The organism is Mycolicibacterium komossense, from assembly GCF_025822605.1.
Lineage (GTDB): Bacteria > Actinomycetota > Actinomycetes > Mycobacteriales > Mycobacteriaceae > Mycobacterium > Mycobacterium komossense.
Genome location: NZ_JACKTY010000028.1, coordinates 400927 through 458057, shown reverse-complemented (window position 1 = coordinate 458057; position 57131 = coordinate 400927). Strand labels below are relative to the sequence as shown.

Below are 57131 nucleotides of genomic sequence, written 5' to 3'. Positions count from 1 at the left end.
CGAACGACATGGCGTCCATGATACGGATCGTGCTGAATTGTGAGTTCGGCACTGTGTTCAGCGATGTCGGCTGCGATGGGGGTCGGCATAGCGGCCGCTATGCCGAAGGTGAAGCGCTTCAAGTCAAATCGTGATCATAGCCCCGGTGTGGCAGACCGTCGATCAGCGCGGATCTTCCTAGGATCGCCTGCGTGACTGACCGCTACGGACGCGATGTATTGGCCGCCCCGCGAACGCCGAACCGGCCGCGCTCGACTGAGCACCCCGTCGAACTGGGCATGGTCGTCGAGGACGCCCAGACCGGGTATGTCGGCGAGGTCGTCGTGATCGACGGTGACCGGATCGAGCTGGAGGATCGGCATCGGCGCAGGCGGCGCTTCCCGCTGGGCCCCGGCTACCTGCTGGAAGGCAAACCGGTGATCCTGGCCGCACCCAAACGCAAAGCCGCCCCGGCCGCGCCGGCCCGGACCGCGTCAGGTTCAGTCGCGGTGACCGGAGCCCGCGCCCGGACCGCGCTGGCCAGCCGCATCTACGTCGAGGGCCGCCATGACGCCGAGCTCGTCGAACAGGTCTGGGGCGACGATCTGCGCATCGAAGGCGTGGTGGTCGAGTACCTCGGCGGCGTCGACGACCTGCCCGGCATCGTCGCCGAGTTCGCGCCGGATCCGCACCGGCGGCTCGGCGTGCTCGTCGACCACCTGGTGGCCGGCTCGAAGGAAGCCCGCATAGCCGAGGCCGTCCGGCGCGGGCCGGGCGGCGCCAACACGCTGGTGGTCGGGCATCCCTACGTCGACATCTGGCAGTCCGTGAAACCCGAACGGCTGGGTCTGAAGGCGTGGCCGGTCATCCCGCGCAGCATGGAGTGGAAGCACGGTATCTGCGAAGCGCTGCGCTGGCCGCACGCCGATCAGGCCGATATCGCCAGAGCGTGGCAGAAGATCAGGTCGCGGGTGCGGGACTGGAATGATCTCGAACCGGCACTGATCGGGCGTGTCGAAGAGTTGATCGACTTCGTGACGGCGCCCGCTTAGCTGCAGATACTGGGCCTGCCGGCGAGGTAGTTGCACTGGTCCGGGAACCGATCGATCACCGCGGGTTGCAGGGGGGCGATGAACGACAGGGTGAACGGGGTCTTCACCATGCCCGCCTGCCCTCCGCAGACCGCGCCGTGGATCTTGGTGTGAGTGCCTGCATTGGTGGCGCTGTCGAAGGCGTAGTTATCGGTGGTCGGCGCTGTGCTGCCGTCCGGGCACTGCATACCTTCGGGGTTTTCCACCTTGAAGGCCCACAGATCGCTGACGAGTCCGGCCCTGACGGTGAAGTTGAGTACCCGCTCTTCCCTGGTCGCCTTGCTCGGCGCGGCGCTGGACAGTTGTAGGACGCAACCCAGGCTTTGGATGGTCTCGTCGCTGTAATCAGACTGAGCCCGGGTGCCGTTCGGCTGAATGCAGCTGCTCTGCATCGTCCACACGGCCGGTGGGACGCCTGCCTCGTTGAGCGTGTAGGTGCCGTCGGCAGGCGGGACGATGGCGGCGGCTGGTGCCGCGACGACCAGGGCTACGACAGCGGCAGCGGGGACTGCGCAGAGTCGGCGAAGGACGGTCATCCGTCAGGTCTATCACTAACCTGTCGGCCGAAGTAACCGGTTGCCGGAATGCCGCACCGGTCAGCCCCGGGGTGGCAACGGCGGACGAGGTTCGCCGTGTTTCCCGGCGCCATGGTAAGCCTGAACCGTGTCCGACGGTTTGTTCGATATGCCCGGGCCTGACGGCCTTCCGCAGCCGCGGACGTTCGCCTCGGCTCCGCCGCCGTCGGCTCCGTTGGCGGTGCGAATGCGTCCGCTGTCCCTCGACGAAGTGGTCGGGCAGGATCATCTGCTGCGGCAGGGGTCCCCGCTACGCCGGCTGGTCGACGGCTCCGGCGCGGCGTCGGTCATCCTCTACGGGCCGCCCGGTACTGGTAAGACGACGCTGGCGTCGCTGATCTCGCAGGCGACCGGCCGGCGGTTCGAGGCGCTGTCGGCGCTGTCAGCCGGAGTGAAGGAAGTCCGGGCGGTGATCGACGTGGCTCGGCGGGCCGCGGCGCACGGCGAGCAGACCGTGTTGTTCATCGACGAGGTGCACCGCTTCTCCAAAACCCAGCAGGATGCACTGCTGGCCGCGGTGGAGAACCGCATCGTGCTGCTGGTGGCGGCGACTACCGAGAACCCGTCGTTCTCGGTGGTGGCACCCTTGCTGTCCCGGTCGCTGATTCTGCAGTTGCAGCCGCTGACTTCCGACGCGGTACGCGCGGTGGTGCTGCGGGCGATCGCCGATCCGCGCGGCCTCAACGCGGCGGTGACCGCCGAGCCTGACGCGGTCGAGCTCTTGGTGCAGCTGGCCGCCGGTGATGCCCGGCGGGCACTGACCGCGCTGGAGGTGGCCTCCGAGGGCGTGGGGACCGGCTCGATCACTGTAGAGACCATCGAACAGTCACTGGACAAGGCCGCAGTGCGCTATGACCGGGACGGTGATCAGCACTACGACGTCGTCAGCGCATTCATCAAATCGGTGCGCGGTTCCGACGTCGACGCCGCTCTGCACTACCTGGCCAGGATGCTCACCGCGGGGGAGGACCCGCGGTTCCTGGCCCGCAGGCTGATGATCCTGGCCAGCGAGGACATCGGGATGGCAGACCCCAGCGCGCTTGTGACGGCAGTGGCGGCGGCTCAAACGGTCGCCCTGATCGGTATGCCAGAAGCCCAGTTGACGTTGGCCCACGCCACCGTTCACCTGGCGACGGCGCCGAAATCGAACGCCGTCACCACCGCACTCGGTGCCGCGATGGCAGATATCAGGGCGGGTAAAGCCGGCCTGGTGCCGCCGCACCTGCGCGACGGCCACTACTCGGGCGCCGCGGCCCTGGGTAACGCGCAGGGCTACAAATACGCCCACGATCATCCCGGTGGTGTTGCGTCGCAACAGTATCCGCCCAGTGAACTGGTTGGGGTGGACTATTACCACCCCACCGGACACGGTGCGGAACGGGAAATCGGCAGCCGGCTGGAGAAATTGCGGGCGATCGTGCGCCGGCGATCCTGACTGAATCCGGAAAGCCTCCGTAAGCAAGCGATCCCGGCTGACACGGAGGCGGTGGTCAGCCGGGATCGACTCTCGCAGAACGGTTATCGGCGCAGAAGCCCTGTCCGACGCTTGCCCGTGGCGGCGGCGACGATCGCGACACCGACGGCCGCGACAACGACCTGGACCAGAAGCTCCAGCCAGTCAATTCCGTTGGTAGCAGTGGGTATTCCCATCGCGCGAGCCAGCGCCGTGCCGATGAAAGCGGCTACGATGCCGACGAGCACCGTCACGAGCATGCCGATGGGTTGCTTACCCGGCAGTACTAGGCGGCCAAGAACGCCGACCACAATGCCGATGAGGATTGCAGTCACGATACCGGTGATGGTCATGTATTCCTCCTGGTGAGAAGTTCTGTTGAGTGGCGATGCCGCTCACATACCCCGCCCGCACCTGAGTCAAACGAACGCGTCAATATCCGGGGGTGGGTTAGTTACTGGGTTAGTTTCAGTCGCATGCCCGCCCGCATGGCAACACTTGTTCTCGACGTCGACACCTCGCGCCGGCGGCTGGTCGATCTGACCGACGACGTGCAGCAGTTCTGCTCGGGGCGTGGTGACGGCCTCTGCAATGTCTTCGTCCCACACGCGACGGCGGGGGTGGCCATCATCGAGACCGGGTCTGACGACGATCTGGTCGACACCCTGGAACGGCTCCTGCCCCGCGACGACCGCTACCGGCACTCGCACGGCTCACCGGGCCACGGCGCTGACCACGTCCTGCCCGGGATCGTGTCCCCGTCGGCGACGCTGCCAGTGCAGGGCGGCAAGGTGCTGCTCGGGACCTGGCAGAGCGTCGTTCTCGTCGACCTCAACCGCGACAACCCCCGGCGCTCGGTCCGGCTGAGCTTCATCTCGGCCTGACGTCGCGGTGATCCCGGCACCTTCGGTTCGCTGCCTTTTCATCGCCGGTGAGCCGACCGGTACTGTAGGGCGGTCGAAAGACAGCGATCAAATACTCCAGCGAAAGTGACGACGTGCAGACACACGAGATCAGGAAGCGCTTCCTCGATCATTTCGTGAAGGCGGGCCACACCGAGGTACCGAGCGCCTCGGTGATCCTCGACGACCCGAACCTGCTGTTCGTCAATGCGGGCATGGTGCAGTTCGTGCCGTTCTTCCTTGGGCAGCGCAGCGCGCCGTGGGACCGCGCCACCAGCGTGCAGAAATGCATCCGCACCCCGGATATCGAAGAGGTGGGCATCACCACCCGCCACAACACCTTCTTCCAGATGGCCGGCAACTTCAGCTTCGGTGACTACTTCAAACGCGGTGCGATCGCGCTGGCATGGGACCTGCTGACCAACTCGGTCGATGAGGGCGGTTACGGCTTCGATCCCGAAAAGCTTTGGGCGACGGTCTACCTCGACGACGACGAGGCGGCCGATCTGTGGCGTGAGATCGCGAACCTGCCTGTCGAGCGCATCCAGCGTCGCGGAATGGCCGACAACTACTGGTCGATGGGCATCCCCGGGCCCTGCGGGCCCTCCTCGGAGATCTACTACGACCGCGGACCCGAGTACGGCATCGAGGGCGGACCCGAGGCCAACGAGGACCGCTACATCGAGATCTGGAACCTCGTTTTCATGCAGAACGAGCGCGGTGCGGGGACGAGCAAAGAGAACTTCGAGATCCTCGGCCCGCTGCCGCGACAGAACATCGACACCGGCATGGGCGTCGAACGGGTCGCCTGCCTGCTGCAGGGCGTCGACAACGTCTACGAGACCGACCTGGTTCGCCCGGTGATCGACCTCGTCGCCTCGATCGCCCCCCGCGGCTACGGCGTGGGTAACCACGACGACGACGTCCGCTACCGGATCATCGCCGACCACAGCCGCACCGCGGCGATCATCATCGGTGACGGCGTCAGCCCCGGAAACGACGGCCGGGGATACGTGCTCCGGCGCCTGCTGCGCCGCGTCATCCGCTCGGCGAAACTGCTCGGTATCGACACCCCGATCGTGGCGCAGTTGATGGCCACCGTGCGCGACGCGATGGGCCCGTCGTATCCGGAACTGGTCACCGATTTCGACCGCATCAACCGCATCGCGGTGGCCGAGGAGACGGCGTTCAACCGCACCCTGGAGGCCGGCTCCCGGCTGTTCGACGAGGCCGCCGAGATAACGAAAGCCTCGGGCGCGACCGTGATAGCGGGGAACTCGGCGTTCACGCTGCACGACACCTACGGGTTCCCGATCGACCTCACCCTGGAGATGGCCTCCGAGGCCGGACTTTCGGTCGACGAAGCCGGCTTCCGCGCGCTGATGAACGAGCAGCGTCAGCGGGCCAAGGCCGACGCCGCCGCCCGTAAACATGCGCACGCCGACCTGACCGCGTACCGCGAACTCGTCGACGCCGGCCCGACGGAGTTCACCGGATTCGACGAACTCACCTCGCAGGCAACGATTCTCGGCATCTTCGTGGACGGCAAACGGGTGCCCGTGGTGGCGCACGGCGGCGAGGGTGAGACCCCCGACCGCGTCGAGATCGTCCTCGACCGCACCCCGCTCTATGCCGAATCCGGGGGGCAGATCGCCGATATCGGTTCACTCTCGGGCACCGGCGGCGCGGCCAAAGCTCAGGTCACCGACGTGCAGAAGATCGCGAAAACGCTGTTCGTGCATCGCGTCAACGTCGAATCCGGTGAGTTCGTCGAGGGCGACACCGTCACCGCCGAAGTCGATCCCAAGTGGCGCCACGGTGCTACCCAGGGCCACTCCGGCACCCACATGGTGCATGCGGCGCTGCGACAAATATTGGGCCCCAACGCCGTTCAGGCTGGGTCCCTTAATCGGCCGGGCTACCTGCGCTTCGACTTCAACTGGCAAGGCCCGCTGAGCGACGCGCAGCGCGACGAGATCGAGATCGTTGCCAACGAGGCCGTCGAGGCCGACTACCCGGTGAACACGATGTACACCAAACTGGAGAAGGCCAAGGCGATGGGCGCGATGGCACTCTTCGGTGAGGCCTACCCCGAGGACGTCCGCCTCGTCGAGATCGGCGGGCCGTTCTCCCTGGAGCTGTGCGGTGGTACGCACGTGCACAATTCCGCGCAGATCGGACCGATCACCCTCCTGGGTGAGTCCTCGGTCGGTTCCGGGGTGCGCCGCGTCGAGGCCTACACCGGGCTGGACTCGTTCAAACACCTGGCCAAGGAACGCGCGCTGCTCGCCGGCCTGGCGTCATCGCTCAAGGTGCCCTCGGAGGAGGTGCCCGCCAGGGTGGCCACTCTCGTCGACCGGTTGAAGGTCGCCGAGAAGGAGATCGAGCGGATGCGGCGGTCCACCGCGGCGTCGGCGGCGTCGAATGCAGCCGCCGGTGCCGAGCTGGTGGGTAAGGTCCGTGTGGTGGCACAGCGGATGCCTGTCCAGACAACGGCAGGCGACCTTCGTTCGTTGGTGGGCGATATCCGTGGGAAGTTGGGCAACGAGCCCGCGGTGGTGGCACTCATCGCCCAGGGCGACAACGACGCGGTGCCCTATGTCATCTCCGTCAACGCCGCAGCTCAGGATCTGGGTCTGCGCGCCAACGACCTGATCCGCACACTGGCCTCGACAGTCGACGGTCGAGGCGGCGGCAAGGCCGACCTCGCGCAGGGTTCGGGCAAGGATCCGACCGGTATCGACGCAGCACTTGATGCGCTGCGTGCGGATATTGCCCGGAGCTAGCCCGAGTGACCTCATGCGAGCACCGGCTGCCTGACCGGCCGGGCGGCGACGACCCCGGCCGTGGCAGGCGCCTTGGTGTCGACGTGGGGAGCGTCCGGATCGGGGTGGCGGTCAGCGACCCCGACGGGATCCTGGCCACCCCGGTGGAAACCGTCGCCAGGGACCGCAACGGAAAACACCTCCGCAGGCTGACCAAACTGGTTGCCGAGCACGCCGCCGTCGAGGTCGTCGTCGGGTTACCCCGCACTCTCGCGGATCGCAGCGGTCCTGCGGCGCAGGATGCCATCGAGGTGGCGGATCTTCTCGCACAACGTATTTCACCCATCCCAGTGCGACTGGCCGATGAACGCCTGACCACCGTCACCGCGCAGCGGTCGCTGCGGGAGGCCGGCGTGCGGGCCAAGGGCCAGCGCGCTGTCGTCGATCAGGCCGCCGCGGTGGCGATCCTGCAGAGTTGGCTCGACCAACGCCGCGCTGCGGCGCCGCCGTCCCAGGAGACGACCAATGGCTGACGATTGGGACCAAGTAGACGGGGGAGAGCGGGCGCAGCCGGTGGCAGTGGGTCCCCCGCGCTACCGGCGAAGTCGGGCCGCGCGACTGCGCGCCGAACGACGCCGTCGCCGGACCCGCACGTTCGCCGGTATCGCCGTGGCGCTGTTGATCGTCGTGGTGGTGGCTGCCGTTTTCCTCGGCTCGCGGCTGTGGAACGGACTGTTCGGCACACCGAGTGACTACACCGGCGACGGTGGCAGCGACGTGGTGATCCAGGTGCACGACGGCGATTCGACGACCGCCATCGCCCAGACCCTGCTCGACCATCAGGTGGTCGCGACGGTGCAGGGCTTTGTGACCGCCGCGCAGGGCAGTGCGGCGATGCAGGCCATCCAACCGGGTTTCTACAAGGTGCGTACCGAGATTCCGGCCGCCTCGGCCGTCGAGCGTCTCGCCGATCCGCAGAACCGCGTCGGCAAACTGACGATCCCTGAGGGTCGTCAGCTCGACGACATCACCGATGCCAAGACCAACGACGTGACCGAGGGCATCTTCTCGCTCGTCTCACAGGCCACCTGCGTCAGCCTCGACGGCAACAAGAAATGCGTATCCGTCGACGATCTGAGGGCTGCGGCCGGTGCGGGGCCGCCCGAGTCGCTGCAGGTGCCGCAGTGGGCGACCGAGGCGGTCACCAAGATGGGCAGCGACCACCGCCGGATCGAAGGGCTGATTGCGCCCGGCACCTGGAACGTCGACCCCGCGGGGACGCCCGCGAGCATCCTGGCCACGCTGATCTCCGCAAGCAGTGCGAAATACACCAGCGGCGGGTTGCTCGACACCGCGACGACGATGAACATGTCGCCGTACGACATCCTGGTCGTCGGCTCGCTGGTGCAACGGGAAGCCAAACCCGACGATTTCGCCAAGGTGGCCCGTGTCATCTACAACCGGCTTGGCGAGCGCCGCAAACTGGAATTCGACTCCACCGTGAACTACCCGCTGGACCGTCAAGAAGTCGCGACGACAGATGGTGACCGGGCCCAGGTCACGCCCTGGAACACCTATGCCTCCGAGGGGCTCCCGGTGACGCCGATCTGCTCGCCCGGCGACCAGGCGCTGGCCGCGGCCGAGCATCCCGAAGCGGGTGACTGGCTGTACTTCGTCACCATCGACCTGCAGGGCACCACCCTGTTCACCAGAGATTACGAACAGCACCTGGCCAATATCGAGCTGGCCAAGCGCAATGGCGTCCTCGACAGTGCACGCTGACCCCGGAGCCCGCCGAGCTGCGGTCCTGGGCTTCCCGATCGCCCATTCGCGATCACCGCAGCTGCACCTGGCCGCCTACCGCGCGTTGGGCCTGACCGACTGGACCTACGAGCGCATCGAGTGCACCGCCGACGAGTTACCCACACTGGTCGGCGGATTAGGCCCGGAATGGGTCGGACTGTCGGTGACCATGCCCGGCAAATTCGCGGCACTGGCGTTCGCGGACGAGCACACCTCGCGGGCGGAGCTGGTCGGTTCGGCCAACACACTGGTCCGCACTCCGGCGGGCTGGCGGGCTGACAACACCGACGTCGACGGAGTGACGGGCGCACTGGGCTCCGCAGGGCCCACCGCACTGGTGCTGGGTTCCGGCGGTACCGCGCCTGCCGCCGTGGTCGGTCTGGCTGCCCTGGGCGTCGAGCGGGTGACGGTGGCCGCGCGCAACCCCGACAAGGCGGCCCGGCTGCTGGACGTTGCCCAGGCCGCCGGGGTGAGTGCGCAGTACTGCCCGCTCGAAGGTGCCGCGCTGGTGTCACATGTGGCCGCAGCGTCCGTCGTGATCAGTACGTTGCCCGCCGATGCCGCCGCCGCGTACGCGTCGGCGCTCGCGTCGGCGCCGGTCCTGCTCGACGCGATCTACGATCCGTGGCCGACACCGTTGGCTGTCGCGGTGGCCGCCGCGGGTGGCACGGTGATCAGCGGCCTGCAGATGTTGTTGAATCAGGCCTACGCCCAGGTCGAACAATTCACAGGGCGGCCCGCTCCTCGCGAACAGATGATCGCCGCTCTGGGTTAGCGTGCGCGGCGTGGGGGAGAGCATCGGCCGGATTGCCGCCGTCGTCGCCGCGCTCGGCTGGATGGCGACGCTCAGCGTCGTCGATGTCCGCGATCGCCGGCTGCCCAACGTGCTGACCCTGCCTGGAGCGGTGGTGATCCTCGTCGTGGCGGCGGTCTGCGGCCGCGGACTGCCTGCCCTCATCGGTGCGGCCGCGCTGGGCGGCGCCTACCTCGTCGTACATCTGGTGGCACCTGCTGCGATGGGCGCCGGGGATGTGAAGCTGGCGCTCGGACTCGGCGCACTGACTGCCGCGCTGGGGACGGAGGTATGGGCGTTGGCTGCGTTGGGCGCGCCATTGGTGACCGTCGTCTGGGGCGTCCTCGCCCGGCTGCGCACGGTGCCACACGGCCCGTCGATGTGCCTGGCCACCACTGCAGCCGTCGCCCTCACCTGTTTACCGTGACTTCGGCGTGTTTCCGACCGGTCAGCGGTTCGGAGCACTCCGAAATCACACCTGAACGGCGGATTACTCCTTGGAATACCGCGCGTGGGAAGATGGGACGCGTGTTGCGATGGACCACTGCCGGTGAATCCCATGGCCGTGCGTTGGTAGCCATGGTCGAGGGCATGGTCGCCGGTGTGCAGGTCACTTCCGACGATATCGCCGACCAGTTGGCCCGGCGCCGTCTCGGCTATGGCCGCGGCGCCCGGATGAAGTTCGAGAAGGACCAGGTCACAGTGCTGGCGGGGGTGCGCCACGGCAGCACCCTCGGCGGGCCGATCGCGATCGAGATCGGCAACACCGAATGGCCCAAATGGGAAACGGTGATGGCGTCGGATCCCGTCGAAGCTGGCACGCTGGCGCAGGAGAGCGCACGCAACGCGCCGCTCACCCGGCCGCGGCCCGGCCACGCCGACTACGCCGGCATGCTCAAGTACGGCTTCGATGACGCTCGGCCCGTCCTCGAGCGCGCCAGCGCCCGCGAGACTGCCGCCCGAGTGGCGGCCGGCACCATGGCGCGGCACTTCCTGCGTCAGGCGCTCGGTGTCGAGGTGCTCTCGCACGTCATCTCCATCGGTGCCTCCGACCCGTATGCCGGACCACCGCCGCAGCCCGGCGACCTCGCGGCGATCGATGACAGCCCCGTCCGCGCCTTCGACAAAGCGGCCGAGGAACGGATGATCGCCGAGATCGAGGCTGCCAAAAAAGACGGCGACACCCTCGGTGGTGTGGTTGAGGTCGTCGCGCAGGGATTGCCGATCGGCCTCGGTTCGTTCACCAGCGGTGACAACCGGCTCGACGGCCAGCTTGCGGCGGCGGTGATGGGCATCCAGGCCATCAAGGGTGTCGAGATCGGCGACGGCTTCGAGACCGCGCGCCGCCGCGGCAGTGTCGCCCACGACGAGATGTACCCAGGGGCCGACGGAATCGTGCGCTCCACCAACCGTGCAGGCGGTCTCGAAGGCGGCATGACCAACGGGCAACCGCTTCGGGTGCGGGCCGCCATGAAACCTATCTCCACGGTGCCCAGAGCACTCGCCACGGTCGATATGAGGACCGGCGACGAAGCGGTCGCCATCCATCAGCGGTCCGACGTCTGCGCTGTACCCGCGGCCGCGGTGGTCGTCGAGGCCATGGTGGCGCTGGTATTGGCGCGGGCAGTGCTGGAGAAATTCGGCGGCGATTCGCTGACCGAGACCCGGCGCAATGTCGAGTCCTACCTGCGCGCAGTATCGGAATCGGAACCGGCGCTCGACGCGGCAGCCACACCGACCCGGGTCACGGGCTAGGTGAATTGCAATGGCGCCCAAGGCCGTTCTGGTCGGCATGCCGGGTTCGGGTAAGTCGACGATCGGCCGCCGGCTGGCCAAGGCGATGGACCTTCCGCTGCTCGACACCGACGTCGCGATCGTCGAAACCACTGGGCGCACCATCGCCGACATCTTCACCGTCGACGGTGAGCAGGAATTCCGCCGGATCGAAGAAGAAGTCATTCGCAAGGCGCTCGACGAACACGACGGCATTCTCTCTCTCGGCGGGGGCGCGATCACCAGCCCCGGGGTCCGGGACGCACTGGCCGGCCACACCGTGATCTTCCTGGAAATCAGTGCAGCGGAAGGCATTCGGCGCACCACCAGCGGTGTGGTCCGGCCGTTGCTGGCCGGGTCCGACGCGGCCGAGAAATACCGCAGCCTGATGTCCGAACGCGTCCCGCTGTACCGGCGCGCCGCCACCCTGCGGATCAACACCAACCGGCGCAACCCCGGTGCGGTGGTCCGCTACCTGGCGTCGCGCCTGGAAAGCTCCACCGGCACCCGGCAGGCCCGGCGACGTCGCAGGCCGCCGTGGCGGCTGGCGCCGGCGCCGGCCAAGAAGTGCGGGACCGACAGCGCAGACCAAGGGCCGGCCGCCCCGCCCACTCCGGCAACCCCCGCGGCGATGGCGGCCCGTCGCGCCGAGGCTCGCAAATGACTGACAACAACACTCCGGTCACCATCGAGGTGGCCGTCGATCCGCCGTACCCGGTTGTGATCGGCACCGGTCTACTCGGCGAGCTGGGGGAGCTGCTCGACGGCACCCACAAGGTGGCCATTCTGCATCAGCCGACGCTGGCGCAGACCGCAGAGGCTATCCGTAAGCACCTGGCCGACAAGGGTATTGACGCGCACCGCGTCGAGATACCCGACGCCGAGGCCGGTAAAGAACTGGCGGTGGTCGGCTTCCTCTGGGAAGTCCTCGGCCGGATCGGTGTCGGTCGCACAGACGCTGTGGTCAGCCTGGGTGGCGGTGCAGCGACTGACGTCGCGGGTTTCGCCGCCGCCACCTGGCTACGCGGGGTGTCGATCGTGCATGTGCCGACCACCCTGCTGGGCATGGTCGACGCCGCTGTCGGCGGTAAGACCGGGATCAACACCGAGGCAGGCAAGAATCTGGTGGGCGCGTTCCACCAGCCGCGAGCGGTGCTGGTCGACCTGGCGACACTGCAGACGCTGCCACGCAACGAATTGGTCGCCGGCATGGCGGAGATCGTCAAGGCCGGGTTCATCGCGGACCCGGTGATCCTCGACCTCATCGAAGCCGATCCCGAGGCGGCGATCGACCCGTCGGGCGATGTGCTGCCCGAACTGATCCGGCGGTCCATCGCCGTCAAAGCCCAGGTCGTCGCGGCTGACGAAAAAGAGTCGTCGCTACGCGAAATCCTGAACTACGGGCACACTTTGGCGCATGCGATCGAACGTCGCGAGCGTTATCGCTGGCGCCACGGAGCCGCAGTGTCGGTGGGACTGGTGTTCGCCGCCGAATTGGGCCGCCTCGCCGGGCGCCTTGACGACGCCACCGCCGATCGCCATCGCTCGATCCTGGCGTCGCTGGGATTGCCCGTCACCTACGCCGCGGACGCGCTGCCGCACCTGATGGAATACATGGTGGGCGACAAGAAGACGCGCGCCGGGATACTTCGCTTCGTCGTCCTGGACGGCCTGGCCAAACCCGGTCGCCTGGAAGGGCCGGATCCGGCGCTGCTTGCGGCGGCCTACTCGGTACTGGCCGCCGACTAGTAGCGCCCGGGGTCAGTCCGTGCGCTTGTCCTCGAGAACAGTGGTCTCCTCGGAGATCGGCTCGGTGTGCTCGTGGCGTTCCGCAGTGGCCACGGCGGAGGTCTGCGGTTCGGCCTCGTGATGGGCCTCGTGCTCGGCGGTCAGGGCAGTCGCCGGGGCGTTATCGTCACGCACGGCCGCGAACACATCGGTATCCGCGCGGCCCTCGTCGTAGTTGGCGCCCTTACGGACAACCGGCGGAGCCTTGCGATCGACCAGCCAACGCCCGACCGAGACGGCGATGATGGCCGGCACGAAGATCAGCAGGGCGGTGAACGCCGCGAACGTCGTCACCTCGTTGATCAGGCCGCCGGTGTACAGCCCCTTGTAGAACACCGAGATCAGCCACGCCACGGCACCGCTGACCACGCCGGCGAACAATCCGGCCAGCAGCCAGGTCATGGCCAGGTCGTTGCGACGATCCGGATCAGGGTTGGCCCGCGCATCGGCCCGGCCGTCGACGAAGCCCCAGACCGCCACGGCGATCGCGAACACGACGAGCAGCACGATGCTGATGATCAGCGCCTTGGTTTCGAACGCGTTGATCAACGCCCCCTGGACCAACCGGACGATGACCATCAACGCTGCGAATACCAAACCGCGCACCAACCACTTACTCATGGGGGCACAGCGTAGCGAGTACCGTCATCGGTCGTGACACATTCCCAGCGACGGATCCGATTGAGCGCAGAACTGCGGTCTTTCCGTGCCGGTTCGGCCGGGGCCGACGCACTGGACGCGATGCTGGTCACCGACCTGAACAACGTCCGTTATCTGTCCGGTTTCACCGGGTCGAACGCGGCGCTGCTGATCTTCGCCGACGACCGCCCGCCGGTATTGGCCACCGACGGGCGCTACCGCACCCAGGCGGCCCAGCAGGCACCTGATCTCGAGGTCGTCATCGAACGGGCCTGTGGCAAGTATCTGGTCGCGCGGGCAGCTTCCGACGGTGTCGGTCGGTTGGGTTTCGAAGGGCACGTGGTGACCGTCGACGCCCACGCAACGCTGACGCGGGAACTCGACGACCGACCGGGTACGACGTTGGTCCGCGCGTCCGGGCTGGTGGAGACGTTGCGAGAGGTGAAGGACGACGGTGAGGTGGCGCTCTTGCGGTTGGCCTGCGAGGCCGCCGACGCCGCCCTTGCCGATCTGGTCGAACGTGGTGGCCTGCGGCCGGGACGCACTGAGAAAGAGGTCAGGCGCGAGCTGGAATCGTTGGTGCTGGATCACGGCGCCGATGGAATTTCGTTCGAGACGATCGTGGCCACGGGTGCCAACTCGGCGATCCCTCATCACCGCCCGACCGACGCGGTGCTGGCCAGCGGTGATTTCGTGAAGATCGACTTCGGTGCGCTGGTCGCCGGCTACCACTCCGATATGACCAGGACGTTCGTCCTTGGCGCAGCGGCGCAGTGGCAGCGTGAGATCTACGACCTGGTGGCGACGGCGCAGCGGGCGGGGCGCAAGGCACTGGTTCCCGGCATTGTGCTGGGGGCTGTCGATACCGCGTCGCGGCAGGTCATCGCCGATGCGGGATACGGCGAGACATTCAGCCACGGGCTCGGGCACGGTGTCGGTCTGCAGATCCACGAAGCGCCGGGAATCAATGCCACCGCCGCCGGTACACTACGTGCTGGTTCCGCGGTCACCGTGGAGCCAGGTGTCTACTTGCCCGGTCGCGGCGGTGTCCGCATCGAGGACACACTCGTCGTGCAGAACGACGAGAAGCGCACCCCCGAATTGCTTACGCGGTTCCCCAAGGAACTGCAGATCCTGTGAACTAAGGAGTTACCCACGTGGCATCGACTGCCGATTTCAAGAACGGCCTTGTCCTCAACGTGGACGGCGTGCTGTGGCAGATCATCGAGTTCCAGCACGTCAAGCCCGGCAAGGGGCCGGCCTTCGTGCGTACCAAGCTCAAGAACGTGCTGTCCGGCAAGGTCGTCGACAAGACATACAACGCGGGCGTGAAGGTGGAGACGGCCACCGTCGATCGCCGCGATGCCACCTACCTGTACCGCGACGGCAACGATTTCGTCTTCATGGATTCCGAGGACTACGAGCAACATCCGCTCTCTGAGCAGCTCGTCGGCCGGTTGGCGGACTTCCTGCTGGAGAGCATGCCGGTGCAGATCGCCTTCAACGAGGGCGCGCCGCTGTACCTGGAACTGCCGGTGACGGTGGAACTCCTGGTCGCCAGCACCGAACCCGGTCTGCAGGGTGACCGCTCCAGCGCGGGTACCAAGCCGGCCACCTTGGAGACCGGCGCCGAGATCCAGGTGCCGCTGTTCATCAACACCGGCGACAAGCTGAAGGTGGATTCCCGCGACGGAAGCTATCTGGGTCGCGTGAATGGCTGACAGCAGGTCCGGCAAGGTCGGCAAGTCAGGCGGCCGCCACCACGCCCGGAAACGGGCCGTCGATCTGCTCTTCGAAGCGGAGGCCCGCGGGCTGACCGCCGCCGAGGTTGCCGATGCGCGCGCGGGCCTGGCCGCAGCCGACCGTGACGTCGACCCGTTGAGCCCCTACACGCTGACCGTGGCCCGTGGCGTGACCGAGCACGCAGCGCACATCGACGATCTGATCAGCGCGCATCTGCAGGGTTGGACGCTGCAGCGGCTGCCCGCCGTCGATCGGGCCGTGCTGCGCGTCGCGGTATGGGAGCTGCTGCACGCCGAGGATGTGCCGGAGCCGGTGGCCGTCGACGAAGCCGTCGAGTTGGCCAAGGAACTGTCCACCGATGATTCGCCGGGCTTCGTCAACGGTGTTCTCGGCCAGGTGATGCTGGTGACTCCGCAGATCCGTGCCGCGGCGGCGGCAGTTCGGACTACTGGAGAGGACACCTGAGCGACGGCCGTGAACCCCGTCGCGTCCACTCTGCGTGACTGCTCAGCGTTTCTCGAGCCGGACGTTCATGACCGGCGAGGCACGCTTGCTCCTCTGCATCGTCGACCGAGTCGACCGTGAAACGCCCCAACACTGGGTCGCGCCGGTCTACGTTGCTCAGCGCTTCACCGGACAACCCACCCTCGTCGAACCGGAAAAGCACGCCGAATGGGGTTGGTTCCGGCTCGACCGGCTCCCGGTGTCACGTCGGATTGGAATTGACCCCTTTGCGACGATTTGGAATTGACCCCCGCGGAGGCTTCCTGCCAGTTCTGGGCTCTGGACTGCGCTGCGACGATGGGCGTCGTGAAGCCGAGATTTGCGGATCGCCTGCACGTGCGACAGGTAACGGGAGCGGACTGGGAGTGGGAGTGGATCGGCGATGAGGAACTCAATCGCCGGTCGGGGCCGCTCGACGAAGAGTGGCTAGAGCACGTCCTATCGGAGAGCGACGGTGTCCAGTTTGTGGTGAACGTTACCGATGGCCGATTTCGATAACTCAATGTCGGTGGGCCCGCCCCACTTTTCGGACTGCAAACGGATGTGGCCGACGTGGTGCACCCCGACGGGCGGACGTCTCCGTGAGTCGTGCCTCCGTAGAGAGATCAAATCTCCAAACGCATCGTTACCGCGTCAAGGCCGGGCGCGAACCCGCCTTCCTCGACACCGACAACAGCGAAGCCGTATCGCTCGAAGAACGGTCTGGAATGCTGGCTGGTCATGAGCGCGACACTCGACGCTGTGTCGTCCTCTCGTATCAGGCGTAGGCGTTCGCGGAGCAGGTAGGACCCAATACCCTTGCGGTGGCACGACCGTTCCACCATTCCCCAGCACAGCGATGCCGAGCCATCAGAGCTAACGCTCCATCCACCGCATGCAACAACGGCCTCCGCGACCTCCACCACGTAGTAGGAATGGCTTAGATCGTCCAGAAACTCTTCGAAATCACCAACTTCGCACGGGGCGAAGAAGTCCGGCGTGTTGCCGAGCATGAGCGCGAGGCAGTGATCCCTGTCTCGCCGACCATAGTCTCTGATGTTCGTGGTCACTCCTTTCGTGAGAGTGTTCCGCACCTAGGCTCGTTCTGCAGGTCGCCATGACTAGTCAGAATTGCTTCACCGACTGATCGAGCGGCCAGTACCAACATATTCACGATTGGGCGGCAACTGCGCCTGGCCGCCATCGCCTACCCACTGACGATCTCCATCTTGGTACCGTTTCCATCCTCGTGGCATTGGTTCTGGTTCGTGCTCAACGCGATCGCGGCGATCGGCGGAGCTGTGTCACTGGTGCGCTTGCTCCGTTCGGAAACAGCAGTCCGATAGCCAGGTCAGGACCGCGCCGTCGTCGCTTGGGAGACCTCGGCGATCACGTCGGCATACCATCTGAACAGCCGGATCGGTTGTGAAGGATCGGATTTCAACAACTCAGCCCAACAAGCCGCGACCGCGGCGCGCGCTGCTGTGCCTACCCATGGCTGCGGAAGCAGCTGCGGGGGCAGCAACGGGTCGGGTTCGACGGCCCGGGTGAATTCCGCCGCCAGTTTGATCGCGGTGGTCAGACGGTCGGTTTGTGACCCATTCCGCAGCGCCGGCAGTGAATGTTCGGCGACGGTAAGGAGCCGTTGATGCCGCTCGGCGATCCGGTCCAGGGGCCACAGTTGGTGGGCAAGTGCGCGCGGTTCATTGACATCGCCTACAGACAAGTCGGTGGTGGTCAGTGTGGTGACGTGTCCGGCGATCGCCAATTCGGTTGCTGCTGCATATATCTTGTCCTCCCATATGTTTGGCGAGACGTACAGGCCGCCCTGAATGAGCGCGCCGCCGAGCCGCAGGATCACATCGCGCATCGAGTCGCGCGCGGTCCGGGCTGACTCCGGGACCCCAAACGCCGCGAGGTGCCACACCCCGTCCCACGACGCGCTGCCCCGGTCTTGGGCGTACATGTACCGCACGTACTCGAGGTCCGGTGTGATCGTGCTGCGCACGCGATCCGTCGCCCGCAGCACGGCCTTGCGCCCGCGCCCCTCTTGGGTGAACTGTCCGTCGGCCACTAACCGTTTGATGCACAGCCGTACTTGCTGATCGGTCATGCCGAGCACGTTGGCGACGTCGTACAGTGCACCGCTGTCGATCGTGGCGTCTTCGCGGATCATGCTCTCGACGAGCGTGCGGGTGGGGATGTCCAACGGTTGGCTCCTTGCCCGCCAAGCGCGGGTGTGACTTTCGGCGATTCTAGGCGACCGGTTCTCGTTCGACGACGACCAGCGGGATGTCGGCGGGCGCGCCGAGGTGACGGTCGAGGTCGGCGAAGAACCGTTTCGGGTCGATGACGGCGTCCGGCGGATGCACGCCGGGACGCCGTGCCGTGCCGTCGATGATCTGTGACATACCGACCGCGAGTGGGATTCCCGTTGCGCGGCCCATGTCGCCGAGCACCCCGCGGGCGGGTTCACCGGCTGGACCCGCCAGGTTCAGGTATGCGAGCACCATGTGATCGCGCCCCTTGCTCGGGCCGGCGAGTGCGGCGAAGAAAGGCGGCAGCGTGCCCGGCCCCTTGGATCGCAGCGCGGTCGGCAGGGATCGGAGGTAGGGCAGCAGGGTTGGCTTGGCGAACTGCGCGGCGGCCGTCTCGTTGGTCAGCCGGCCGCGGTCGATATCGTGGCGCAGCACATCGAGGTAGGCAAGCGTCTGCGGAGAGATCACCATCAGGTTGACGGCCTCGCCGGTCAGGCCGAGGGTGCGGTGCAGCGTGATCGGCTCGGGATGACCGATCGAGTAGGCGGTGCCCGCGCGCCCGCCGGGAAGCGTCAACGTGACCGGCTGTAGCGGGCGTTGCGTCGTGGGCCGGCCCCCACTGACGGTCGAAATCGTCCCGCTGCTCTGCTGCATCCAGTGCACGGCGGCGGCCGAGGGTCTCCCGTCGGGACCCAGCAACGCCTCGGAACCGTCATTCGCGCTACCCGCGCCGGGAACGTCGACCGGCCACGCGGTGTACGCGTCGCGCACCGAGTCGAGGTGGGCGGCCGCGGTTGCGGCGAGCAGGTTGCTCACGCCGGGGCTCGCGCCCATCCCGACGACCGCACAAACACCTGCGCTGCAGGCGATCTCGTCGAGTTCGAGCATCTGCACCGTTGGTTCCCAGTCATCGCAGATGTCGACGTAGTGCGTTCCGGTTGCGATGGCCGCCCGCAACACGGTGAGTCCGAAGCGGTAGTACGGGCCGACGGTGTTGACGACCAGATCCGCCGGGCGGAGCGCGTCGCGCAGCCCGGCGTCGTCGGTGACGTCCACCGTGATGGCACGGACCGGCACCGGCGCGTCGGCGAGCTGGCGGGACAGCAGTTCGGCGGCGTCGCGGTCGCGGTCGGCGATGACGATCTCGTCGACACCGGGCAGTTGCGTCGCGACTCGGACGGCGACGGCGCCCATCGCGCCAGGCCCACCCAGGGCAAGAATCCTCATGGTGTGCTCCTCGCTGGTTGTTGTTCGACGTATCGGCGGAGGTTGTCGAGATAGCCAGGCGCATAGATCTGTCGCGGTGCGAACACGGCAACCAGGAACGACTTCACGCTGTCGTGGTTGTTGTCCACGTCTGCCCTGGCGATGCTGTGCGATGCGTGGGGGTATGTCTGGACCGTCAGCAGGTCGGGGCGCACCAGTTCCCGGTAGACGCGCTCGGTCTCGGCCACGTCGACGTTGAGGTCGCCCTCGCCGAGTTCCAGCAGCACCGGAATCCTGATCTGGGGCAAGGTGGGGCTGATATCGGACAGGTAGTTGCGCGCGACGAATCCCCACCGGTCGGCGGACATCGGTGGCGAGTCGATGCCAGTCGCGACGTATCGGTCGTATCCGGCGTTGTCGCGTAGCAGTTGGTTTGTCCGGTCGCGGCGCGCGAGGGCCGTGGCGAGTTCGGACTGGGGGGCGTTGCGGGCCCGCAGTTCGGCGCGCAGATTGTATTCGCCCTGGCGCTGCCAGTTGACGGCCACTCCGACCAGGATCACGAACTGCATATCGGGCCTGCGCGCTGCCACCTCGGGCAGCACCCACCCGGCCTGGCTGATGCCCCATCCGCCGATGCGACGAGGGTCGATATCCGAGCGTCCGCGAGCCCAGTCGATGGCGGTCTCTACCTCGGCCGCGCGGTCTCGCATGCTCTGGTTCAGCCAGTTGCCCGGCGCGCCGTCGATGCCCGGCTTGTTCCAGGACAGCGACGCGTAGCCGGCGCGGGCGAACGACTCCCAGATCGGCCGATAGAACGAGTCGCGGGTGGCGTCGGCAGGCCCGTCGCCGTGCACGAACACAACCAGCCCGAACGGCGCGCTGCCTGATTTCGGCAGCGCAAGCACTCCGTCGAGAGGCTGTTGCGGGCCGGGAATCGTGACGCGTTGTTCGCGGATCGCGAAGTCATTCTGATAGATCACCCACGCCCCGGCCGTCAGCACCAGCGCCGCGACGCAGCCCAGGGCGATCAGCGTGCGGCGCACCCATCGCAGCCAGGGTTTGCGATCCGTTGTTCTATTGAACATAAAACGATCGTATTGAAATTGATAGTAATTGGCTACTCGTAAGGGTTGTGGTGCTCAACAACGAGGCTCGGCGCATAGGTGGGCCCGCCGAAGAATCGTGGTCAAGCTCGCTAAGGAAGCGGTCGGGCTCGATGGCCGCCTCGGGTGAGTGCACACGCGGTTGCGGACGGACGCCCGGACCGCTCCGCTCGTCTGGCCGTTGGCCGTATGGGTACCGATAGGCGGGCCTGGTGTGATGACCAGGGAGGTTGGTCAGTCAGGTGATCGCCAGATTCGGCCGCCTCGACACCATCGTCCGTGCCGAGGCCACGGGGTTGCCCATCTCGGCCTGAGGCGGCAGAGGCGCTAGAGGTCCAGGGCTTGGTAGGTGCGGCGCACGAACCGCGGCTGAGCCGACTGCAGCTTGGCCAGCGAGGTGTTGCCCGCGACCGCGGCGCCGGCGGCGTCGGAACTCAGGTCGGGGAGGTTCTGGATGAGATACAGCATGATCAGGTCCGCCGACGGATCGGCCTGCCACCAAGTGCCGTAGGCGCCGGGCCAGCTGAACGTACCCAACCCGCCTGGCCCGTACAGCTGACGCGACTGCGCGGGGTCGGTCACCACTGACAGGTTCAGGCCGAAGCCGCGGCCACGCCAAAATGGCATGCCAAGGAATGGAAACTTCTTCTGCTCGTCGGTCAGCCGGTCGGCGCGCATCAACCGCACCGACTCCTCCGACAGCACCCGGACACCGTCCACCGTGCCGCCGCTCAACAGCATGCGGGCGAAGGCGAGGTAGTCATCGGCCGTCGACCACAGCCCGGCGCCGCCCGTGCAGAACTTGGGTAGCGCCACCTGCGCCGGACCCATCGCGTCGTCGCGAAGCGTGCCGGTCTCGTCGAGCTTGTACATCGTCGCTGCGCGGCGGCGGCCTTCGTGGGTCACCGCGAAACCGGTGTCAGTCATGCCGAGGGGGCCGAAGATGCGGTCGGCCAGTACCTCGGCGAGTGGCTTGCCTTCGATCCTGGACAACGCGATACCCAGCACGTCGGTGGCGTGACTGTAGGTCAGCCGGTCGCCGGGCTGGTGGGCCAGTGGCAGCTGAGCCAGCTCGGCCAGCCAGCGGTCCTGGTCCTGGCGGAACCTCAACTTGCCGTACGCCCGGCTGAGCGGCGGGCCGACCGAGAACGCGTAGGCCAGGCCACTGAGGTGCGTCATCAGGTCGGCGTAGGTGATGGGTCGCTGCGCCGGGACGGTCTTGTCCAGTGGGCCCGACGGGTCGGCCATCACGCGCATCTCGGCCAGCTCCGGCAGCGCCAACGCCACGGGATCGGCCAGCGCGAACCTGCCCTCCTCCGCCATGGTCATCGCAGCTGCGACCGTCACCGGCTTGCTCATCGACGCGATCCTGAACACGGTGTCCCGCTGCATCGGCAATCCGGCGTGCACGTCGCGGTGGCCGAGCTCGTTGACCTGCAACACCGTGCCGCCCCGCCACACCAGGGTGACCGCGCCGGCGAGCAGACCGGCGTCGATGGCCTCGCGGATGGAGGCCTGATTGCCTTGGAGGTTCACCGGTCAAGCCTAGTCAGCTGATTGAGAGCTGCTGGTCAGGTGCTAAGCTGCCCGGCAGTTCGACATCCTTTAACGATCCGTCCAGAGAGGCGGAGAAGGAGGTCAGGCCTCGCAATGGGCTCCTCAGGCAGTGCCGCTTCCCAGGACCGGGAGTTGATGTCCGCATCGGACGTCAGTCGCACCATTTCCCGGATCGCCCACCAGATCATCGAGAAGACCGCACTCGACGGTGTCGACGGCCCGCGCGTGATCCTCCTCGGAATCCCCACCCGCGGTGTCCTGCTGGCCACCCGACTGGCGCACAACATCGCCGAATACTCCGGCGTCGACGTCGGGCACGGTGCCCTGGACATCACGCTCTACCGCGACGACCTCAACACCAAACCGCCCCGCCCGCTCGAGGACACGTCGATCCCGGCGGGCGGTATCGACGGTGCCCTGGTCGTCCTCGTCGACGACGTGCTCTACTCCGGCCGCTCGGTGCGCTCGGCGCTGGATGCGTTGCGCGATATCGGCCGTCCCCGCGCAGTGCAACTGGCGGTGCTGGTCGACCGCGGTCACCGCGAACTGCCCATCCGTGCCGACTACGTCGGCAAGAATGTGCCCACTTCGCGCAGCGAGAACGTCAAGGTGCGCCTCACGGAGCACGACGGCTACGACGGTGTGAAGATCGCCCCACACGGAGGCCCTGCCCGCTGATGAGCGCTCGCGCGAAGAAGAGACAACTATGAAGCACCTGTTGACCGCCGCCGACCTGAGTCGCGACGAAGCCACCGCGATCCTCGATGACGCCGATCGTTTTGCCGGCGCCCTGGTGGGTCGCGAGGTCAAGAAGCTGCCGACACTGCGCGGCCGCACGATCATCACGATGTTCTACGAGAATTCCACCCGCACCAGGGTGTCGTTCGAGGTTGCCGGCAAATGGATGAGTGCCGATGTGATCAACGTCAGCGCATCGAGTTCGTCTGTGTCCAAAGGGGAGTCGTTGCGCGACACTGCGCTGACCCTGCGTGCCGCCGGAGCCGATGCACTGATCATCCGCCATCCGGCCTCCGGTGCAGCGCAGCAACTGGCGGCGTGGACCAACACAGGACCGAGTGGACCTTCCGTGATCAACGCCGGCGACGGCACGCACGAACATCCGACCCAGGCCCTGCTCGACGCGCTGACCCTGCGGCAACGCCTCGGCTCGATTGAGGGTCGGCGGGTGGTCATCGTCGGAGACATCCTGCACAGTCGAGTCGCCCGGTCCAACGTCGAACTGCTGGCCATCCTCGGCGCCGAAGTGGTGCTGGTCGCCCCGCCGACGCTGCTGCCGGTGGGCGTGACGGGCTGGCCGGTGACCGTCTCCCACGACCTCGACGCCGAACTGCCCGCCGCGGACGCCGTGCTGATGCTGCGTGTACAGGCCGAACGGATGACCGGCGGCTTCTTCCCGTCGACTCGGGAGTATTCGGTGCTGTACGGATTGTCGGAGAAACGGCAGGCTCTGCTGCCCGAGCATGCGGTGGTGCTGCACCCCGGCCCGATGCTGCGCGGGATGGAAATTGCGTCTTCGGTCGCCGATTCCTCACAATCGGCTGTGCTGCAACAGGTTTCGAATGGTGTACACGTGCGGATGGCGGTGCTGTTTCATTTGTTGGTCGGGGCTGAACAGGAGGCGATCAGCGCATGAGCATTCTCATCCGCGGGGTCCAGCTCTACGGGGAAGGCGACCAGGTCGACGTCCTGGTCGATGACGGCCAGATCACCGAGATCGGCGCGGACCTCGCGGTGGGCGAGGCTGAGGTGATCGAAGCAAGCGGGCAGGTGCTCCTGCCGGGCTTCGTCGATCTGCACACCCACCTGCGGGAACCGGGCCGCGAAGACACCGAGACCATCGAAACCGGCTCGGCGGCAGCGGCTCTGGGTGGCTTCACCGCGGTCTTCGCGATGGCCAACACCAACCCGGTCGCGGATTCGCCAGTCGTCACCGACCACGTGTGGCACCGCGGACAGGCCGTCGGACTGGTGGACGTGCATCCGATCGGTGCGGTCACCGTCGGACTGGAAGGTAAGCAGCTCACCGAGATGGCCATGATGGCCAACGGCGTCGGCCAGGTCCGGGTGTTCTCCGACGACGGCCATTGCGTGGATGATCCACTCGTCATGCGCCGCGCACTGGAATACGCCACCGGCCTCGGCGTGCTGATCGCCCAGCATGCCGAGGAGCCCAGGTTGACAGTCGGCGCCGTGGCCCACGAAGGCCCCACCGCCGCGAAGCTCGGACTGGCCGGGTGGCCGCGGGCAGCTGAAGAGTCGATCGTCGCGCGTGATGCGATCCTGGCCCGCGACGCCGGCGCCCGCGTACACATCTGCCACGCCTCGACGGCGGGCACCGTCGAGATTCTGAAATGGGCAAAAGCGCAGGGTATTTCGATCACCGCGGAGGTCACTCCGCATCACCTGCTGCTCGATGACAGCCGGCTGGCCACCTACGACGGTGTCAACCGGGTCAACCCCCCGCTGCGTGAGAATTCCGATGCCCAGGCGTTGCGCCAGGCTTTGGCAGACGGGGTGATCGACTGTGTGGCCACCGATCACGCGCCGCACGCCGAACACGAGAAATGCGTCGAGTTCTCCGCGGCCCGCCCCGGCATGCTGGGGCTGCAGACGGCGCTGTCGGTGGTCGTCGAGACGATGGTCGTTCCCGGCCTGCTGAGCTGGCGCGATGTCGCCCGGGTGATGAGTGAGAACCCGGCCCGGATCGCGGGACTGCCAGACCAGGGTCGTCCGCTGGAGATCGGTGAACCGGCGAACCTGACGATCGTCGACCCGGATTCCACCTGGACGGTCTCCGGCAGCGCGCTGGCCAGCCGTTCGGCCAACACCCCGTATGAGTCGATGACGCTGCCCGCCAGCGTGACCGCCACCCTGCTGCGGGGCACCGTCACCGCCCGAGACGGGAAGTGCCCACTGTGAACACCCCGACTCTGGTGAGCTCGCTGGTCTTTGCGGCGGTGCTGGTGGTGCTGATCGCCTTCCTCATCCATCTGATCCTGCGCGGCTGGCGGCGTCGGGCCGAACGGCAGGTCACGCTGGTCGGAAAGTTGCCGGCGATGCCCGATACCGTCGGGCCCGCGCTGATCGGGGCGACCAAAGGGCTCTATGTCGGCAGTACGTTCGCGCCGAGCTGGCAGGACCGGATCGCGGTGGGCGACCTCGGTTTTCGCAGCAAGGCGGTGCTGACTCGGTACCCGGAAGGGATCATGCTGCAGCGCAGCGGCGCGACGCCGATCTGGATACCGGACGAATCGATCACCGCCATCCGCGCAGAACGGGGCATCGCCGGAAAAGCCATGACGCACGAGGGAATTCTGGCGATCCGTTGGCGGCTGCCATCCGGTACCGAGATCGACACCGGGTTCCGCGGAGACGACCGTGATGAGTACATGAAATGGGTTTCGCAGGGTTGCGAAGGCACGGACGCCAGTATGAAAGATGACGCATGACAGACAAAGCAGTACTCGTTCTCGAAGATGGCCGGGTGTTCACCGGGACACCCTTCGGTGCGGTGGGACAGACGCTCGGTGAGGCGGTGTTCTCCACCGGGATGTCGGGCTATCAGGAGACCCTGACCGACCCCAGCTACCACCGCCAGATCGTCATCGCGACGGCGCCGCAGATCGGCAACACCGGCTGGAACCACGACGACGCTGAAAGTCGGGGCGATCGAATCTGGGTGGCCGGCTACGCCGTTCGCGATCCATCGCCGCGCGCCTCCAACTGGCGTGCCACCGGTACCCTGGACGACGAACTCGTCCGGCAGGGCATTGTCGGGATCGCCGGGATCGACACCCGCGCTGTGGTGCGCCACCTGCGCAGCCGAGGTTCGATGAAGGCCGGCGTCTTCAGCGGCGACGCGCTGTCTGCCGCAGAAGATACTGACGAGCTGGTAGCCCGGGTGCGCGGCCAGGAGGCCATGCTCGGCGCCGATCTCGCCGGCGAAGTCAGCACTGACGCCGTCTATGTCGTGGAACCCGAAGGAGCGCAGCGCTTCACGGTCGCTGCCCTCGATCTGGGCATCAAGACCAACACTCCGCGCAACTTCGCCCAACGCGGGATCCGCAGCTTCGTGCTGCCGTCGTCGGCGACGTTCGACCAGATCGCGGACATCAAACCCGATGGGGTGTTCCTGTCCAACGGGCCGGGCGATCCGGCCACCGCCGACCACGTGGTGGAGGTGACTCGGCAGGTGCTCGAAGCGGGAATCCCGTTGTTCGGCATCTGCTTCGGTAACCAGATCCTCGGCCGGGCGCTGGGCCGGTCGACCTACAAGATGGTGTTCGGCCACCGCGGCATCAACGTTCCGGTGATCGACCACGTCACCGGCCGGGTGGCGGTGACCGCGCAGAACCACGGCTTCGCCCTCGAAGGCGAAGCGGGCGAGGAGTTCGACACGCCGTTCGGTGCTGCCGTGGTCAGCCATACCTGCGCCAACGACGGCGTCGTCGAGGGCATCCGGCTGGCCAACGGGCGCGCCTTCTCGGTGCAGTACCACCCGGAGGCCGCCGCCGGTCCGCATGACGCGAATTACTTGTTCGACGACTTCGTCGATCTGATGGCAGGAGAGAAGTAATGCCACGTCGCACCGACCTCAACCACGTCCTGGTCATCGGCTCCGGGCCGATCGTGATCGGGCAGGCCTGCGAGTTCGACTATTCGGGCACCCAGGCCTGTCGAGTGCTGCGCGCCGAAGGCCTGCAGGTCAGCCTGATCAATTCGAATCCGGCGACGATCATGACCGATCCCGAGTACGCCGATCACACCTACGTCGAGCCGATCACCGCCGCGTTCGTGGAGAAGATCTTCGCCCAGCAGGCCGAGCGCGGCAACAAGATTGACGCGGTGCTGGCCACCCTGGGCGGTCAGACCGCGCTGAACACCGCAGTCGCACTGCACGAGGGCGGGGTGCTCGAAAAGTACGGCGTCGAGATGATCGGCGCCGACTTCGAGGCCATCCAGCGCGGAGAGGATCGGCAGAAGTTCAAGGATATCGTCGCCAAGGTCGGTGGCGAGTCCGCGAAGTCCGCGGTCTGTTACACGATGGAAGAGGTCCGCGAGACGGTTGCCGACCTGGGCCTTCCGGTCGTCGTTCGGCCCTCGTTCACGATGGGTGGGCTCGGCTCCGGCATGGCGTACTCGGTCGAGGACGTAGAGCGAATGGCAGGCGACGGCCTGGCCGCGTCGCCAACGGCCAACGTGCTGATCGAGGAATCCATCTACGGCTGGAAGGAATTCGAGCTCGAGCTGATGCGCGATCACCGCGACAACGTGGTTGTCGTCTGCTCGATCGAGAACGTCGACCCGATGGGGGTGCACACCGGTGACTCGGTGACCGTCGCACCCGCCATGACACTGACCGACCGCGAGTATCAGACCATGCGCGATCTCGGCATCAGCATCCTGCGCGAGGTGGGCGTCGACACCGGTGGCTGCAACATCCAGTTCGCGATCGATCCCAAAGATGGCCGGCTCATCGTCATCGAGATGAATCCGCGGGTGTCGCGCTCCAGCGCACTGGCGTCGAAGGCCACCGGTTTCCCGATCGCCAAGATCGCCGCGAAGCTGGCCATCGGTTACACCCTCGATGAGATCGTCAACGACATCACCAAGGAAACCCCGGCTTGCTTCGAGCCGACGTTGGACTACGTCGTGGTCAAGGCGCCGCGGTTCGCCTTCGAGAAATTCCCCGGTGCCGACGCCACCCTGACCACCACGATGAAATCGGTCGGTGAAGCGATGTCGTTGGGGCGCAACTTCATCGAGGCGCTCGGGAAGGTGATGCGGTCACTGGAGACCGGTCGGGCCGGGTTCTGGACGGGCCCGGAAGTCGAAGGTACGGCCGCGGAGATCCTGGAGCGGCTGCACACCCCGACCGACGGACGGCTCTACGATATCGAGGCCGCGCTGCGGTTCGGCGCCAGCGTCGAGGACGTCGCACAGGCCTCGGGCGTCGACCCATGGTTCGTCGAGCAGATCTTCGGCCTCGTCGCGCTGCGGGCCGACCTGCTGCAGGCTCCGGTTCTCGATGAGGTACTGCTGCGGCGCAGCAAGCACAACGGGCTCTCCGATCGCCAGATCGCCGCGCTGCGGCCCGAACTCGCCGGCGAGATGGGGGTGCGGTCCCTGCGCCAACGCCTGGGCATCCACCCGGTCTACAAGACCGTCGACACCTGTGCGGCGGAGTTCGAGGCGAAGACGCCCTATCACTACAGCACCTACGAGATGGATCCTGCCGCCGAGACCGAGGTGGCGCCCCAGCAGGAGAAGCCAAAGGTCCTCATCCTGGGCTCCGGGCCGAATCGGATCGGGCAGGGCATCGAATTCGACTACAGCTGTGTGCATGCCGCGACCACGCTGACGCAGGCCGGTTTCGAGACGGTGATGATCAACTGCAACCCCGAGACGGTGTCCACCGACTACGACACCGCCGACCGGCTGTACTTCGAGCCGCTCACCTTCGAAGACGTGCTCGAAGTGTTCTACGCCGAATCTGCCTCCGGGGCAGGCGGCCCCGGCGTGGTCGGCGCGATCGTTCAGCTGGGCGGGCAGACGCCGCTGGGACTGGCGGAACGCCTGGAGAAGGCCGGTGTCCCGATCGTCGGCACCAGCCCGAAGGCCATCGACCTGGCCGAGGACCGAGGGGCCTTCGGCGATGTGCTGATCGCCGCCGGTCTGCCCGCGCCGAAGTTCGGGATGGCGACCAGTTTCGATCAGGCCCGCAAGATCGCCGCCGACATCGGCTACCCGGTGCTGGTCCGGCCGTCCTATGTGCTCGGCGGCCGCGGCATGGAGATCGTCTACGACGAGCAGACCCTCGAGGGCTACATCACCCGCGCCACCCAACTGTCACCCGAGCACCCGGTGCTGGTCGACCGCTTCCTCGAGGACGCCATCGAGATCGACGTCGACGCACTGTGCGACGGCACCGAGGTCTACATCGGCGGCATCATGGAGCACATCGAGGAAGCGGGAATCCATTCCGGTGACTCGGCCTGTGCGTTGCCGCCGGTCACGCTGGGCCGTCAGGACATCGCCGCGGTGCGACACGCCACCGAGGCGATCGCCCACGGCATCGGTGTGGTGGGCCTGCTCAACGTGCAGTACGCCCTCAAGGACGACATTCTCTACGTGCTGGAAGCCAACCCGCGGGCCAGCCGGACCGTGCCGTTCGTTTCCAAGGCGACCGCCGTCCCGCTGGCCAAAGCCTGTGCCCGAATCATGCTGGGCGCCAGCATCGCAACGCTGCGCGAAGAAGGTGTGCTGGCGCGCGAGGGCGACGGTTCGAACTCGTCGTCGTTTGCCCCGATCGCGGTGAAGGAAGCCGTCCTGCCGTTCAACCGGTTCCGCAAAGCTGACGGGACGCAGGTTGATTCGCTGCTTGGTCCCGAGATGAAATCCACCGGCGAGGTGATGGGCATCGACCGGGATTTCGGTAGCGCATTCGCCAAGAGTCAGACCGCGGCCTACGGGTCACTGCCGGCAAGTGGAACGGTGTTCGTGTCGGTGGCCAACCGCGACAAGAGGTCGCTGGTGTTCCCGGTCAAGCGACTGGCCGATCTCGGGTTCACGGTGCTGGCCACCGAGGGCACCGCGGAGATGTTGCGCCGCAACGGCATCCCGTGTGATGTGGTGCGCAAGCATTTTGAGGAGGCCAGCCCCGACCGGCCGGCCATCTCGGCTGTCGACGCGATCCGCGCCGGCGATGTCAACATGGTGATCAACACCCCGTACGGCAACTCCGGACCCCGCATCGACGGGTACGAGATCCGTTCGGCGGCGGTGCAAATGAACATCCCGTGTGTGACCACGGTGCAGGGAGCGTCGGCTGCGGTGCAGGGCATCGAGGCGGGTATCCGCGGCGATATCGGTGTGCGGTCGCTGCAGGAGCTGCACGCCGCACTGGACAGGCACTGAGCCGTGCCGGGACTGCACGCGGGATTCGGCGCCCGGCTTGCCGATGCGATGGCCGCGCGTGGCCCGCTGTGTCTCGGCATCGACCCACACCCGGAGCTGCTGCGGGCGTGGTCGCTGCCGGCCGACGCCTCAGGTCTGGCCGCCTTCAGCGCCATCTGCGTCGAGGCTTATGCGGGCTTCGCCATCGTCAAGCCACAGGTGGCGTTCTTCGAGGCGTACGGATCGGCAGGGTACGCGGTGCTGGAACGGGCCATCGCCGATCTGAGGCAGGCGGGGGTGTTGGTGCTCGCCGACGCCAAACGCGGCGACATCGGGACCACCATGGCGGCCTACGCGGCGGCATGGGCAGGGGATTCACCGTTGGCCAGTGACGCCGTCACAGCCTCGCCGTACCTCGGCTTCGGATCCCTGCAGCCGCTGCTGGACACCGCCGCTGGGCGCGGTCGCGGAGTCTTCGTCCTGGCAGCCACCTCCAACCCGGAAGGGGCGTCCGTGCAGCAGGCCGTCGCTCGGGACGGCCGAAGCATCGCCCAGTCGATGGTGGACGCCGCCGCGGCGGTCAACGCAGCGAGTCAGGGGCCGGGCTCGGTCGGCGTGGTCGTCGGTGCCACCCTGGCCGAGGTACCCGACCTCAGCGGCCTCGGGGGACCGGTACTGGTACCCGGCGTCGGCGCCCAGGGGGGTCGCCCGGAATCGCTCAAGGGTCTGGGCGGGGCGGCCCAGGGCCAGCTGCTGCCGGCGGTGTCGCGGGAAGTGCTGCGGGCCGGGCCAGATGCGAAGGCGGTACGTGAGGCCGCCGAGCGGATGCGCGACGCCGTCGCCCACCTTTCTGCGTGAAGTTTGCTACACAGAGGCGGACCACCCTGCGGGTGGTCCGCCGTCGGTGGTGATCGGTTACCGCGGAATCCAGACGTGGTCGAGCCCAGATGCCTCAGCCGGCTCCGTTTCCTCGCACCAGGCCGTCCGAGATCGGCGCCGAGGCGGTCCGGCAGTCCGGATCGCAGCCCCGGCGTCGAAGTCGACGTCGGGGCTGCGTCGGGCTACAGCGGGATCCAGATTCCGAAGAACCAGAATCCCCAGTTGTTGTAGTCGGCGTTGTAGAACGGCGTCACCCAGTTGTTGTTGTAGTTGAACGGCTGATGGTCATAGCGGCCCTGGTCGATGCCTCTCCAGGCCTGGTCTTGCGGAGGCGGTCCCCAGTTCTGGCCGCGATCACCGCCGGGAATCCAACCTGGCCCGCCGCGGCCGTCGCCCGGTCCACCGGGACCGCCCCGACCGCCGCCGCCCCAGCCGGGCCCTTGCGGGGGTCCACCAGGGCCGCCAGGGCCACCGGGACCTCGATCTGGGCCACCGGGGCCGCCGGGACCCTGCTGAGGGCCGTCAGGACCCCGCTGGGGACCACCCGGGCCACCCGGACCACCCGGGCCACCGGGTCCGCCTCCAGGAGGGCCGCCTTGCCCGCCCGGCCCCTGGCATCCCTGAAAATCACACGGCGGGGGACCGGGTTGCGCCGCCGCAGTGCCCGCGCCGAGGCCAAAGCCACCCACACCCACTGCGATCGCTATTGCTGATGCGCAGGTCACGCGCTTGATATCCATCATGAACATCCCTTCGAGGCCTTGACTGAGCCGCTGATCAACCCCGACCGTCCCAGGTTATGTAGCCAAGCTATGTGTCAGCTGTCCTTGGCCTATGACTGCTGTGGGTGCGCCGGTCGCGACCGACACGCGCGACACGCCGCACGGCGTTGATACGAGGAGAATCCACAGAAAATGCGGGCCGACACCCGCTGTGATGGCCGGTTCCGGCGCGCTTTCAGGTGCCCAAGCACTCCCGCCCACCCGCGAAAACCGCTGGTGGGCAGGGTGTTCGAAGGTTGCGGGCCCGACAACGTGCGATGTCGAAAAGTGGCCTGGGCGCCGGCTGCGACCCACCGATGCGGTGGCCATCAGAGCCCTACACGCTGGGCCTTTGTCGGCTGAAGAGGGGGGTGGGGTTAGATTTCGTCAGGGAGCCTGGGTACGGTCGTCCCCGCTGGCTGGAGTAACCGGCCGAGACAAAACAACATCGATGACAAGCGGCTGTGATCCCAGGTTGCATCGCAATGGCATCAAGATGGCAATGAGAGACGGAGGAACCGTGGCCCTTCCCCAGTTGACCGACGAACAGCGTGCGGCTGCGTTGGAGAAGGCTGCTGCCGCACGTCGAGCGCGTGCCGAGCTCAAAGACCGGCTCAAGCGCGGCGGCACCAACCTCAGGCAGGTTCTCAAGGACGCCGAGACCGATGAGGTCTTGGGCAAGATGAAGGTTTCCGCACTGTTGGAAGCCCTGCCCAAGGTCGGCAAGGTCAAGGCGCAGGAGATCATGACCGAGCTGGAGATCGCTCCGACGCGCAGGTTGCGCGGCCTCGGCGATCGTCAGCGCAAGGCCCTGCTGGAAAAGTTCGACCCCTCGTAAGAGGTCAGTGATCGCCGACGAGGGATCGGATGGCGCGCAGCCCGGGCCTCCAACACAAGGCCGGGTCGTCGTACTGTCCGGTCCCTCCGCGGTCGGCAAGTCCACTATCGTCCGGTGCCTCCGGGAGCGGGTGGCCGACCTGTACTTCAGCGTTTCAGCAACGACGCGGTCACCCCGGCCAGGCGAAGTCGACGGGGTGGATTACCACTTCGTGACCGCCGAAGCGTTTCAGCAGCTCATCGACCAAGGTGCGCTGCTCGAATGGGCCGAGATCCATGGCGGTCTGCAGCGCTCGGGAACTCCCGCGCAACCAGTCCGTTCTGCGACGGCCGCCGGCCGACCGGTGCTGATCGAAGTCGATCTCGCGGGGGCCCGGGCGGTCAAACAAGTCCTGCCTGAGGCGCTCAGCGTCTTCCTGGCACCCCCGAGCTGGGCGGATCTCGAAGCGCGACTCGCCGGTCGGGGAACCGAAACTCCGGAAGTCATGGCTCGCAGACTGGCCACCGCCAGAGCTGAATTGGCTGCTCAGGACGACTTTGACGTCGTCGTCGTGAACAGGCAATTAGAGGCTGCCTGCTCGGAATTGGTATCCTTGCTGGTGGGAACTGCGTCGGACACTTCGTGACGGCCCGTTAAGACTTCCCGACACTGAGTTACCGAGTTCGATAAAGCGTTCCCAAAACAGAGCCCGTCAAGGGCCTCAGCTATAACCTGCCAGGAGATTTCTACGTGAGTAATCCGCACGCCGACACCCAGACCGCCACCGAGCACAGCGATGTAGCCGGCGGTGGGATCGGCGCCTACGACACGCCGCTGGGTATCACGAATCCGCCCATCGACGAGTTGCTGGATCGTGCGTCGAGCAAATATGCGCTGGTCATCTACGCCGCCAAGCGCGCCCGGCAGATCAACGACTACTACAACCAGCTCGGTGACGGCATCCTCGAGTACGTCGGCCCCTTGGTCGAGCCGGGCCTGCAGGAGAAGCCACTGTCGATCGCGATGCGGGAGATCCACGCCGACCTGCTTGAGCACACCGAAGGCGAATAGACCGAAAGCCGACACAGATGGCCCAGAAGCGGATCGTTGTCGGCGTGGCCGGTGGTATTGCCGCCTATAAAGCCTGCTCGGTCGTCCGCCAACTGACCGAGGCCGGTCACGAGGTTCGGGTGATCCCCACCGAGTCGGCATTGAATTTCGTCGGCGCGGCCACCTTCGAGGCGCTCTCCGGGCATCCGGTGCATACGGGTGTCTTCCAGGACGTGCCGCAGGTTCCGCACGTTCGCCTCGGCAAGGAAGCTGACCTCGTGGTCGTCGCTCCGGCCACCGCTGACGTGCTGGCGCGAGCGGTCGCGGGCCGTGCTGATGATCTTTTGACGGCGACCCTGTTGACGGCGCGATGTCCGGTGCTGTTCGCACCGGCGATGCATACCGAGATGTGGCTGCACCCGGCGACGGTCGAGAACGTCGAGACCCTCCGGCGTCGCGGATCCGTGGTGCTGGAACCGGCGTCGGGCCGGCTCACCGGAGCCGACACCGGGCCGGGTCGGCTGCCCGAGCCGGAGGAAATCACGACCTTCGCCGAACTGCTGCTGGCCAGACCCGACGCGCTGCCACATGATCTGTCCGGAATCAGGGTTCTGGTCAGCGCAGGCGGTACCCGTGAGCAGCTCGACCCGGTGCGGTTCATCGGCAATCGCAGCTCCGGTAAACAGGGCTATGCGGTCGCGCGGGTGGCTGCCCAGCGCGGCGCCGAGGTCACCCTGATCGCAGGGAACACGGCAGGCCTGGCCGATCCGGCCGGTGTCGAGATGGTGCACATCGGATCGGCCGCCCAACTGGCCGACGCGGTCTCCAAACACGCACCCGACGCCAATGTCCTGGTGATGGCCGCCGCGGTTGCCGACTTCCGCCCGGCCCACTTCGCCACCACAAAAATCAAGAAGGGTGCGTCGGAGCCGACCTCCGTCGATTTGGTCCGCAACGACGACGTGCTGGCGGGGGCGGTCCGGTCGCGTGCCGATGGTCAGTTGCCGAACATGCAGGCGATCGTCGGTTTTGCTGCTGAAACCGGCGATGCGAACGGCGACGTGTTGTTCCACGCCCGCGCCAAGCTGGCCCGCAAAGGCTGCGATCTGCTGGTGGTCAACGCCGTCGGAGACGGCCGGGCATTCGAGGTCGACAGCAATGACGGCTGGTTGTTGGCCGCCGATGGCGCGGAGTCGACCTTGGAACACGGGTCGAAGACTTTGATGGCCAGCCGTATCGTGGATGCGATCGCAAAGTTCTTGGAGGGTCGCCAGGCGTAGCCGCTTGGCGGGTGGGGATCAGCGTGCACGAAAGACTTGCGCAGTAGGGTTTGCGCCGGGCAGGGTACCGAGGTCGGCGCGGACGCGGATATGCTTTGCTTAACTAACAAACGTGTTGCTTAACTAACAAATGTGCCAACCAACACACAATCTATTTTGCATGCCGGGAGGACGGAAACGTGAGCACTAAGGGTCGGCTGTTTACCAGTGAGTCGGTGACCGAGGGACACCCCGACAAGATCTGTGACGCCATCAGCGACTCGGTGCTCGACGCGCTCCTGGAGCAGGATCCCCGGTCGCGGGTCGCCGTCGAGACGCTGGTCACCACCGGGCAGGTCCACGTTGCCGGCGAGGTCACCACCTCCGCCTACGCCGACATCCCGAAGATCGTCCGCGATCGCATCCTCGACATCGGCTACGACTCGTCCACCAAAGGTTTCGACGGCGCGTCCTGCGGTGTGAACATCGCGATCGGTGCGCAGTCTCCCGATATCGCCCAGGGTGTCGACACGGCGCACGAGGCTCGCGTCGAGGGCGCGGCCGATCCGCTGGATCTGCAGGGCGCCGGCGACCAGGGCCTGATGTTCGGCTACGCCATCAGCGACACCCCCGAACTCATGCCGTTGCCGATCGCGCTGGCGCACCGGCTGGCTCGCAAGCTGACCGAAGTGCGCAAGTCCGGCGTCGTCGACTACCTGCGTCCCGATGGCAAGACACAGGTGACCATCCAGTACGAAGGCAACCGCCCGGTTCGCCTCGACACCGTGGTGCTCTCCACGCAGCACGCCGACGGTATCGACCTCGTCGGGACACTGACCCCGGACATCAAGGAACAGGTCGTCGACGCGGTCCTGCGCGAGCTGGGCCACGACACCCTCGACACGTCGGACTACCGCCTGCTGGTCAACCCGACCGGCAAGTTCGTCCTCGGCGGCCCGATGGGTGACGCCGGTTTGACCGGCCGCAAGATCATCGTCGACACCTACGGCGGTTGGGCTCGCCACGGCGGCGGCGCCTTCTCCGGTAAGGACCCGTCAAAGGTGGACCGCTCGGCTGCCTACGCGATGCGCTGGGTGGCAAAGAACGTCGTCGCAGCTGGGCTTTCCGAGCGCGTCGAGGTCCAGGTGGCCTACGCCATCGGCAAGGCGGCCCCGGTCGGGCTGTTCGTCGAGACCTTCGGCACCGAGGCCGTCGACCCCGCCCACATCGAGAAGGCCATCGGCGAGGTGTTCGACCTGCGGCCCGGCGCGATCATCCGCGACCTCGACCTGCTGCGTCCCATCTACGCGCCGACCGCTGCCTACGGGCACTTCGGCCGCACCGATATCGACCTGCCGTGGGAGCAGCTCGACAAGGTCGACGACCTCAAGGCGTTCCTCTAGGACACCGCCGCCGAGCAGTCCCCCAGCGGGGGTGCCCCGGATGAAATCGCACGCCCAGGCTTCTGGGCGTGCGATTTTGTGTCTGCTCGCGTTAGGTAGGTGAGCATGGACCACGTCACCTTCGTTCCCACGGTCGATCAGCTGAACTACACGTTCGGCGGTGCCGAGCCAGTACTGCGCATCAAGCCCGGCACAGTCCTGACGCTGTGGACCGAGGACGCCTACGGCGGGCGCATCACCAGCCGCGACGATAAGGCCAGCGTGGCGCTGGACACCGAGGACCTCAACCCGCAGACCGGGCCGTTCTGGATCGAGGGCGCCGAGCCCGGCGACACCCTGGCCGTCCACCTCGTCGACCTGACCCCCGCCCGCAGCTGGGGTGCCTCCACGCTGATTCCGTTCTTCGGTGGGCTCACCAGCGTGCCCGCCAGCCCGACGTTGCAGGAGCCGCTGCCGGAGCGCACCTATATCTACGAATACGATCGCGCGGCTGACACCGTCGGGTTCTCCGCCCAGGGCAGCAACTTCGAGCTGAGCCTGCCGGCCAATCCGATGCTCGGCACCGTCGGTGTGGCCCCGGCTCGGCGGGAGGTGCGCAGCTCGCTGGTTCCCGACGCGTTCGGCGGCAATATGGACACTCCGGAAATGCGCATCGGCGCAACGTGTTACCTGCGGGTCAACGTCGAGGGTGCACTGTTCTCGCTCGGCGACGGGCACTACCGCCAGGGCGAGGGCGAATCGTGCGGCACCGCGGTGGAGGGCGCGATGCACGTCACCGCCATCGTCGACCTGATCAAGGGCGGTGGCCCGGAGTGGCCACGACTGGAAAGCGACACCCACCTGATGTGCATCGGCTCGGGGCGGCCGCTGGAGGAAGCCTGGCGGGCCAGTCAGGTGGAGATGATCGGTTGGCTCGGCGACCTGTATGGACTGGACCGGCTGGACGCCTACCAGTTGCTGACGCAGATCTCGCAGGTGCCGATCGCCAACGTCGTCGACACGAACTACAGCGCGGTCACCAAGATCGACAAGCAGTTGCTCCCGCCGTCACCCGCCTACGGTGGCATCCATGCCGAGTTGCGCAGTGCAGCAAAGTCACTGGGGACCATTTCGTACTGATCGTCGACCCAGCGCAGGAGAACCCGCCGTGGTTACCCGCGGGCCGGTTGCGATGCCGACGATGACGACGATGACGGCACGGTCGACGGCCGGTCGATGATCGTCGAGGCCGGCCCGCCGACCCGGTAGCGCGCCCCACGGTGTTCGGCAGGCAGGCGGTCCCCGCGACCCAGAAGCTTGTTGCGCAACGTACCCGGCGTGTACTCCGTCTGATACGCCCCGCGGGCGGTCAGCTCCGGGACCACGTAGGTGATGAAATCGGCGAACGAGCCGGGCGTGATCGCGTACGCCAGGTTGAAGCCGTCGACATCGGTTTCCTCGACCCACTCCTGCAGGGTGTCGGCCACCCCGGCGCCGGATCCGACGAATCGTGGTCCCATGCCACCGATTTCGCCCCATTCGGCGATATCGCGCACGGCCCATTCGCGGCCGTCGGGGTCGGCGGACTGGAACGCCGCGACGGCCGACAGGATGGCGTTGGAGTCGACGTTGCCGATGGGTTCGTCCAGACCATAGCGCGACAGATCCACCCCCATCCAGCCGGACATGAACACCAGGGCGCCCTCGGGATCCCCGTAGGACAGATACTCGGTGAGTTTGGCGACCGCTTCCTCGTCGGTCGCGGCGGTCACCACGGTGGACAGGTTGAAGATCTTCGCCGAGTACGGATCACGCCCGGCCAGCTCCAGCTCGCGCCGGATCGTCGTGACCGTCTCGCGCAGAATGGCTTTCGTCGGTGCCGCGGTGAAGATGGCCTCGGCGTTCTCGGCGGCGAATCGCACACCGCGCGGCGATGACCCGGCCTGGTAGATCACCGGGGTGCGCTGGCTTGACGGTTCGGCCAGATGTACTCCGGGAACGGTGAAATGTGTTCCGGCATGGCCGATGTGGTGCACCTTGTCCGGATCGGTGAATACGCCGTTCTCGCGGTCGCGGATCACCGCGTCGTCCTCCCACGACCCCTCCCACAGCTTGTAGAGCACCTCGAGGTACTCGTCGGCGTGGTCGTAGCGGGCGTCGTGCGCCGGCTGATCCGTCTGGCCCATGTTGCGGGCGGCGGCAGGCAGATATCCGGTGACGATGTTCCAGCCAATACGACCGTTCGTCAGGTGATCCAGCGTCGAGATTCGGCGAGCGAACGGGTAGGGATGCTCGAACCCGGTGCCGGTGGTGATGCCGAAGCCGAGGTGTTCTGTGACCAGAGCCATCGCGGAGACCAGCAGCAGCGGATCACCGACCGGGATCTGCGCCGCCTGGCGGATGGCGGCCTCGTCGCTGGCGCCGTAGACGTCATAGGTGCCGAGCACGTCGGCGATGAACAGGCCGTCGAATCGGCCCTGCTCCAACAGTTTCGCCAGCTCGGTCCAGTACGTCAGGTCCTTGTAGCGCCAGGACTGGTCTTCGGGATGGCGCCACAGACCGGGGGATTGGTGGGCGACACAGTTCATATCGAACGCATTGAAGCGGATCACACGAGTCACCGTCGCCAGCATGGTTCTGCGCCGGGCTGTCGTCACTGGTTGTATTCACCGCGATTCTATGTGTGCGGCGATTGCCGCCAGCCTGATTTCAACCATTGGTGCGCGCTGCCGGACTCGACAGGCTGCGCAGAATGGCTATCGACGTTTTGGGACCGGCCGAACAGACTGGCAGGGAACAGGATTCCCGCGACGTCGAGGCGAAGAGGCCGGCGCTGTCCGGCAAGCAGGTGTGGTGATGACAGTGCATGAGTTACATCTCGGCGTCAACGTCCTCTCGGACGGCATGCACCCCGCGGCCTGGCGGCATTCCTCTGCCAATCCGCACTGGTTCACCGATCCGGCCTACTGGATCGACATCGCGAGGGCGGCCGAGCGCGGAACTCTCGACGCACTTTTCCTCGCCGACAGCCCGTCGCTGTTCCAGGAGCCGGACCAGCCGCTGGTAGCGCCGCCGCTGGCGTTGGACCCGATCGTGCTGTTGTCCACGCTGGCCTCGGTCACCACCCATCTAGGGCTGATCGGGACGGTGTCGACATCGTTCGAAGAGCCTTACAACGTCGCCCGGCGCTTCGCATCGCTCGATCACCTCAGTCGCGGGCGGGTGGCGTGGAATGTGGTGACCAGCAGCGACCCGTTTGCCTGGCAGAACTTCGGGCACGGCCCGGTGCCCGACGAGCAGCCGCCGCGAGCCGAACGCTACGGCAGGGCAGCGGAATTCATCGATATCGTACGTGCGCTATGGGACTCCTGGGACGACGACGCGGTGCTGGCCGACAAGCGCACCGGTGCGTTCAGTCGAGGGCTGTTCCGCCGCGAGTACACCAGCACCACACTGCGGGGACACCTCGGTTTGGCGCGGGTCCCGGATCGGCGATCGCGGGTGGTTTCCCGGTCCGCCTAAGGGTGCAGGGCGGCCTTCAGTGCCGCCAGCCCGCGGTCCATCGCCTCGGTGGCGGCGGGTACGACGCCCGCGTAGCCGAGATAACCGTGCACCAGCGTCTCGGCGTTGTCCAGAGTGACGGGAACACCTGCAGCAGAGAGCAATTCGGCGTAGCGTAGGCCGTCGTCGCGCAACGGATCATGCCCGGCCACCGCGATATAAGCGGGTGCCAGATCTGCCAGGTTCGCCGCGCGACCAGGCGCAAAACCGGCAGGCGGATCGGTGAGGTCGACATCGCCGATGTACCACGTGTTGAACGCCGCGATGGCCGCGAGGTCGAGCACCGGAGCGTTCGCATTCTCGGTGTACGACGGCAGCGTGATATCGGCGAGTGTCGGTGGGTACCAGAGCAACTGGAATGCGAGCGTCGGCTCACCGTTGTCCCTGGCCAACTGGGCGATCACCGCCGAGAGATTGGCCCCGGCCGAATCGCCGGCCACCGCGAGCCGGCTCGGATCGGCGTCCAGCTCGGCGCCGTGCTCGGCCACCCACCGGGTCGCCGCCCATGCGTCGTCGACAGCGGCCGGATACGGGTTCTCCGGCGCCAACCGGTAATCCACCGAGACGACGACCGCGTCCGCGCCGACCGCGTGCTGGCGGGCGGTGCCGTCGTGGGTGTCGAGATCGCCGATCGCGAATCCGCCACCGTGGAAGAACAGCACCACCGGCGACGCCGAGGTGTGATCCGGCGGCCAGTAGATCCGGATGGGGATCGAACCGGCCGGCCCGTCGATCGTGCGGTCTTCGGTACGCACTTCGGGAAGGATCGGGAACCGCGGTAGGGCGCTGAAGCCGGCCCGCGCGGCTTCGACGCCCTCGTCGGGTGCGAGCCGGAAGGGGACCGCGTCAAGTACCTTCTGCAAGATGGTGTCGATGGCGGGCACACGGAGAACTTACGCGCCGTGGCTGGGACGGCTCTGGGCGGCTGCAGCCGTGGCAGGAGCGGCGTACGGCGTTTTCCTGGTCGTGACGGCGCTGACCTCACCCGCCGGCGCCGAGCTGACCGGGCGATTCCCCGGACAACCCGTCGCGAAGGCACTGATGGCCCTGCTGCTGGCGGCGGCCTCGCTGTTTTTTCGGGGCTCCTACCCCATCTACCGTGAACGACGGTGGTTGCTCGGTGCCCTGCTGTTCTCGGCGGTCGGCGATTTCCTGCTGGCCATGCCGTGGTGGGAGCCGTCGTTCGTCGGCGGCCTCGGCGCGTTCCTGATCGCCCACCTCTGCTATCTGGCGGCGTTGTTTCCGCTGGCCGCGCCGTCGCCCCCGCGCCTGGCGGCCGCCGCCGTGACGGTGGTGGCGTGCCTGGCGCTGCTGGTCTGGTTCTGGCCCAGCCTGACGAATGCCGGGCTGACAATCCCGGTCACCGTTTACATGCTGGTGCTGGGTGCAATGGTGTGCGCGGCGCTGCTCGCCGGTCTGCCGACGATGTGGACCGCCGCGGGCGCGGTGTGCTTCGCGCTCTCGGACGGGATGATCGGCATCGGCCGCTTCGTCCTTGCCCCAACAAACGCAGAGGCACTGGCAGTCTCGATTTGGTGGGCGTATGCGATCTCGCAGATCCTGATCACCGCGGGCTTCTTCTTCGGCAGGTCCGGGGTCACGTCCGACCAGCATGCTACACCTGCGCAGTGAGCACCCCGAACACCCAGCGCCATGCCGCCGAGCATGAGCCGATCGCCCGGGTGCTGCCGCTGCTCACCGTGCCGCACCTGGACCGCGAATTCGACTACCTGGTGTCCGCCGACCAGTCCGATGACGCCCAGCCCGGGGTCCGGGTGCGGGTGCGGTTCCACGGCCGTCTGGTCGACGCCTTCGTGCTGGAACGCCGCTCGGAGACCGACCACGAGGGCAAGCTGGGCTGGTTGGAGAAGGTGGTCTCCGACGTACCGGTCCTGACACCGGAGGTGTGTCGGTTGGCCGACGCGGTGGCCGCCCGCTATGCCGGTACCCGCGCCGATGTGCTGCGGTTGGCCATTCCGCCGCGGCATGCCAAGGTGGAGCGCGAAAACCCAACGCCGACAGCACCATTGATCGTCGATGCACCCGACCCGGCGGCATGGGCACGCTATGCCGGCGGCGCCCAGTTCCTCACCGCACTGGGCGAAGGCCGCGCCGCCCGGGCTGTGTGGCAGGCCCTGCCCGGTGAGCACTGGACCGAACGCTTCGCCGAGGCCGCCGCAGCCACCCTGCACGGCGGCCGCAGCGTGCTGGCCGTCGTGCCAGATCAGCGTGACGTCGACGCGCTGCTGGCCAGCGCGCTGACCCGGTGCAGTGCAGAGAGTGTGGTCGCGTTGTCGGCGGGCCTCGGACCTTCGGCCCGCTATCGGCGCTGGCTGGCCGTCCTGCGGGGCAGTGCGCGGTTGGTGATCGGCACCCGCAGCGCGGTCTTCGCCCCGGTGCACGACCTCGGGCTGGTGCTGATGTGGGACGACGGCGACGACTCGTTATCGGAGCCGCGGTCGCCGTATCCGCACGCTCGGGAAGTCGCGATGCTGCGGGCGCACCAGATACGGTGCGCCGCTGTCATCGGCGGCTACGCCCGAACGGCGGAGGCCCAAGCCCTGGTTCAGAGCGGGTGGGCCCACAACCTGGTGGCCACCCGCCAGACGGTCCGGTCCGCCGCGCCGCGGGTGGTGCCACTCGAGGACGGCGGCTACGCCGAGGAACGGGATCCCGCCGCCAGGACCGCCCGGCTGCCGTCGGTTGCGCTGCGGGCGGCGCGCACGGCGCTGGCCGCGGACCGGCCAGTGCTGGTGCAGGTGCCGCGCCGCGGCTACGTTCCATCACTGGCCTGCGCGAAGTGCCGGACCGTCGCGCGGTGCCGGCACTGTACCGGGCCGCTGTCACTTACCGGACGCTCCTCGGTAGGCGCCCTTTGCCGGTGGTGCGGCCGGACTGATCTCTCGGTCCGCTGCGCCAAATGCGGATCGGACGCCATCCGGGCCGTGGTGGTCGGTGCCAAGCGGACCGCCGAGGAACTCGGCCGGGCGTTCCCGGGCGCCACCGTGATCACGTCGTCGGGGGAGTCGGTGGTCAGCACGGTCGGCGCGGGGCCCGCCCTGGTCGTCGCGACACCGGGCGCGGAACCGTCTGCGCCCGATGGTTACGGCGCCGCCCTGCTCCTGGACAGCTGGGCGCTGCTGGGCAGGCAGGACCTGCGAGCTGCGGAGGACACGCTGCGCCGGTGGCTGGCCGCATCGGCGCAGGTCCGCTGCCACGGTGACGGTGGGGTGGTCGTGGTAGTCGCCGAAGCCGCGATCCCGACCGTGCAAGCTCTGGTCCGGTGGGATCCCGTGGGGCACGCCGAGGCAGAGTTGGCGGCCCGCTCGGAGGTGGGGTGGCCGCCGAGCGTGCACATGGCCGCCCTTGACGGGGCAGCCGACGCCGTGGCCGGGCTGTTGGATGAGGCACGACTACCCGAGGCTGCCGGCGTGCTGGGGCCCGTCGATCTGCCTCCGGGGGTGCGCCGGCCCGCGGGGGTCGCCCCCGAGGCGGAGGTCATCCGGATGCTCGTGCGGGTGCCCCGCGATCAGGGTCTGCCGCTGGCGGCCGCTCTGCGCCGGGCGACCGGTGTGCTCAGCGCCCGCCGCGATCATGAGCCGGTTCGGGTGCAAATCGACCCGTTGCACATAGGGTAGGCACGGACTTGCCTTTTTTGGGGACGATGGAGGCCTGACATGGGGCGGATCGGCCGGGTCATCCGCTGGTCGATTGCGTTGTTGCTCATAGCCATCGCCGTCTTCTGGCCATTGGTCATCACGGGGGCTTCCGCTGGCGGCGCCGTCGCGGATCCGGTGACGTTCAGCAACTACCGCGCCGAATACTCCGTCGACCGCGACGGAAACCTGGACGCCACCGAGACCATCACCGCGGGATTTCCCGGCGGCCGCCACGGCATCTTCCGGTTCTGGGATGTAGCCAACCGCAACAGCCCGCACGTCCGCCAGCCGCCACTGATCACCTCCATCACCGTGGACGGGCAGCCGGCCCAGTTCGGACTCTCCTCCGAGGAGAGCGGTCGTTTCGCGGTCGCCAAGATCGGCGACCCTGACAACTACCTGCCCTCCGGCACCCACATATACGTGATCCGCTACAAGATCCGCGGCGTCCTGGATCCGGGTAACACCGGTGCCGGCAAGACCTTCGCCAGCAACACCGTCGCCCCGACCGCGTCGACGCCCGACCCGCCGACCGTGTTCTTCTGGAACGTCGTTGCCCCTGGCTGGAACAACCACATCGACCACGCCGAGATCTCGGTAACCCTGCCCGGCGAAGTGACCGGCGCACAGTGCTCGGTCGGTACCGGGGTCGGCATCGCCTGCGACGATCTCACCGTCAAAGGCGACACGATGACGGTCTCGGCCAGCGACCTGGCACCCCGCACCCCGGTCACGGTGCGCGTCGGGGTGGACGTTCCGACACCACCGCGCACCGAGGTGCCGTGGAATTACACCTGGGACCGGATCCTCGGCCGCTCGGAATCCGGTGTGCTGTGGGTGCTCATGCTGACCGTCGTCGGCGCCGGAATCGCCTGGATGATGGGTAAGGCGACGACCGAACGTCCACCCGCATTTCCGCTGCAGTACGCGCCGCCAGAGGGACTCGGCCCGGTTCAGTTCGAATACATCCGTACCGAATCTCCTGCCAAGAACGGACTGACAGCCACGCTGTTCTACCTTGCCGAGCGCGGACTGGTCACGCTCAAGCAGGACAGCGAGACCAAGTGGTCCATCCGCGGGAAGGGGGACCGCGAGGACTGGGCGTCGGTGGACCCCGTCAGCCTCGCGGTCGGATCCGCCCTGAAGGTGACGAGATCCGGCAGTGAATTCGACGCCAACGGCACCGTGACCGCGGGTAAAAAGTTGACCAGTGCCAAGGCCGAGATGGATGCCGCGGTGCGCAAATGGGCGTTCGACGACGGGTTGCAGATCAAGCGCCGCGGCGAGTTGTGGACGCGCGCCGCGAATGGGCTGGCGTTCTGCCTGCTGATCATGGCAGCGCTGCTGATCGGATTCTCGACCACGATGTGGGTGGTCCCGTTCGCGGTGTTCTTCTTTCTTTCGGCCAGAGCCTGGCGACCCGGTGTCGGTACTCGACGGACACCGGCTGGGCGGGAACTCTGGTCCCGCGCCGGCGGATTCCACCGGATGCTGGCCACCGACTCAGCCGAATCCCGGTTCGACTTCGGCGCACGCAAAGACCTCTACGCGGCCTACGTCCCGTTCGCGGTCGCGGCCGGCGCCGCGGCGTTGTGGGCCAAGAAATACCAGACCGCCACCGGTACCGTTGCGCCCCAACCAGGCTGGTATCCAGTACCGATCGGCCCCTCTTCCATGGCTGGCGGCTCGGGTGGGATCAATTTCGACAGTTTCGAATCGGCATTGTCGTCGTCGATCGGTGCCTACACTGCCTCGCAGTCCTCGTCGTCCAGCGGTGGCGGTGGTGGCGGCGGCTTCAGCGGTGGGGGCGGCGGCGGTGGAGGAGGAGGTGGAGGCGGCTCATGGTGACGTACCTACTGATCGTGATCCTGCTGATCGCGGTCGCGGTGTTGGTCGCATTCGTGCTGGGCTACAACAAGATTCGCTCGGCCGACGTCCGTGTCCAGGAGGCCCTCGGTGGTATCGACGTCGAATTGACCCGGCGGGCCTCGCTGATCCCCAGCCTGGTCAGTACCGTCCAGACGTTCGCGGCGCACGAAAAGGCCATCCTGGACCACGTCACGGAAGCCCGAGCCGCACTGACCTCGGCCACCGGCGGGAAATCGGTGGCGCAGCGCAGCGCCGCGGACCAGCAGCTCGATCAGGCGGTCGGGCAGGTACTGGCCCTGGGCCAGTCCTATCCGCAGCTCAATTCGTCGAACAACTTCCTCGACCTGCAGCAGAATCTGGCCGACACCGAGAACAAACTGGCGTTCGCCCGGCAGTACTACAACGATGCTGTCGCCACCCTGAACAAGCTGATCAGCACCATTCCGTGGATGTTCGTCGCAGGCACCACCGGGGTATCGCAGCGCGAGTTCTACCAGACCCCGCGCTGAGCGGGTCCCGGCCCTTCGGGCCGAGGCGGCCCGGCGCACTCCTAGACTGGCGCGGTGCGTCTTGTCTTCGCCGGCACCCCGGCACCCGCTGTGCCAGCGCTGAGTCGTCTCATCGCATCGCCGCGCCATGAGGTGATCGCGGTGCTCACGCGACCCGACGCAGCGGCGGGCCGGCGCGGCAAACCCGCCCCGTCCCCGGTCGCGGTGGCGGCAGCCGAGCACGGTATTCCGGTACTACGCCCACAGCGGCCCAACTCCGCGGAATTCGTCGCCGAACTCACCGAGTTGGCGCCCGACTGCTGCGCGGTGGTCGCCTACGGTGCACTGTTACGCGACGGTCTGCTCGCGATACCGCCGCACGGCTGGATCAACCTGCACTTCTCGCTGCTGCCGGCCTGGCGGGGTGCTGCGCCGGTCCAGGCCGCCATCGCTGCCGGCGATACCGTCAGTGGAGCCAGCACGTTCCAGATCGAAGCCAGCCTCGACACCGGGCCCGTTTTCGGGGTGGTCACCGAGACCATCCGCCCGACCGATACGGCAGGGGAACTGCTTGACCGGCTTGCCGTTTCGGGTGCGGCACTTCTGGAGAGCACCCTCGACGGAATCGAAGACGGCTCGCTGCGCCCCGTCCCGCAACCCGTGGACGGCGTCAGTCTGGCACCCAAGATCGACGTCGACGCCGCCCGGATTCGCTGGGATCTCCCGGCGCACACCGTGGAACGGCGGATCCGCGCGGTCACCCCGAACCCCGGTGCGTGGACCATGATCGGCGAACTGCGCGTCAAGGTGGGGCCGGTGACTCTCGCCCCCGATGCCGAGACGCTGTCAGCAGGGGAGATCCGCATCGAACGCAACCGGGTGCTCGTCGGAACCGCTTCGCACCCAGTGCAATTGGGCACCATCCAACCGCCGGGTAAGAAGCCGATGGAGGCCGCCGACTGGGCCCGCGGAGCCCGTCTCGACGGGATGGTGCGGGCATCATGAGCGACCGTCCGGCCCAGCGCCCCCGGCGGCAGGCCCGTAAACCACTCGACCCCGCCCGCCAGGCCGCCTTCGACATCCTGCGTGCGGTGTCCGAACGTGACTCTTACGCCAACCTGGCGTTGCCCGCACTGCTCAAGGAACGCGGGATCGTCGGTCGTGACGCTGCTTTCGCCACCGAATTGACCTACGGCACCTGTCGCACCCGCGGTCTGCTGGACGCGGTGATCGCCGCGGCGGCCGGCCGGCCGACCGAGAACATCGACCCGGTGCTGCTGGATCTGCTGCGGCTCGGCACCTATCAGCTCCTTCGCACCCGCGTCGAACCGCATGCGGCGGTGTCCACCACCGTCGAACAAGCCGGTATCGAATTCGACACCGCCCGTGCGGGTTTCGTCAACGGAGTGCTCCGTAAGATCACCAGCAAGGACGAGGCCGGCTGGGTTGCCGAGCTGGCGCCGTCGAGCACCACCGACCCGATCGGGAACTTGGCATTCACCAACGCCCACCCGCGGTGGATCGCCCAGGCTTTCGCCGATGCACTCGGTCCGCGAGCAGGCGAGCTCGCCGCCCTGCTGAGCACCGACGACGAGCGGCCCGTGGTGCACCTGGCGGCCCGCCCCGGCGTGCTGACCGCCGAGGCGCTTGCCGACGCCGTCGGCGGCGAGGTCGGCACCTATTCGCCGTACGCGGTGTACCTGCCCAGCGGGGACCCAGGTCGGTTGGCGCCCGTGCGCGATGGTCAGGCACTCGTCCAGGACGAGGGCAGTCAGCTGGTGGCCCGCGCGCTGACGCTGGCGCCCATCGACGGTCCCGACGGCGGACGCTGGCTCGACCTGTGCGCAGGGCCGGGCGGCAAGACCGCGGTGCTCGCCGGGATCGGCGCCGAACGGGGTGCCACCGTTACTGCTGTCGAACCCGCCCCGCGCCGGGCGGATCTGGTGGCCGAGAACACCCGCGGCCTGCCCGTCGACGTGGTCCGAGTGGACGGCAGGGAATCCGGACTGACGCCAGGGTTCGACCGCGTGCTCGTCGACGTGCCGTGCACCGGCCTCGGCGCGTTGCGTCGCCGACCTGAGGCCCGCTGGCGGCGGCAACCATCCGATGTACCGGACCTGACCAGACTGCAGCGGCAGCTGCTGGCCGCGGCGATCGAGCTGACCCGACCCGGCGGGGTCGTGCTGTATGCGACGTGTTCACCGCACCTGGCGGAAACCGTGGGCGTCGTCGCCGACGCGATCCGCCGCCACCCTGTCACCGCGATCGACACCCGACCGCTGTTCGCCCCGGCCGCTGACATCGGTGCCGGCGGCGGCGACGGTCCGCACGTCCAACTGTGGCCGCACCGCCATGGCACCGACGCCATGTTCGCGGCCGCCCTCCGAAAGGACCTCTAAGGTGAGCCGCATGTCGCCGACGTCCGAACCCGCCGGAAAGCCCATGATCGCGCCGTCGATCCTGTCCGCTGATTTCGCCAGACTGGCCGATGAGGCTGCCGCCGTGCACGGCTCCGACTGGCTGCACGTCGATGTCATGGACGCACATTTCGTGCCCAACCTGACGCTGGGCCTGCCGGTGGTGGAAAGCATTCTGGCGGCCACCGACATTCCGATCGACTGCCACCTGATGATCGACAACCCGGAGCGGTGGGCGCCGCCCTATGCCGAGGCCGGTGCCTACAACGTCACGTTCCACGCGGAGGCCACCGAGAACCCCGTCGGCGTGGCCCGTGATATCCGGGCCGCGGGCGCCAAAGCCGGTCTGGCCGTCAAACCCGGTACCGAGCTGGAGCCATATCTGGAAATCCTGCGCGATTTCGACACCCTGCTGGTGATGTCGGTCGAGCCGGGTTTCGGTGGACAGAGCTTCATGCCCGAGGTGCTGTCGAAGGTGCGCACCGCGCGCAGGCTCGTCGATGCCGGTGAGCTGACAATCCTGGTGGAGATCGACGGCGGTATCAACGCCGACACCATTGAGGCGGCTGCCGAAGCCGGCGTCGACTGCTTCGTCGCCGGGTCGGCGGTCTACGGCGCCGAGGACCCGGCCGCGGCGGTGGCGGCATTGCGGCGCCAGGCGGGTGCCGTTTCGCCGCACCGCCCGCTATGACACTGCCCGAGACGCTGGAGCGGGCCATGCGGCTCGCCGTCGAACAGGCCGACCAGGTCAAGGGCGCCACCTATCCGAATCCGCCCGTCGGTGCGGTCATCCTGGACCACGACGGGCAGATCGCCGGTGTCGGGGGCACCGAACCCGCCGGAAGTGCGCACGCCGAGGTGGTGGCGCTGCGTCGCGCAGGAACCAAGGCCTCGGGCGGGACGGCGGTGGTCACGCTGGAGCCGTGCAACCACTACGGCCGCACGCCGCCCTGCGTGGATGCGCTTCTGGCAGCAGGTATTTCAACCGTCGTCTTCGCCGTCGCCGACCCGAACCCGGTCGCGGCCGGCGGTGCAGCGCGGCTGGCGGCGGGCGGCATCGAGGTGGTCGCCGGCCTGGCGGCCGAATTGGTGCGTACCGGACCGCTGCGGGAATGGCTGCACAAACAGCGCACGGGCCTGCCACATGTCACCTGGAAATACGCGGCGAGTATCGACGGCCGCAGTGCCGCGGCCGACGGCTCCAGTCGGTGGATCACCGGTGACGCTGCCCGCGCCGATGTCCACCGCAGGCGGGCCGCTGCCGATGCGATCGTGGTGGGAACCGGTACGGTATTCGCCGACGACCCGACGCTGACCGCACGCCTTCCCGATGGCCGCCTGGCCGAGCGCCAGCCCCTGCGGGTGGTCGTCGGGAAACGTGAAATCTCCTCTGAATCAAACGTTCTCAACGACGACTCGCGCACGATGGTGATCCGGACGCACGACCCGCACGAAGTGATCCGGGCACTGTCGGACCGCACCGATGTATTCGTCGAAGGTGGTCCGACGCTGGCCGGCGCATTTCTGCGGGCCGGGGTGGTCAATCGCATCCTGGCGTATGTCGCGCCGATCCTGCTGGGCGGGCCGGTGGTCGCAGTCGGCGACGTCGGCGTGCCCAGCATCGGCAAGGCGCTGCGCTGGCGCTATGACGGGATGGACACCCTCGGACCGGATGTGGTGCTGTCGCTGGTGCCGCAGTAGGCGTGCCTACTCGGTGGTCCTGCGGGGGATCCGGGTCGTCGCATCGGGATCGGCGCGGTGCGCACCTGTCCGCGGAATCCGCTGTGTCGCAGGATCTCTGGAATCCGTAGGCACAGAGAATACCTGAGTGGCCGGCTCGTCATCCTGGACCGGGGCCACCGCAAGACCGTCCTCGTCGGCGTGTGTGTGCTTACCGGCGATCAGCAGACCGAGAAACGCGCCGACGACGCAGACGATCATCGTGATGAAGAACATCCCGCCGTACTGCATGGCGAACGCCGTCTTGTACCGGGTCGCCTCGCCGGTGACCTTCTCAATCAGGCTGGTTCCGCTCGACGGCGGAAGTGAGGCCAGGATCTGGTTGAAGCGATACAGGCCCCAGGCCGACAGCGCGGCGACACCGACCAGCATTCCACTCATCCGGGCCACCACCACCAGCGACGAGGCGATGCCGTGCTGCTTACCGGGCACCACCCGCAGCGCAGAGGAAGTCAACGGGCCGATCACCAGGCCGAGCCCGAAGCCGGCGACTACCAGGTCGGTGTCGAAGGCGGGCAGCGAGAACAGCCCGAGGTCGTGGCGCATCGACAGCACGTCGACGCCCCACTTCGATACCAGCCAGTAGCCGGCTGCGGCGATCAGCATGCCGACGAAGACGACCACCCGGTCGCCGATCCTGGTGGCGATCCAGCCGCCGATCAGCGCGCCGACCGGGAGCGCGGCCAGGAACCAGGTCAGTTTCAGGGCCGCGGGCACCTGTTCGAGCCCGAGGACGCCCTGGCCGAACAGTTCGACGTTGACCAGCGTCACCATCAGCGCGGCACCCGCGCACAGGGAGGTGCCCAGCGCCGCCGCGAACGGGAGGAACCGCACGCCCTGGGGATCGATCAGCTTGGTGTGCGAAATGCGTTCCCAGACGAAGAACGCGATCGCCGCGATGACGGCGCCACCGACCAACCACACGCCCGAAGGCGGCAAAATCTGCTTGCCGTCGGGCTGCGGGTTGTAGAGGCCGATGACGGCCAGGCCGAGCGCGATCGCCAGCAGCACACCGCCGACGACGTCCACCTTCTCGGGCGGTTCGGTACCCCGATCCCTGGCGGGGACGCTGAACTGGATCATCACCATCGCGAGGATCGTGAACGGGATGTTGATCCAGAACACGTCGCGCCACGTGCTCAGCAGGGTCACCACGGCGACGCCGTAGAGCGGGCCCAGCACGCTGCCGAGTTCCTGCGCGGCGCCGATACCGCCGAGCACCGCGGCCCGGTTTCGGGCGGCCCACAGATCCGCGGCGAGCGCCAACGTCACCGGCAACAGCGCACCGCTGGACGTGCCCTGGATGAACCGGCCGATGACCAGCACTGTCAGGTCATTCGACAGCGCGGTCACCACCGAGCCGACGGCGAAACCGACCAGGCCGGCTTGCAGTACCAGTTTCCGGCCGAAACGGTCCGACAACCGGCCCAGCAGCGGCATCGCCGCGATATACCCGAGCAGGTACCAGGTGATGATCGGTGTCACCTGCTGGATCTTGTTGATCGGGATACCGACGCTGGACATGATGTCTGTCATGATGGTGACCACGACATACGTGTCGATGGCACCCAGTAGGACAGCGAGGCCGCCTGCGCTGATCGCTATGCTGCGGCTGGAACCCCGGGAACTCTTGGAACTCTTGGCCTGCATTACATCGCGGGCTTGTTGACGGTGACCGGCGTGTTCCAGTTCGACAGCACCATCTGGATCGACGTGCCGCTGGCCGGGTCGATCTGGGCTTGCACGAGGTTGTGATCGCCGCCCTTCTCGATCCACGCGGTGCCCGGTACCGCGTCGGTGACCTTGAGGTCCGGGATCAGCTTGTTGACGGCGTCGGCGCTGACCTTGCCGGTGACCTTGACGGTGTCCACACCGTTGACGGTCTCGCTGGACTCGGATTTGGGGTCCGAGAAGTTGGCCAGGATGTTGGCCAGGCCGGTGTCCGGGTTCAGGATCGTCGAAGGATCGTAGATGTCGGCGGCGGGACCCAGGTCGAGCCAGCTGTTCGGGCTCAGCGACGCGTAGAGGGTGTTGTCGATGACGACGAGGCCGGCGTCCACATCGGAGCCGCCCATCGTGATGGTCGCGTTGCCCTGCACCGCCGTCGCGGGCACGTTCGTCAGGTCACCGCTGAGTTTCTTGATCGGCAGACCTTGGATCTTGCCGTTCACCGTGATGTCCAGATGACCACTCTTCAGGTTCTTGGTGGTCTGCGCGGATTCCTTCAGCAACCCGGCGGCATCCGGGAGTGGCTCGTTGGAGGACGAGGACGACGAGGAGCAGCCGACTGCCACTACGGCGGCGGTGCTGATGGCGGCCATGGCGAGGAGGATGCGGGACAAGCGGGGGCGCGTCTGCATGTCTGCATCGTAGAGGGTGTGCAGATTCGGCTCGAACCCGCTTGATTACCTTTCGGTGTCGGTTTGGCGCGCGATGGGGCGGATGACATGGCCATTGACCTGCAGTTTCGGTATATGCGGATGGAGAGCGGCACAGGGCTGCCGCCCGATCGCCGAACTCAACGCCAATCCGGTGGCGACGTTCCTTGGTGAGAAGCAGCTCTGAGGCCCACTCGGTCGCCGCTTCCGAGTACGCCACCTCTAGCCTGGTAGGCGTGTTCACCGGAATCGTCGAAGAGCTGGGCGAAGTCGTCGGCAAAGAGGATCTGACCGATGCGGCGCGGTTTGTCATCCACGGGCCTGTCGTCACCGCGGACGCCGGCCACGGCGATTCGATCGCCGTCAACGGCGTGTGCCTGACGGTGGTGCAGGTGCTCCCGGGCGGCAACTTCAGTGCCGACGTGATGGCCGAGACCCTCGACCGGTCCAGCCTGCAGAAGCTCGCCGTCGGCTCGCGCGTCAACCTGGAACGAGCCGCCGCGGTGAACAGCCGGCTCGGCGGACACATCGTCCAGGGCCACGTCGACGGCACCGGACATGTGGTGAGCCGCAGTTCGTCGGAGCACTGGGATGTGGTGCGAATCTCTCTGCCGCGCAGTGTGGCCCGCTATGTGGTGGAGAAGGGCTCGATTACCGTCGACGGCATCTCGCTGACGGTGTCAGGCCTGGGCCGCGATGACTCCGGAGACTGGTTCGAGGTGTCGTTGATCCCGACGACGCTGGAGCTCACCACGCTGGGGCGCGCTCCGGAAGGCACCCCGGTCAACCTCGAAGTGGACGTCATCGCGAAATATGTCGAACGCCTGCTGAGCGAGAAAGAAGTCTGACGACTACCGGCGATGGTCAGCCGAGCAATATCCAGCACAGTCTGGTGGTTCATACTGATCTCAGCGTTTTACACACGGGTTCACTGGGAGCCCGGGCAAGGGTGGCATAGATGACGAGGCTGGATACCGTCGAACGGGCGGTCGCCGACATCGCCGCGGGCAAAGCCGTCGTCGTCATCGACGACGAGGACCGCGAGAACGAGGGCGACCTGATCTTCGCCGCTGAGAAGGCCACCCCGGAGCTGGTGGCGTTCATGGTCCGCTACACCTCCGGCTATCTGTGCGTTCCGCTGGACGGCGAAGTCTGCGACAAGCTGGGCCTGTTGCCCATGTACGCGGTCAACCAGGACAAGCACGGCACGGCCTACACGGTGACCGTCGACGCCAGGCGAGGTGTCGGCACCGGTATCTCGGCGTCCGACCGCGCCACCACGATGCGGCTGCTTGCCGACCCCACCAGCGTGGCCGACGATTTCACCAAGCCGGGACATGTGGTCCCGCTGCGTGCCAAGGACGGCGGGGTGCTGCGGCGCCCCGGGCACACCGAGGCCGCCGTCGACCTGGCCCGTCTCGCAGGTCTGCAGCCCGCCGGCGCGATCTGCGAGATCGTCAGCCAGAAGGACGAAGGCGCCATGGCGCAGACCGACGAGCTGCGGGTTTTCGCCGACGAACACGACCTAGCGCTGATCTCCATCGCCGATCTGATCGAGTGGCGCCGCAAGCACGAGAAGCACATCGAGCGCATCGCCGAGGCGCGCATCCCGACCCGGCACGGCGAATTCCGCGCGGTCGGCTACAAGAGCATCTACGAAGACGTCGAACACGTGGCCCTGGTCCGCGGTGAGCTGGCCGGCGCGCACAGCGACGGACACGACGTGCTGGTGCGGGTCCACTCCGAATGCCTGACCGGCGATGTCTTCGGCTCCCGCCGATGCGACTGCGGTCCGCAGCTGGATGCGGCGATGGCGATGGTGGCCAGCGAGGACCGCGGAGTGGTGCTGTACATGCGTGGCCATGAGGGCCGCGGTATCGGCTTGATGCACAAATTGCAGGCCTACCAGTTGCAGGATGCCGGTGACGACACCGTCGACGCCAACCTGAAACTGGGGTTACCCGCCGATGCACGCGACTACGGCATCGGTGCCCAGATCCTGGTCGACCTCGGCATCCGTTCGATGCGGCTGCTGACGAACAACCCGGCCAAGCGGGTCGGGCTGGACGGCTACGGTCTGCACATCATCGAGCGGGTTCCGCTGCCGGTACGCGCCAACGCGGAGAACATTCGGTACCTGATGACCAAGCGCGACCGCATGGGTCATGATCTGGTCGGGCTGGAGGATTTCGAGGAGTCTCTGCCGGGGGAGCTGGGCACATGAGTGGAGGCGCAGGAGTTCCGGAGATGCCCGACGTCGACGCGAGCGGGTTATCGCTGGCGATCGTCGCGAGTACCTGGCACACCGAGATCTGTGATGCCTTGCTCGAGGGCGCTCTGCGTACCGCCAAGGGCGACGGTATCGACGAGCCGACCGTGGTCCGGGTGCTCGGTGCCATCGAGATTCCGGTGGTGGCCCAGCAACTGGCCAAGAATCACGATGCGGTGGTCGCTCTCGGTGTCGTGATCCGTGGCCAGACACCGCATTTCGATTATGTCTGCGACGCGGTCACCCAGGGCCTGACCCGGGTGTCGCTGGACGAGTCGACACCGGTTGCCAATGGCGTGCTCACCACGAACACCGAGGAGCAGGCGCTCGATCGGGCCGGACTGCCGGGCTCGGCGGAGGACAAAGGCGCGCAGGCGGCGGCCGCGGCCCTGAGTGCCGCGCTGACGCTGCGGGACCTGCGCGCCGCACCGTGACAGTGCCCGCTGACGACGCAGCCTGGGATGTCGTCGTGCGTCCGCGTCTGACGCCGTATGTCGCCTATGCCGCGGCGTTCGTCGTCCTCGTGGCGCACATCGCCATCGGGTTCCTGCTCAAGATCAAGTCCACCGGGGTGGTGTTCCAGACTGCCGATCAGATCGCTTTCGCGGTGCTGGGTGTGATCCTGGCCGGGCTGATCCTGCTGCTGACCCGGTCGCGGCTGCGGATCGGGCCCGCCGGTTGTTCGGTTCGGAACCTGTTGGGCGACAAACTGATTCCGTGGTCCGATGTGGTGGATATCTCATTTCCGATCGGCGCCCGCTGGGCGAGGGTCGATCTGGCCGACGACGAGTACGTACCGGTGATGGCTATTCAGTCGGTTGACAAGGAACGTGCGGTAGACGCGATGGACACCGTCCGCATGTTGGTGGCCCGATACCGGACCGATTCCAGCGCTTCCTGATCGTGCAACGGGCTTGTCGGCGAAAGTCGTCGTCGCGCGGTACTAATCTGGAGCGGTGCCCGATCCAGCGACGTACCGGCCTGCACCCGGGTCCATTCCGGTGGAACCTGGCGTATACCGGTTCAGGGACCCGCACGGCCGGGTCATCTACGTCGGGAAGGCCAAGAGTCTCCGCAGTCGGCTGACGTCCTACTTCCAGGATCTGTCCGCGCTGCATCCCCGGACCAGGCAGATGGTCACCACCGCGGCCAAAGTCGAGTGGACGGTCGTCGGCACCGAAGTCGAGGCGCTGCAGCTTGAATACAACTGGATCAAGGAATTCGATCCGCGCTTCAACGTCCGCTATCGCGACGACAAGTCCTATCCGGTGCTGGCGGTCACTCTCAACGACGAATATCCGCGGTTGTTCGTCTACCGCGGACCGCGCCGCAAAGGAGTCCGCTACTTCGGTCCCTACTCCCACGCGTGGGCGATCCGGGAGACGCTCGATCTGCTGACCCGGGTCTTTCCCGCACGAACCTGTTCGGCCGGAGTGTTCAAGCGGCACAGCCAGATCGACCGGCCCTGCCTGCTCGGCTACATAGACAAGTGCTCGGCGCCGTGCGTCGGCAGGGTCACCGCCGAGGAGCATCGCAAGATCGTCGCCGACTTCTGTGATTTCCTCTCGGGTAAGACGGACAGGTTCGCGCGTGAACTGGAACACCAGATGACCGATGCGGCCGAGGTGCTCGACTTCGAGCGGGCCGCGCGGCTGCGTGACGACCTGGGGGCGCTACGGCGGGCACTGGAGAAGCAGGCCGTGGTGCTCGGCGACGGCACCGATGCCGATGTGGTGGCCTTCGCCGACGACGATCTGGAAGCGGCGGTCCAGGTGTTTCATGTCCGGGGCGGACGGGTGCGCGGTCAACGTGGCTGGGTGGTCGAGAAATCCACGGAACCCGATGACAGCGACGGAACCGCGGTGCTGGTGGAGCAGTTTCTCACCCAGTTCTACGGCGATCAGGCCGAATTGGGAGGTTCGGCAGACGACGGTGGCGACGAGTCAACTAATCCGGTTCCGCGCGAGGTCCTGGTGCCGTGTCTGCCGCCCAATGCCGAGGAACTCACCGTCTGGTTGTCCGGGTTACGCGGCTCGAGGGTGTCGTTGCGGGTGCCCCAGCGTGGCGACAAGAAGGCGCTCGCCGAAACCGTGTCCCGTAACGCGCAGGAGGCGCTGCAGCAGCACAAGCTGCGCCGGGCCGGTGACTTCAACGCCAGATCCGCCGCGCTGCAAAGCATTCAGGATGCCCTGGGGTTGGTGGATGCGCCGCTGCGGATCGAGTGTGTGGACATCAGCCACGTCCAGGGCACCGATGTCGTTGCCTCGCTGGTGGTTTTCGAGGACGGGCTGCCGCGTAAATCGGACTACCGCCACTACGCCATCAAGGAGGCGGCCGGCGACGGTCGCTCCGATGATGTGGCTTCCATCGCCGAGGTCACCAGGCGGCGCTTCTGGCGTCATCTGCAGGACACCCAGAACGTGGAAGAGTTTGCGGCAGAGGGTAAATCGCGTAGATTTGCCTACCCGCCCAACCTTTACGTCGTCGACGGTGGTGCGCCGCAGGTGAACGCGGCTGCGGCGGTGCTGACCGAGCTGGGTATCTCCGATGTGGCGGTGATCGGCCTGGCGAAACGACTAGAAGAGGTGTGGGTGCCCGGAGAACCCGATCCGGTGATCATGCCACGCAACAGCGAGGGGCTGTATCTGTTGCAACGCGTGCGCGACGAGGCCCACCGGTTCGCCATCACCTACCACCGCAGCAAGCGGTCGAAGCGGATGACCGCATCGGCGCTGGATTCAGTGCCGGGCCTGGGTGAGCACCGACGCAAGGCG

Annotated in this window: 55 protein-coding genes (2 of these 55 only partly in view); 41 read left to right on the top strand and 14 right to left on the bottom strand. The window is 67.0% G+C overall.

Annotation, left to right across the window (positions count from 1 at the left end):
- On the bottom strand, positions 1-10 hold the 5' end (the start) of the coding sequence (locus H7J73_RS13090) for a free L-methionine (R)-S-oxide reductase MsrC (RefSeq protein ID WP_264067818.1). It extends 479 nt beyond the left edge of the window; 10 of the gene's 489 nt are visible here — the first part of the coding sequence; its start codon is at positions 8-10; its stop codon lies beyond the left edge, outside the window.
- Positions 11-191: 181 nt separating this feature from the next.
- On the opposite strand from H7J73_RS13090, the gene H7J73_RS13085 reads away from it, so the two are divergent.
- Positions 192-1031, top strand: coding sequence for a DUF3097 domain-containing protein (locus H7J73_RS13085; protein ID WP_264067817.1), 840 nt, complete (start codon positions 192-194; stop codon positions 1029-1031).
- On the opposite strand, the gene H7J73_RS13080 is transcribed toward H7J73_RS13085, so the two are convergent.
- Positions 1028-1606 carry a hypothetical protein gene (locus H7J73_RS13080; RefSeq protein ID WP_264067816.1) on the bottom strand — a complete coding sequence of 193 codons (579 nt, stop codon included), beginning with the start codon at positions 1604-1606 and terminating at the stop codon, positions 1028-1030. The two genes, H7J73_RS13085 and H7J73_RS13080, sit on opposite strands and share 4 nt — an antisense overlap.
- A 127-nt stretch (positions 1607-1733) precedes the next feature.
- Between H7J73_RS13080 and H7J73_RS13075 the strand changes: the two genes are divergently transcribed.
- Positions 1734-3080 (top strand): replication-associated recombination protein A, encoded by a 1347-nt coding sequence (locus tag H7J73_RS13075; protein ID WP_435405479.1) that lies wholly within the window; start codon positions 1734-1736, stop codon positions 3078-3080.
- 83 nt (positions 3081-3163) lie between these two features.
- On the opposite strand, the gene H7J73_RS13070 is transcribed toward H7J73_RS13075, so the two are convergent.
- A complete protein-coding gene (locus tag H7J73_RS13070; protein WP_264067814.1) occupies positions 3164-3451 on the bottom strand; it encodes a GlsB/YeaQ/YmgE family stress response membrane protein in 288 nt (95 codons plus the stop codon).
- Positions 3452-3586: 135 nt separating this feature from the next.
- Here H7J73_RS13070 and H7J73_RS13065 point away from each other — a divergent pair, with 135 nt between their 5' ends.
- The 9 genes from H7J73_RS13065 (at position 3587) to aroB (ending at position 12883) form a co-directional block, all read left to right on the top strand.
- Positions 3587-3982: a secondary thiamine-phosphate synthase enzyme YjbQ gene (locus H7J73_RS13065; RefSeq protein ID WP_264067928.1), complete on the top strand. Its 396-nt coding sequence runs from the start codon at positions 3587-3589 to the stop codon at positions 3980-3982.
- A gap of 113 nt (positions 3983-4095) precedes the next feature.
- Positions 4096-6786, top strand: coding sequence for an alanine--tRNA ligase (gene alaS, locus H7J73_RS13060; protein WP_264067813.1), 2691 nt, complete (start codon positions 4096-4098; stop codon positions 6784-6786).
- Between the two features lie 5 nt (positions 6787-6791).
- Positions 6792-7298, top strand: a complete 507-nt coding sequence (ruvX, locus tag H7J73_RS13055) for a Holliday junction resolvase RuvX (RefSeq protein ID WP_264067812.1) — start codon at positions 6792-6794, stop codon at positions 7296-7298.
- Positions 7291-8547 (top strand): endolytic transglycosylase MltG, encoded by a 1257-nt coding sequence (locus H7J73_RS13050; RefSeq protein ID WP_264067811.1) that lies wholly within the window; start codon positions 7291-7293, stop codon positions 8545-8547. Before ruvX ends, H7J73_RS13050 begins: the two co-directional genes overlap by 8 nt.
- On the top strand, positions 8522-9343 hold the full coding sequence (locus tag H7J73_RS13045; protein ID WP_264067810.1) for a shikimate dehydrogenase: 822 nt from the start codon (positions 8522-8524) through the stop codon (positions 9341-9343). Before H7J73_RS13050 ends, H7J73_RS13045 begins: the two co-directional genes overlap by 26 nt.
- Positions 9344-9404: 61 nt before the next feature.
- Positions 9405-9788, top strand: a complete 384-nt coding sequence (locus H7J73_RS13040; protein WP_264067927.1) for a prepilin peptidase — start codon at positions 9405-9407, stop codon at positions 9786-9788.
- 101 nt (positions 9789-9889) lie between these two features.
- Positions 9890-11116, top strand: coding sequence for a chorismate synthase (aroC, locus tag H7J73_RS13035; protein WP_264067809.1), 1227 nt, complete (start codon positions 9890-9892; stop codon positions 11114-11116).
- A 10-nt stretch (positions 11117-11126) separates the two neighbouring features.
- A complete protein-coding gene (locus tag H7J73_RS13030) occupies positions 11127-11798 on the top strand; it encodes a shikimate kinase (RefSeq protein WP_264067808.1) in 672 nt (223 codons plus the stop codon).
- Positions 11795-12883, top strand: coding sequence for a 3-dehydroquinate synthase (gene aroB, locus H7J73_RS13025; RefSeq protein WP_264067806.1), 1089 nt, complete (start codon positions 11795-11797; stop codon positions 12881-12883). The genes H7J73_RS13030 and aroB overlap by 4 nt, the downstream gene beginning before the upstream one ends.
- A gap of 12 nt (positions 12884-12895) precedes the next feature.
- Here the strand turns inward: aroB and H7J73_RS13020 are convergent, their stop codons facing one another.
- On the bottom strand, positions 12896-13543 hold the full coding sequence (locus H7J73_RS13020) for a B-4DMT family transporter (RefSeq protein ID WP_264067805.1): 648 nt from the start codon (positions 13541-13543) through the stop codon (positions 12896-12898).
- A gap of 33 nt (positions 13544-13576) precedes the next feature.
- On the opposite strand from H7J73_RS13020, the gene H7J73_RS13015 reads away from it, so the two are divergent.
- From H7J73_RS13015 to nusB, 3 genes are read left to right on the top strand one after another with little or no spacing between them, the layout of a single operon-like run.
- Positions 13577-14701, top strand: coding sequence for a M24 family metallopeptidase (locus tag H7J73_RS13015; protein WP_264067803.1), 1125 nt, complete (start codon positions 13577-13579; stop codon positions 14699-14701).
- 17 nt (positions 14702-14718) lie between these two features.
- Positions 14719-15282: an elongation factor P gene (efp, locus tag H7J73_RS13010; RefSeq protein ID WP_264067801.1), complete on the top strand. Its 564-nt coding sequence runs from the start codon at positions 14719-14721 to the stop codon at positions 15280-15282.
- A complete protein-coding gene (nusB, locus tag H7J73_RS13005; protein WP_264067799.1) occupies positions 15275-15769 on the top strand; it encodes a transcription antitermination factor NusB in 495 nt (164 codons plus the stop codon). Before efp ends, nusB begins: the two co-directional genes overlap by 8 nt.
- Before the next feature lie 644 nt (positions 15770-16413).
- Here the strand turns inward: nusB and H7J73_RS13000 are convergent.
- From H7J73_RS13000 to H7J73_RS12980, 5 genes are all read right to left on the bottom strand, one after another.
- The gene (locus H7J73_RS13000; RefSeq protein ID WP_264067797.1) at positions 16414-16881 is read right to left on the bottom strand and encodes a GNAT family N-acetyltransferase; all 468 of its coding nucleotides are present in this window, start codon (positions 16879-16881) and stop codon (positions 16414-16416) included.
- A gap of 257 nt (positions 16882-17138) precedes the next feature.
- Positions 17139-17963 (bottom strand): PaaX family transcriptional regulator C-terminal domain-containing protein, encoded by an 825-nt coding sequence (locus tag H7J73_RS12995; protein WP_264067926.1) that lies wholly within the window; start codon positions 17961-17963, stop codon positions 17139-17141.
- Positions 17964-18042: 79 nt separating this feature from the next.
- Positions 18043-19272: a saccharopine dehydrogenase family protein gene (locus H7J73_RS12990; protein WP_264067796.1), complete on the bottom strand. Its 1230-nt coding sequence runs from the start codon at positions 19270-19272 to the stop codon at positions 18043-18045.
- Complete coding sequence (locus H7J73_RS12985; RefSeq protein ID WP_264067795.1) at positions 19269-20336, bottom strand: alpha/beta hydrolase family protein; 1068 nt, start codon at positions 20334-20336, stop codon at positions 19269-19271. Before H7J73_RS12985 ends, H7J73_RS12990 begins: the two co-directional genes overlap by 4 nt.
- Before the next feature lie 345 nt (positions 20337-20681).
- Positions 20682-21890 (bottom strand): serine hydrolase domain-containing protein, encoded by a 1209-nt coding sequence (locus H7J73_RS12980; protein ID WP_264067794.1) that lies wholly within the window; start codon positions 21888-21890, stop codon positions 20682-20684.
- Positions 21891-22004: 114 nt separating this feature from the next.
- Here H7J73_RS12980 and pyrR point away from each other — a divergent pair, with 114 nt between their 5' ends.
- From pyrR to pyrF, 7 genes are read left to right on the top strand one after another with little or no spacing between them, the layout of a single operon-like run.
- Entirely contained in the window at positions 22005-22589 is a 585-nt protein-coding gene (pyrR, locus tag H7J73_RS12975; protein ID WP_264067793.1) for a bifunctional pyr operon transcriptional regulator/uracil phosphoribosyltransferase PyrR, read from the top strand.
- Positions 22590-22617: 28 nt separating this feature from the next.
- On the top strand, positions 22618-23565 hold the full coding sequence (locus tag H7J73_RS12970; protein WP_264067792.1) for an aspartate carbamoyltransferase catalytic subunit: 948 nt from the start codon (positions 22618-22620) through the stop codon (positions 23563-23565).
- Positions 23562-24851 (top strand): dihydroorotase, encoded by a 1290-nt coding sequence (locus H7J73_RS12965; RefSeq protein ID WP_264067791.1) that lies wholly within the window; start codon positions 23562-23564, stop codon positions 24849-24851. The genes H7J73_RS12970 and H7J73_RS12965 overlap by 4 nt, the downstream gene beginning before the upstream one ends.
- On the top strand, positions 24848-25381 hold the full coding sequence (locus H7J73_RS12960; protein ID WP_264067790.1) for a PH-like domain-containing protein: 534 nt from the start codon (positions 24848-24850) through the stop codon (positions 25379-25381). Before H7J73_RS12965 ends, H7J73_RS12960 begins: the two co-directional genes overlap by 4 nt.
- On the top strand, positions 25378-26508 hold the full coding sequence (gene carA / locus H7J73_RS12955; protein WP_264067789.1) for a glutamine-hydrolyzing carbamoyl-phosphate synthase small subunit: 1131 nt from the start codon (positions 25378-25380) through the stop codon (positions 26506-26508). The genes H7J73_RS12960 and carA overlap by 4 nt, the downstream gene beginning before the upstream one ends.
- A complete protein-coding gene (gene carB, locus H7J73_RS12950; RefSeq protein ID WP_264067788.1) occupies positions 26508-29849 on the top strand; it encodes a carbamoyl-phosphate synthase large subunit in 3342 nt (1113 codons plus the stop codon). The genes carA and carB overlap by 1 nt, the downstream gene beginning before the upstream one ends.
- A 12-nt stretch (positions 29850-29861) precedes the next feature.
- Positions 29862-30686: an orotidine-5'-phosphate decarboxylase gene (pyrF, locus tag H7J73_RS12945; protein WP_264067925.1), complete on the top strand. Its 825-nt coding sequence runs from the start codon at positions 29862-29864 to the stop codon at positions 30684-30686.
- A gap of 203 nt (positions 30687-30889) precedes the next feature.
- Here the strand turns inward: pyrF and H7J73_RS12940 are convergent, their stop codons facing one another.
- On the bottom strand, positions 30890-31447 hold the full coding sequence (locus H7J73_RS12940; protein WP_264067787.1) for a hypothetical protein: 558 nt from the start codon (positions 31445-31447) through the stop codon (positions 30890-30892).
- 541 nt (positions 31448-31988) lie between these two features.
- Here H7J73_RS12940 and mihF point away from each other — a divergent pair.
- The 6 genes from mihF to H7J73_RS12910 all read left to right on the top strand — a co-directional run bounded on the left by mihF (position 31989) and on the right by H7J73_RS12910 (position 37116).
- Complete coding sequence (gene mihF, locus H7J73_RS12935) at positions 31989-32306, top strand: integration host factor, actinobacterial type (RefSeq protein WP_264067786.1); 318 nt, start codon at positions 31989-31991, stop codon at positions 32304-32306.
- Between the two features lie 7 nt (positions 32307-32313).
- The gene (gmk, locus tag H7J73_RS12930) at positions 32314-32931 is read left to right on the top strand and encodes a guanylate kinase (protein ID WP_435405478.1); all 618 of its coding nucleotides are present in this window, start codon (positions 32314-32316) and stop codon (positions 32929-32931) included.
- A gap of 104 nt (positions 32932-33035) precedes the next feature.
- Positions 33036-33356, top strand: coding sequence for a DNA-directed RNA polymerase subunit omega (gene rpoZ / locus H7J73_RS12925; protein WP_435405477.1), 321 nt, complete (start codon positions 33036-33038; stop codon positions 33354-33356).
- Positions 33357-33373: 17 nt separating this feature from the next.
- Positions 33374-34615, top strand: coding sequence for a bifunctional phosphopantothenoylcysteine decarboxylase/phosphopantothenate--cysteine ligase CoaBC (gene coaBC / locus H7J73_RS12920; protein ID WP_264067784.1), 1242 nt, complete (start codon positions 33374-33376; stop codon positions 34613-34615).
- A 179-nt stretch (positions 34616-34794) separates the two neighbouring features.
- Positions 34795-35997: a methionine adenosyltransferase gene (gene metK / locus H7J73_RS12915; protein ID WP_264067783.1), complete on the top strand. Its 1203-nt coding sequence runs from the start codon at positions 34795-34797 to the stop codon at positions 35995-35997.
- A 105-nt stretch (positions 35998-36102) separates the two neighbouring features.
- Positions 36103-37116: an acetamidase/formamidase family protein gene (locus tag H7J73_RS12910; protein WP_264067782.1), complete on the top strand. Its 1014-nt coding sequence runs from the start codon at positions 36103-36105 to the stop codon at positions 37114-37116.
- 32 nt (positions 37117-37148) lie between these two features.
- Here the strand turns inward: H7J73_RS12910 and H7J73_RS12905 are convergent, their stop codons facing one another.
- Positions 37149-38597, bottom strand: coding sequence for an LLM class flavin-dependent oxidoreductase (locus H7J73_RS12905; RefSeq protein ID WP_264067781.1), 1449 nt, complete (start codon positions 38595-38597; stop codon positions 37149-37151).
- A gap of 235 nt (positions 38598-38832) precedes the next feature.
- On the opposite strand from H7J73_RS12905, the gene H7J73_RS12900 reads away from it, so the two are divergent.
- The gene (locus tag H7J73_RS12900; RefSeq protein ID WP_264067779.1) at positions 38833-39498 is read left to right on the top strand and encodes an LLM class flavin-dependent oxidoreductase; all 666 of its coding nucleotides are present in this window, start codon (positions 38833-38835) and stop codon (positions 39496-39498) included.
- On the opposite strand, the gene H7J73_RS12895 is transcribed toward H7J73_RS12900, so the two are convergent.
- Entirely contained in the window at positions 39495-40421 is a 927-nt protein-coding gene (locus tag H7J73_RS12895; protein ID WP_264067778.1) for an esterase LipI, read from the bottom strand. The two genes, H7J73_RS12900 and H7J73_RS12895, sit on opposite strands and share 4 nt — an antisense overlap.
- Here H7J73_RS12895 and H7J73_RS12890 point away from each other — a divergent pair.
- The 8 genes from H7J73_RS12890 to ribD are packed head-to-tail and all read left to right on the top strand — an operon-like array spanning position 40411 to position 49671.
- Positions 40411-41169 carry a lysoplasmalogenase gene (locus H7J73_RS12890; protein ID WP_264067777.1) on the top strand — a complete coding sequence of 253 codons (759 nt, stop codon included), beginning with the start codon at positions 40411-40413 and terminating at the stop codon, positions 41167-41169. The two genes, H7J73_RS12895 and H7J73_RS12890, sit on opposite strands and share 11 nt — an antisense overlap.
- The gene (locus H7J73_RS12885) at positions 41166-43175 is read left to right on the top strand and encodes a primosomal protein N' (protein WP_264067776.1); all 2010 of its coding nucleotides are present in this window, start codon (positions 41166-41168) and stop codon (positions 43173-43175) included. Before H7J73_RS12890 ends, H7J73_RS12885 begins: the two co-directional genes overlap by 4 nt.
- Before the next feature lie 39 nt (positions 43176-43214).
- Positions 43215-45044: a DUF2207 domain-containing protein gene (locus H7J73_RS12880; protein ID WP_264067775.1), complete on the top strand. Its 1830-nt coding sequence runs from the start codon at positions 43215-43217 to the stop codon at positions 45042-45044.
- Positions 45038-45574: a LemA family protein gene (locus tag H7J73_RS12875; protein WP_264067774.1), complete on the top strand. Its 537-nt coding sequence runs from the start codon at positions 45038-45040 to the stop codon at positions 45572-45574. The genes H7J73_RS12880 and H7J73_RS12875 overlap by 7 nt, the downstream gene beginning before the upstream one ends.
- 54 nt (positions 45575-45628) lie before the next feature.
- Complete coding sequence (fmt, locus tag H7J73_RS12870) at positions 45629-46558, top strand: methionyl-tRNA formyltransferase (protein ID WP_264067773.1); 930 nt, start codon at positions 45629-45631, stop codon at positions 46556-46558.
- Positions 46555-47952, top strand: coding sequence for an RsmB/NOP family class I SAM-dependent RNA methyltransferase (locus H7J73_RS12865; RefSeq protein ID WP_264067772.1), 1398 nt, complete (start codon positions 46555-46557; stop codon positions 47950-47952). Before fmt ends, H7J73_RS12865 begins: the two co-directional genes overlap by 4 nt.
- Before the next feature lie 10 nt (positions 47953-47962).
- On the top strand, positions 47963-48661 hold the full coding sequence (gene rpe, locus H7J73_RS12860; protein WP_264067771.1) for a ribulose-phosphate 3-epimerase: 699 nt from the start codon (positions 47963-47965) through the stop codon (positions 48659-48661).
- Positions 48658-49671 carry a bifunctional diaminohydroxyphosphoribosylaminopyrimidine deaminase/5-amino-6-(5-phosphoribosylamino)uracil reductase RibD gene (ribD, locus tag H7J73_RS12855; protein WP_264067770.1) on the top strand — a complete coding sequence of 338 codons (1014 nt, stop codon included), beginning with the start codon at positions 48658-48660 and terminating at the stop codon, positions 49669-49671. Before rpe ends, ribD begins: the two co-directional genes overlap by 4 nt.
- Positions 49672-49677: 6 nt before the next feature.
- Here ribD and H7J73_RS12850 read toward each other — a convergent pair whose 3' ends face one another.
- Positions 49678-51360 carry an MFS transporter gene (locus tag H7J73_RS12850; protein ID WP_264067769.1) on the bottom strand — a complete coding sequence of 561 codons (1683 nt, stop codon included), beginning with the start codon at positions 51358-51360 and terminating at the stop codon, positions 49678-49680.
- Entirely contained in the window at positions 51360-52070 is a 711-nt protein-coding gene (locus H7J73_RS12845; protein ID WP_264067768.1) for an LppX_LprAFG lipoprotein, read from the bottom strand. The genes H7J73_RS12850 and H7J73_RS12845 overlap by 1 nt, the downstream gene beginning before the upstream one ends.
- A gap of 254 nt (positions 52071-52324) precedes the next feature.
- Here H7J73_RS12845 and H7J73_RS12840 point away from each other — a divergent pair, with 254 nt between their 5' ends.
- The 5 genes from H7J73_RS12840 to uvrC all read left to right on the top strand — a co-directional run.
- Positions 52325-52936 (top strand): riboflavin synthase, encoded by a 612-nt coding sequence (locus H7J73_RS12840; RefSeq protein WP_264067767.1) that lies wholly within the window; start codon positions 52325-52327, stop codon positions 52934-52936.
- A gap of 110 nt (positions 52937-53046) precedes the next feature.
- On the top strand, positions 53047-54312 hold the full coding sequence (locus H7J73_RS12835) for a bifunctional 3,4-dihydroxy-2-butanone-4-phosphate synthase/GTP cyclohydrolase II (protein ID WP_264067766.1): 1266 nt from the start codon (positions 53047-53049) through the stop codon (positions 54310-54312).
- Positions 54309-54791 carry a 6,7-dimethyl-8-ribityllumazine synthase gene (gene ribH, locus H7J73_RS12830; protein ID WP_264067765.1) on the top strand — a complete coding sequence of 161 codons (483 nt, stop codon included), beginning with the start codon at positions 54309-54311 and terminating at the stop codon, positions 54789-54791. Before H7J73_RS12835 ends, ribH begins: the two co-directional genes overlap by 4 nt.
- Positions 54788-55258: a PH domain-containing protein gene (locus H7J73_RS12825; protein ID WP_264067764.1), complete on the top strand. Its 471-nt coding sequence runs from the start codon at positions 54788-54790 to the stop codon at positions 55256-55258. Before ribH ends, H7J73_RS12825 begins: the two co-directional genes overlap by 4 nt.
- Positions 55259-55313: 55 nt before the next feature.
- On the top strand, positions 55314-57131 hold the 5' portion of the coding sequence (uvrC, locus tag H7J73_RS12820) for an excinuclease ABC subunit UvrC (protein ID WP_264067763.1). Its footprint extends 243 nt past the window's final position; the window shows 1818 of its 2061 coding nt (coding positions 1-1818); the start codon lies at positions 55314-55316; its stop codon lies off the right edge, out of view.

Excerpts from the sequence above, each read along its gene's own strand:
- H7J73_RS12985 (WP_264067795.1), bottom strand. The coding sequence starts at position 20,336 with ATGTTCAATAGAACAACGGATCGCAAACCCTGGCTGCGATGGGTGCGC.
- H7J73_RS13040 (WP_264067927.1), top strand. The coding sequence starts at position 9,405 with ATGGCGACGCTCAGCGTCGTCGATGTCCGCGATCGCCGGCTGCCCAAC.
- H7J73_RS13065 (WP_264067928.1), top strand. The coding sequence starts at position 3,587 with ATGGCAACACTTGTTCTCGACGTCGACACCTCGCGCCGGCGGCTGGTC.
- H7J73_RS12970 (WP_264067792.1), top strand. The coding sequence starts at position 22,618 with ATGAAGCACCTGTTGACCGCCGCCGACCTGAGTCGCGACGAAGCCACC.
- rpe (WP_264067771.1), top strand. The coding sequence starts at position 47,963 with ATGTCGCCGACGTCCGAACCCGCCGGAAAGCCCATGATCGCGCCGTCG.
- pyrR (WP_264067793.1), top strand. The coding sequence starts at position 22,005 with ATGGGCTCCTCAGGCAGTGCCGCTTCCCAGGACCGGGAGTTGATGTCC.
- H7J73_RS12890 (WP_264067777.1), top strand. The coding sequence starts at position 40,411 with ATGGCGGGCACACGGAGAACTTACGCGCCGTGGCTGGGACGGCTCTGG.
- H7J73_RS13020 (WP_264067805.1), bottom strand. The coding sequence starts at position 13,543 with ATGAGTAAGTGGTTGGTGCGCGGTTTGGTATTCGCAGCGTTGATGGTC.
- H7J73_RS12990 (WP_264067796.1), bottom strand. The coding sequence starts at position 19,272 with ATGAGGATTCTTGCCCTGGGTGGGCCTGGCGCGATGGGCGCCGTCGCC.
- ribH (WP_264067765.1), top strand. The coding sequence starts at position 54,309 with ATGAGTGGAGGCGCAGGAGTTCCGGAGATGCCCGACGTCGACGCGAGC.
- ribD (WP_264067770.1), top strand. The coding sequence starts at position 48,658 with ATGACACTGCCCGAGACGCTGGAGCGGGCCATGCGGCTCGCCGTCGAA.
- coaBC (WP_264067784.1), top strand. The coding sequence starts at position 33,374 with ATGGCCCAGAAGCGGATCGTTGTCGGCGTGGCCGGTGGTATTGCCGCC.
- aroB (WP_264067806.1), top strand. The coding sequence starts at position 11,795 with ATGACTGACAACAACACTCCGGTCACCATCGAGGTGGCCGTCGATCCG.
- H7J73_RS12835 (WP_264067766.1), top strand. The coding sequence starts at position 53,047 with ATGACGAGGCTGGATACCGTCGAACGGGCGGTCGCCGACATCGCCGCG.
- H7J73_RS13070 (WP_264067814.1), bottom strand. The coding sequence starts at position 3,451 with ATGACCATCACCGGTATCGTGACTGCAATCCTCATCGGCATTGTGGTC.
- H7J73_RS12995 (WP_264067926.1), bottom strand. The coding sequence starts at position 17,963 with ATGATCCGCGAAGACGCCACGATCGACAGCGGTGCACTGTACGACGTC.
- H7J73_RS12940 (WP_264067787.1), bottom strand. The coding sequence starts at position 31,447 with ATGGATATCAAGCGCGTGACCTGCGCATCAGCAATAGCGATCGCAGTG.
- H7J73_RS12910 (WP_264067782.1), top strand. The coding sequence starts at position 36,103 with ATGGACCACGTCACCTTCGTTCCCACGGTCGATCAGCTGAACTACACG.
- H7J73_RS12865 (WP_264067772.1), top strand. The coding sequence starts at position 46,555 with ATGAGCGACCGTCCGGCCCAGCGCCCCCGGCGGCAGGCCCGTAAACCA.
- carB (WP_264067788.1), top strand. The coding sequence starts at position 26,508 with ATGCCACGTCGCACCGACCTCAACCACGTCCTGGTCATCGGCTCCGGG.
- nusB (WP_264067799.1), top strand. The coding sequence starts at position 15,275 with ATGGCTGACAGCAGGTCCGGCAAGGTCGGCAAGTCAGGCGGCCGCCAC.
- H7J73_RS12900 (WP_264067779.1), top strand. The coding sequence starts at position 38,833 with ATGACAGTGCATGAGTTACATCTCGGCGTCAACGTCCTCTCGGACGGC.
- H7J73_RS13050 (WP_264067811.1), top strand. The coding sequence starts at position 7,291 with ATGGCTGACGATTGGGACCAAGTAGACGGGGGAGAGCGGGCGCAGCCG.
- H7J73_RS12850 (WP_264067769.1), bottom strand. The coding sequence starts at position 51,360 with ATGCAGGCCAAGAGTTCCAAGAGTTCCCGGGGTTCCAGCCGCAGCATA.
- H7J73_RS12845 (WP_264067768.1), bottom strand. The coding sequence starts at position 52,070 with ATGCAGACGCGCCCCCGCTTGTCCCGCATCCTCCTCGCCATGGCCGCC.
- H7J73_RS12875 (WP_264067774.1), top strand. The coding sequence starts at position 45,038 with ATGGTGACGTACCTACTGATCGTGATCCTGCTGATCGCGGTCGCGGTG.
- H7J73_RS13080 (WP_264067816.1), bottom strand. The coding sequence starts at position 1,606 with ATGACCGTCCTTCGCCGACTCTGCGCAGTCCCCGCTGCCGCTGTCGTA.
- H7J73_RS12880 (WP_264067775.1), top strand. The coding sequence starts at position 43,215 with ATGGGGCGGATCGGCCGGGTCATCCGCTGGTCGATTGCGTTGTTGCTC.
- H7J73_RS13030 (WP_264067808.1), top strand. The coding sequence starts at position 11,127 with ATGGCGCCCAAGGCCGTTCTGGTCGGCATGCCGGGTTCGGGTAAGTCG.
- carA (WP_264067789.1), top strand. The coding sequence starts at position 25,378 with ATGACAGACAAAGCAGTACTCGTTCTCGAAGATGGCCGGGTGTTCACC.
- H7J73_RS12965 (WP_264067791.1), top strand. The coding sequence starts at position 23,562 with ATGAGCATTCTCATCCGCGGGGTCCAGCTCTACGGGGAAGGCGACCAG.
- H7J73_RS13045 (WP_264067810.1), top strand. The coding sequence starts at position 8,522 with ATGGCGTCCTCGACAGTGCACGCTGACCCCGGAGCCCGCCGAGCTGCG.